This window comes from Roseobacter sp. HKCC-CH-9351, assembly GCF_037830295.1.
Taxonomy (GTDB): Bacteria; Pseudomonadota; Alphaproteobacteria; order Rhodobacterales; family Rhodobacteraceae; genus M30B80.
In genome coordinates, this window is sequence record NZ_JBBLYM010000003.1 from 113369 (window position 1) to 169902 (window position 56534).

The following is a 56534-nucleotide window of genomic DNA, read 5'->3' on the forward strand; positions in this document are numbered from 1 at the left end:
AAGGACTATGGTGATCGGCTTAGCCGACCAATTCCAAGCCTGCAAAGAAATAGGCAATCTCTTCCGCGGCAGTTTCAGGGGCATCTGACCCGTGAACGGAGTTTTCGCCTTTAGACAGCGCGAAATCTTTGCGGATTGTGCCGTCTGCCGCTTCAGCAGGATCAGTGGCGCCCATGACTTCGCGATATTTCGCAATCGCGTTTTCGCCTTCCAGAACCTGCACAATAACGGGCTCAGACGCCATGAATTCGCACAGCTCGCCGTAGAAAGGGCGCTCTTGATGCACGGCATAGAACACGCCTGCCTGCGCGGGGGTCAGGTGAATGCGCTTTTGCGCGATGATGCGCAAGCCCGCTGCTTCGATCTTTGCGTTGATTGCACCCGTCAAGTTACGCTTGGTTGCATCGGGTTTAATGATGGAAAATGTGCGTTGCACGGCCATTGATCTCTCCATGGGAAGGTGAATTTGGCGCGGCCATAACATGAGGGATCAGAATAGGGAAGCCGCGATTGACAGCACGCGCCAAGCCGTGCATGAGCCGCGCATGTTGCGCATATCTGATCTCTCTTTTTCTATGGCGGGTCGTCCCCTGTTTGATGGGGCCAGCGCGACCATCCCCACGGGGCATAAGGTGGGCATTGTCGGGCGCAATGGCGCGGGCAAGACTACGCTATTTCGCCTGATCAAGGGGGAATTATCGCTTGATGGGGGGAGGATTGAGATCCCCGCGCGCGCGCGCATCGGCGGCGTCAGCCAAGAAGTGCCTGGCAGCGCGGTGTCGCTGCTCGACACTGTCTTGGCCGCCGATACAGAGCGCGCCGCCCTCATGGCCGAGGCGGAAACCGCAACGGGCGAACGTATGGCCGAGGTGCAAACACGGCTTGCCGATATTGATGCTTGGTCGGCCGAGGCGCGCGCCGCCACGATCCTGCGGGGTTTGGGCTTTACCGATGCGGAAACCGCCCGCCCCTGTTCCGATTTTTCGGGCGGGTGGCGGATGCGCGTGGCCTTGGCCGCCGTTCTGTTCTCGCAACCTGATTTCCTGCTCTTAGACGAACCCACCAACTATCTCGACCTTGAGGGGGCGCTCTGGCTTGAGGCCTATCTGGCCAAATATCCGCACACTGTCCTTGTCATCAGCCATGATCGCGGACTGCTCAATCGCGCGGTGGGGCATATCTTGCATTTAAGCGATCAAAAATTGACCCTTTACGCGGGCGGCTATGATGATTTCATCAAAACCCGCACGGCGCAGCGGGCGCTGCAATCGGCAGAAGCCAAAAAACAAGAGGCGCGGCGCGCGCATTTGCAAAGTTTCGTGGATCGCTTCCGCGCCAAAGCCTCGAAAGCAAAGCAGGCACAGGCACGGCTTAAGATGCTGGAACGGATGGAACCCATCCGCGCGCCCGAAGACGCAGCCCGCACCGTCTTCACCTTCCCCGAACCTGAGACGCTCTCGCCGCCTATTTTGCGGCTGGACGGGGCAAGTGTTGGCTATGAGGGGCGTACAGTGCTGTCAAAGCTGGATTTGCGCATTGACCTAGATGATCGCATCGCTCTGCTTGGGCGCAACGGCGAGGGCAAATCGACCCTGTCCAAATTGATTGCAGGCAAATTGGCGGCAATGGCAGGCAGTGTCACCGCCTCCTCCAAGTTGCGGGTCGGGTATTTCGCGCAGCATCAGGTTGACGAATTGCATTTGGACGAAACCCCGCTTGACCACCTGCGCCGCGCGCGCCCCGAGGAAGCGCCGACACGCCACCGCGCACGACTTGCGGGGTTTGGTCTGGCGGCGGCGCAAGCCGAAACCAAAGTTGGCCAATTATCGGGCGGGCAAAAGGCGCGCTTATCCTTGTTGCTCGCGACTTTGGACGCGCCGCATATGCTCATCTTGGACGAGCCGACCAACCATCTGGATATCGAAAGCCGCGAGGCCTTGGTCGAGGCACTTTCGGCGTATTCGGGGGCAGTGATCTTGGTCAGCCATGATATGCACCTTTTGGGGCTAGTGGCCGATCGGTTGTGGCTGGTCGCAAACGGGCGGGTTGCCCCCTATGAGGGCGATTTGGACAGTTATCGCGCCACCCTCTTGCGGGCGCGGCCAGACAAACCCAGCAAAGATAAGCCCGCGCCAGCTGCGCCCCGCCCAAGCCATGATGAAATCAAAGATATACGCGCCGAATTGCGCCGTGCCGAAGCGCGGGTCGAAAAGATTATGGAGATGCATGAGAAACTTTCGGTGAAACTGGCTGATCCTGCGCTCTATGAGGCTGCCAAAGCATCTGAATTGGCACAATGGCAAGGGAAGTTCACTGAAGTCGAAGAAGGTTTAGCGCGCGCTGAGGCGCTTTGGGTCGCAGCACAGGCGCGGCTTGACGCGGCGTTGCAAGAATAGCCCCTCCCCCCCCGATTTCATTTGACCTTTGCCCCCTCAAAGGTCAGGGATAGGGCATGGAATTCGCAACCCTCATCCCCGTTTTTGTGGCGCTTTTTGTCATTATTGATCCCATCGGTTTGGCGCCGCTCTTTGTCGCGCTGACCCGCGGCATGGGCTTAGAATTCCGAGAGAACGGCATCAATCTCGGGCACAATAAGCGTGCCCACATTGGCCAATAGGTTTAGGTCGTCCCCGACCAAATTGAATTCGGGCAGATGTTGATCAAATTCATAGGCAACCATGGGCCAGACCCTCTCCTCAACGACTGATGGGCGCGCAATCATGGCCCAAGGTGACGAGGGTTCTAGAGGAGAGAGTCCTAATAATTCGTCAAAGCAATTTGGTTTTTCATCGAAACATCAATCTTTTGTCGAAGGTTGTGGATGTTCGCGTTCCATTTTCCACGCACCTGAGGCCTGCGACCAATATTGAAGACGCAGGCCCGCCTCGGCAAAACTGCGCCAATGGTTGCGCGCATGGGTGACGGATGCCTCATCTTGGCCGTCAAAAACCAAAACAGCGCGGGTCAGGCCTGCGCAGTCCTCAGGTGTGATCGTGGCCCCGCCAATCGCCACCAGATAATCGGGGCGATTGGCGCGCAGATCGCCTGTGCCAATGAGAATGGGTTGAAGCTCGGCATCCGCCCCGCCCTCAACCCCGTGGGGCAGAAAACGCTCGGGCGGATGCGCAGCCCATAAAAGGTCATCCATCCGCGCCACGCTTTGCGCATCGGGCGCGCGCAAGGCCACGCGCCACCCTTGCGCCAAAGCGCGCTCAATTAGCATGGGCAAAACTTGCTCAAGCCGCGAGCGGGTCAGATGGTAGAACCACAGTTCGGACATCAGCCTTCGTCAAACATATCTTGGATCAACCGATCCAGTGCCAAAACGCCCCAGCCTGTTGCCCCTGCAGGGGCGTATTTGCTGTCCTTTGCCATCGAAGCAACGCCCGCAATATCGAGGTGAATCCAAGGCATGCCTTTCTTGACAAAACGCTGCAGGAATTTGGCCGCTGTGATCGAGCCCGCAGGCCGCCCGCCTGTGTTTTTAATATCGGCTATGCGGCTTTTGATCAGGTCATCATAGCTGTCATCCAATGGCATCGGCCATGCGCCTTCATCTTCGGCTTTCGCGGCCGTTAGGAAGGCTGCGCAAAGCGCATCATCATTTGCAAAAACGCCTGCATTGTCATGGCCCAGACCAATGATAATTGCGCCTGTCAGCGTGGCCAAATTTATCATCGCGCGTGGGGCAAAGCGTTCTTGGGCATACCACAGCACATCCGCCAGAACGAGGCGCCCTTCGGCATCGGTATTGATAACCTCGATTGTGTCCCCTTTCATTGATACCACAACATCGCCAGGACGCTGCGCGCGACCATCGGGCATGTTTTCAACCAAGCCAACCAGACCAACCACGTTGGCGCGCGCCTTGCGTAAGGCAAGGCCTTTCATCACCCCTGCAACAACACCTGCGCCGCCCATATCCATGGTCATATCTTCCATGCCTGCGGCGGGTTTTAGGCTGATGCCGCCTGTGTCAAACACAACCCCCTTGCCCACGAGGGCAAAGGGCTGCGCATCACCTGCGCCCATCCATTCCATCACCACAACCTTGGACGGGCTTTCCGAGCCTTGCCCAACCCCCAAAAGGGCGCGCATTCCCAATTTTTCGAGCGCGGGTTCATCAAGAACCTCGACCTTGACGCCCAGCGCGGCCAAATCGCTGAGCTGTTCGGCAAAACTGGTGGTCGTCAGAACATTGGCAGGGGCGTTGACCAGATCACGGGTGAAAAACACCCCTTCCGCCACCGCCAAAAGCGGCGCGGCCTTTGCGGTAATCTCATCAGGTTTGCTGCAATAGAGCGTGACGCTGCCATAGCTTTCGGGGGTTTTGGATTTGTGATCGCCAAATTCATAGCCCCGCAAGACCACCCCAAGCGCCAAATCCGCGCTGCGTGCGAAATTGCCCGCACATATATGCAACTCTGATTTGCCCGCCGCGACCCGCAATTTAGCGCCCGCGCGGCGTGCCGCTTGTGCGGTGACGCGGCGCTCTGTTTTGAGGAGCAAGACGGCCTCTGCTGACATGCCCGCGGGATAGGCTAAGACCATGACATCGCCCGCGTTTAATCCCTCCCATGCAGGGCTGCCAAGCGCCCGATCCACTGCGCCTTTGCTCAGGCGGTTCAACCGCCGCCCCGCTGCATCCAAACCACCCTCTGGCGTGGCCAAACAGGCAATCTTTCCCGAAAGCCCCTTAAGCGCATCAAGATCAATTTCGCAAAACTGTGTCGCGGATGGACGGGTCATGAAGATCCTCACATTGGTTGAAAGCGTCATTTACCGGCAACACTAGGGCGCAAACTGCGGCTTGACCAGATGGACGATTACACGAACCCGTGCCCTTCGCGCGGAAGCCTTGCATTAAGCCCCAAAAACCCCCAAAACCAAAAGAACTTGTGGGCAATCAGGCCCGCTTGCACCCCAAAGATATTGGGCCAAATTTACAAAGGCTGCGAATTTGACACGATATGATCGTTATATCTTGCTCATGTGCCTCAGTTTCTTTGGCTTTTTCGCGCTTGTTTTGGTGTCCGTCTATTGGATCAACCAAGGGGTTGATTTGTTCGGACAATTAATCTCGGACGGCCAAACCATTTTGGCCTTCCTCGAACTGACCACATTGGCGCTGCCGCCGATTATCATGATGGTGCTACCTGTGGCGGGGTTTGTGGCGACCCTTTATGTGTTCAACCGCCTGATCACCGATAGTGAATTGGTGATTTTGCAGACCGCCGGCATCTCGCCGCTGCGCCTGTTACGGCCCGTTTTCTATTTCGGGGCAATTATGGCGTTTTTGGTTGCGGGCCTTAGCAATGGTTTGGCCCCACAGGCCGAAGCACAATTTCGCAAAAGATCAAACATTTTGGGCAATGATCTGGTCGCTCAGTTGATGCGCGCGGGGGTGTTCCAATCCCCGATCTCGGGCATCACGATTTACATCAGCGATATTTCACCCGAAGGTGAGTTGCAGGGTCTGTTTATCCATGATCGGCGCAGCGAGACCCGCGAAGTGACCTATCGCGCGGATCGCGGGTATCTTTTGCGCGATGCGGAAAACGCGCGGATGATCTTGTTATCAGGGCGCAGTATCAGCTTGGATCGGGTCACAAACCGCCTGAGCAATCTCAGCTTTGAGCGATTGAACTATGATATCACACAGGCACAAAGCCCGACTGCATCAGGCAGTAACGAAGAGCCCGAGAACGAGCGCGCGATGTCCACGCCTGCGCTGATTGCGGCGGATCAAGATCTTGCCAACCGCGCGGGCATTCCCCTAGATCGTATCAAATGGCAACTGCATTATCGTTTCGCACAGGCGATGTTCGCGTTTTTTGTGCCTTTGATTGCGGCCAGTTGCCTGATGCTGCGCAATTTTTCGCGGCTTGGGTTATGGGCGCAAATCATGCTGGCCGTAGGGTTGGTGATTCCGTTGCAGATGAGCAAAAACCTTTTGAGCGCTCAGGTCATCAACGCGCCGCATTTGGCACCATTGGCCTATGTGCAGCCACTGCTCTGCGCCGTGGTGTTCGGGGCGGTGCTGTTGGCCGTATATAAAACCGCACATTGGCGCCTGATGCGGCAGCCTGATCTGGTTGAGGGCGGCGCATGATCCTGCAACTTTACCTCGCGCAGCGTTATTTCAAAAACTTCCTCACCGTGTTGGCGATCTTTGCGGTGATCCACATGGTCGTGGATTTGACCGAACAGATGCGAAAAATCGCGCTCAACGGCGGGGATTTGGGCGATGCGCTCACGCTTGCGCTGCTTAATATGCCGTCAGCGCTTTATTCCCTCTTTCCGCTGGTTGTCATGCTGGCGACCTTGGTCTTTTTCCTGTCACTGGCACGCAGTTCGGAATTGGTGGTGGTGCGTGCATCAGGGCGCTCGGCTTTGCGGGCCACGATAGCCCCAATTGGCGTGGCCGCCCTCATCGGGATCATCGGTCTTTTGGTGATCAACCCAATCGTGGCCGACACACAGATCGCGCATGAGCGTAAGTTGGCGCAGGTGCGTGGCGCACAGGAACGCACATTGGCCATCACGCAAGAAGGGCTTTGGCTGCGCCAAGGCACGCGCGATAAGCAAACCGTCATCAACGCGCTGCGCGCCAATAGCAATGGCACGCAGTTATTTGACGTCACCTTCTATAATTTCGATACATTTGGCCGAATTGAACAGCGCATTGACGCAGATGAAGCGCGCCTTGGACTGCAATCATGGGATCTTACCCGCACCAAGATCTGGGACTTAACCCAAACCAACCCCGAGGCCAGTGCAGAAAGTTTTGAGAGCTATGCCGTTCCTTCAACGCTGACGCGGGAACAAATTCTCGATTCCTTTGGGGATCCGAGCAATATCTCGATTTACGCCCTTCCCGATTTCATTACGCAGTTGCAGGAGGCGGGATTTGCGGGCCTGTCGCATCGGGTCTGGTTCCAGATGCAGTTGGCAAACCCATTGATGCTGATGAGCATGGTCTTGATCGGTGCAAGCTTTACGATGCGTCACACCCGTTTTGGCCGCACGGGGCCTTTGGTGCTCGCCGCGATTTTGTTGGGTTTTGGCCTCTATTTTCTGCGCAGCTTTGCCCAAGTTTTGGGTGAGAATGGTCAGCTTTCCGCCTTTATCGTTGCATGGACACCGCCCCTTGCGGGGTCGCTTTTGGCGCTTGGGGTGATTTTGCATGTGGAAGATGGCTAAGACAGTGATGGATCGGCCCAATACATCGGGGGGGCATGAATTTCCCCTCGCTTCGCTTGCCCGCCTCTTGTAGGCTTGGCACAAATATAAAACGGGCGCTCTCACGCCGCCCCTCGCAAGAGTGACCGAAGAAGGACAAGATGAGTTCACATCACGTATCCTCCCCAATCTTGGGTAAATTCTTGGGCGCGCGCGCCGCGCGCAACCAGTGTTTTGGTGTGATCATGGGATGCGCCTTGGCGCTTGCACCTGTACAATTGCGCGCGCAATCACTCGATTTCACGCCTGTAATTGCGGTTAATGATAACGTGATCACCCAATATGAGGTGGATCAACGCGCCACATTTTTGGGCATCTTGAATGCACCAGGTGACCTACAGGCCCGCGCGCGCGATGTTTTGGTGGAGGAACGCTTGCAAATGGCCGCCGCCCAAGCAGCGGGGATCACAATCACCCAAGACCAGTTGATGATCGGAATTGACGAATTTGCCGCCCGCGCAAATTTGGACGGCCAAGGGTTGATTGATGCGCTTGAGAACGAGGGGGTCGCCTATGAGACCCTACGCGATTTTATCAATGCAGGCCTTTTATGGCGCGAGATATTGCGCAGTCGGTTTGGGGCACGCGCCCAAGTCTCTGAGGCTGAGATTAACCGCGCACTTGCGCTTGGCTCCAGTGGGCGCGGGGCGCAAATTCGTTTGGCGGAATTGATCCTGCCGATTGAAGGCAACGATATTGACACACTGCGCGCAGAATTGCTGGCGATTGCCGAAGATGTGGATGGAAATCTGACGGCTTTTGCTGATGCCGCCCGCGCCCGTTCAGCCGCCCCTACCGCGGTGGATGGCGGTGCGTTGGATTGGCGCCCCTTGTCATCCCTGCCCCAAGGCCTGAGTGCCATGTTGATCACCTTGGATGTAGGTGACGTCACCGAACCCGTCCCTTTGGGGCCTGGGATTGGGATTTTTCAAATGCTGGGCTTTGAAGAGGCGGGATATCAGTTCCCAACGCCGAGCAGTTATGATTACGCGACCATTCTGCTTTCAGGGCCAGATGCCGCCGCGCGCGCCGCTGAGATCGCCGCGCAAAATGACCGCTGCGATGATCTTTATGGCACCCTAGAAGGTCAGTTTGAACGGATCAGCGCCCCGCGCGCCGAAGTGCCCGCAGATATTGCGGCAGAGCTTGCTAAGCTTGACCCGAATGAAAGCTCGACCGCCCTGCGCCGCAACAATGGCGCCGACCTTCTGATGGTTTGGCTGTGCAATCGCACAGTCGAGCTTGAAGATGGCGCGCGCGAGGAAATTCGCCAAGCCTTGTTCTCGCAGCGCCTTGAGACTTATGCTTCTGGCTATCTTGAGGAATTGCGCGCGGACGCCATCATCCGTGATTTGGACTGATCCCATGGGTGCGGGCACGACCGGCCCCATTGCGCTCAGCTGTGGGGAGCCTGCGGGGATTGGCCCCGAGATTGCCGCAAAAGCGTGGCATGAATTGCGGGGGGCGGTTCCTTTTTTTGTCATTGGGGATGCGGATCATTTCAACGGGCATGGCGCACCTATCGTCAAAATATCTCAGGCAAGTGCCGCCTTTGCCGCCTGTGGCGATGGGTTGCCAGTTCTGCACCGCGACTTTGGCCCCGCCCGTGTGGCAGGCCACCCCCAAGCCGCCCATGCGCAAGGCGTCATTGACGCAATCGCGGAGGCCGTAGAGCTTGCCCAATCGGGTGCGGCGCGCGCAATTTGCACCCTGCCCATCCATAAACACGCCCTGCAACAAGGCGCGGGTTTTGCCTATCCAGGCCATACGGAATATCTCGCGGCCTTGGCGGGTGGGGTGAAGGTAGTCATGATGTTGGCCTGCGCAGAATTACGCGTTGTGCCTGCCACCATCCACATCCCCCTCAGCGCGGTTCCTGCGACTTTTACCCCCGATCTATTGCGCGATGTGATCCGCGTGACCTCGGACGCAATGCAGCGTGATATCGGTCTGCAGTCCCCACGTTTTGCGGTGGCGGGCCTCAACCCCCATGCGGGCGAAAATGGCGCCATGGGGCGCGAGGAAATCGCATGGATGATCCCCTGTCTGGAGGGGTTGCGCGGCGAAGGTTACCAGATCGCGGGGCCGCTCTCCGCAGATACGATGTTCCACCCTGAGGCGCGCGCGCGGTATGATGTGGCCATCTGCGCCTATCATGATCAGGCGCTGATCCCGATCAAGACGCTTGATTTCTCAGGGGGGGTGAATGTGACGCTTGGCCTGCCCTTTATCCGCACCTCGCCCGATCATGGCACAGCCTTTGACATCGCGGGCACGGGCCGCGCAGATGCCACAAGCTTGGTCGCGGCGTTGCGCATGGCAAATCAAATGGCACAGGTGCGCGCGGCATGATTGATACCCTCCCCCCCCTGCGCGAGGTGATCGCAACCCATGATCTGCGCGCCAAGAAATCCTTGGGGCAGAATTTCCTGCTTGATCTGAACCTAACCGCAAAAATCGCCCGCATCGCGGGGGATTTAAGCGAATGTGATGTTCTGGAAATCGGCCCTGGCCCTGGTGGTTTGACCCGTGGCCTTTTGGCCGAAGGGGCGCGGCGCGTGGTGGCGATTGAAAAAGACGCGCGTTGCCTTCCTGCGTTGGCAGAAATCACCGCCGCCTATCCCGACCGCCTGAGCGTTCTCAATGACGATGCTTTGGCCGTGGATTGGGCGGCGCATCTGAAGCCGCCGATCCGTATCATCGCCAATCTGCCCTATAATGTGGGCACCGAATTGCTCATCCGTTGGCTGATCCCGCCTGTCTGGCCACCACAATGGTCAAGCCTGACCTTGATGTTCCAACGCGAAGTGGCCGAACGTATTGTGGCGCGCGAGGGCAGCAAGGCCTATGGCCGCTTGACCGTCTTGGCGCAATGGCGCTGTGAGGCGCGGATTGCGCTGAACCTGCCACCCGAGGCCTTTACCCCGCCCCCAAAGGTCAGCTCTGCGGTGGTGCATTTAACAGCACTTGAGGCACCGAAATTTCCCGCCGATCAAAAGGTGCTGGAGCGCGTGGTTGCTAAAGCCTTTAATCAACGCCGCAAAATGCTGCGCGCCGCGCTGAAGGGGCTTTGCCCAGATATTGAGGATCGCATCTTGGCCGCAGGGCTGCGCCCGACTGACCGCGCAGAAACAGTCAGCCTTGAGGGGTTTTGCGCCCTCGCCCGCGCTGTCGCGGCCGATTAAGGCAAGAAAAACCCCCGCACCAAGGATGGCACGGGGGCAATGTCATGCAACAAGGTCACGCGCGATTATTCGCCTTGCGCCTCGCTTGGGGCTGCAACCATTGGGGCGGCATCGCTGCCTGCCTCGTCAGATTTGCGCGGGCGGCGGGGGCCACGCGGCGCGCGTTTCGCGCTAGGTTTGCTTTCGGGCGTGTCGACCAAGATACTGGCCTCCTCCCCATCGCCATCGGCGGCAATCGCCAAACCATCCGTCTCACTGCGCATGACCTCGTGGCCTGCATCCTGCGAAGTCTCGGCCTCGTACTCGTTCGAATACCCACGGCGATCATGGCCATTCTGGCCGCCATTATGGCTTTGCTGCTCTTCGCGGCGCGCGTCCATCTCGCGCTGCGCCTCGCTTAGGAGGCGGGAATAATGCTCGGAGTGCTGCAAGAAATTCTCAGCGGCCACGCGGTCATTGCTCAACTGGGCATCACGGGCCAATTGCTGATATTTGTCGATGATCTGCTGCGGTGTGCCGCGCACCTTGCCCTCTGGGCCAGAGCTGTCAAACACCCGATTGATGATATTGCCAACAGAGCGGTTGCGATTGCCCTTTGACCGCGAGCGGTTCTTTGATGATCTCATTGTTCTTATATAGTCCAGTGTTGAAGCCATCCACGGCAGGGTGTCAGGCGGCCTAATGCCAAGTCCGTGCCAATATCCACGATCAGCCTGTGCAATCTGTGCCTTTGTCCAGAATATCGTGGCTGTTATTTCGGGGGAATGTCTTAATAATTCCTCTCCCGTAATCACCGCTTGCCATGGCTGAGGGGCGCTTACAAGCGGAAAGTTGCAAAAACGGCGAAATTATCAGCTTTTTCGCCTAGGAACGCATTGCTTGCGCCACCACAACACGCGGCTTGCCTGCCAAGTCATGGATGACGCGCACAGACCGAAACCCTGCTTGAGCAAAGATTTGCAGCACCGTTTCGCCTTGATCATAGCCGATTTCGACCATGACCCCCCCATCGCGCGTAAGATAGGCGCCTGCCTGCGCAGCGATCACGCGATATGCGCTCAGCCCATCATGACCATCGGTCAGCGCCGCAGCGCGCTCATGCAAGCGCAGCTCTTCGGGTAGACCTGCATAAGTTGCCTGATCAATATAGGGCGGATTGGATAGGATGAGATCAAACATCGCGGGCTCTGGCAGCGCCGCGAACCATGGGCCCGTGAAGAACTGCAAACGCCCCGCCACGCCATGGGTCTTTGCATTTTGTCGCGCGCGGGCCAATGCCCCCCCGTCCAAATCGGTTGCAACACCTTGCGCCTCTGGCCGCGCGGCAAGCAGGCTGATTGCAATCACCCCCGTGCCTGTGCCGAGATCAAGAAAACGCGTAAAGCCATGCGAGAGTGCGGCCTCTACCAAGGTTTCCGTATCAGGCCGCGGAGCCAAATCTCCTGCCCCAACCGCGAAATCCAATCCCATGAATGCAGATTTCCCAATGATATGGGCCACAGATTGTCCAGCAAGGCGGGCCTCCACCACTGCCTCAAAATCAGTGATGTGATTTTGGGCGGCCAGATCATTGAGACAGGCTGACAACCCCGCCCCTGACAGGCCTGCGGCATGCGCCAATAAAAGGCGTGCATCGCGCTCAGCCTCATCTTGGGGCAATCGCTGAGACAAACGCGCGCGCGCGGCGGCGTAAAGATCCCGATAGCGCGCGCTCACCCGTCCATCTCAGCTAATAGGGCGGCTTGATCATGGGCGGTCAGCGCGTCAATGATCTCGTCCAAATCACCCGACAAGACCTGATCCAACTTATACAAGGTCAGATTGATCCGATGATCTGTCATGCGCCCTTGGGGGAAATTATAGGTGCGGATACGCTCGGAACGATCGCCCGTTCCCACCTGACTTTTGCGCGAAGCAGCGCGGGCATCATCGGCCTTTTGCCGCTCCAGATCATAAAGCCGCGCGCGCAAGACCTGCATTGCAATCTCGCGGTTGCGGTGTTGTGACTTCTCCGATGAGGTGACGATGATCCCCGTGGGCAAATGGGTGATGCGCACGGCGCTGTCTGTGGTGTTCACATGCTGACCACCCGCGCCTGAGGCGCGCATTGTATCAATACGGATATCGGTTGCGGGGATATTGATATCAACATCTTCGGCTTCGGGCAGAACAGCCACAGTCGCGGCGGATGTATGGATACGCCCGCCTGATTCCGTTTCTGGCACCCGCTGCACGCGATGAACGCCAGACTCGTATTTCATTCGTGCAAAAACTCCCTCGCCCACTATCCGTGCGGTCACTTCACGCACACCGCCAAGCTCGGAGAGCTGCTGCTCGATCAATTCAAATTGCCACTCCCGCGCCTCGGCGTAACGTTGATACATCCGCAGCAAATCGCCCGCAAAAAGGGCCGCCTCATCGCCGCCAGTTCCAGGGCGAATTTCAAGAATGGCAGGGCGGGCATCGGCCGCATCTTTGGGCAAAAGCGCAATGCGCAACGCATATTCAACCTCAGGCAGCGCGATTTTCAGGCATGCCAATTCTTCTTCGGCCAAGGCGCGCATCTCAGGATCGGCCAACATTGCCTCGGCCTCCTGAAGGTCAGATTTGATCTGCTGATATTCGTCAATCTGCGTGACGACAGGTTTCAGCTGCGCATATTCGCGACTGATTGCGGCAATCGCATCAGCGGCGGGGCCTGCGTTTAATTGCGCCTCGAGATACTCGAAGCGCTCGACAATTTGGCGAAGGGGTTCTGCTGGCAACATAGGCAGGGTTTGGCGAAGCGGCGCGGGCGCGTCAAGCCTGATTGATCAGCGCGCGGCCTGCAACGCAGCGACCCAATCGGCCACGCGTGCCGCATTCACCCCCAAATCTCTATAACCAAAGCTAGACCGCGAGAAGATCTGAACCCGCGCCCCCCCCTCATCGGTGGGATCAAGCGTTAGGCTGAGCGCGTCAGGAAAGCCCATCAAACGGCTGCGATAGACATAGGTGACAAAGCCATCCTCTGGTTGGCCTGCCAACAGAACGGCGCCATCGCTGGCGGCCTTCAGCGCGACATCTGCCGCCACATCCGCTAGATTGCGCGGCAACACCAAGGCCTCATCCCCCACCATTAGGGCGAAATTGGGGGTTGATGGCGGCACAGCCAAAGCGGGGCGAATATGATAGCGCGCGGCATCCATTGGCATCACGCGAAAGGCCACCGCCGCAAAAATTACGATGCCAAAAAGCGTTGCAACGGATATGAACAATTTGAACAGCATCTTTTACCCCCAACGAATTATCTTTACGCGAAGCCCATTTCATGCGAAATGGGGCGCGCTAGTTATCTGATATCGCTCTTCTGTCCCTCTTTAAAGGCAACAGTGCAGCCTATCTCGCATGACGATTGCCAAGCTGCCGCATGGTGTGGGCAGCATAATGACAGGAGACACGGAAATGGCCAATGGCACCGTGAAATGGTTCAATGCAACCAAAGGTTTCGGCTTCATCGCACCTGATGAAGGCGGCAAAGACGTATTCGTTCACATCTCTGGTGTTGAGCGTTCTGGCCTCAAAGGCCTCAACGACAACCAGAAAGTGACTTACGAGCTGGAAAAAGGCCGTGATGGCCGCGAAAGCGCCGTAAATATCACGCTGGTTTAAGGCATAAGCCGCATCCAGTTTGGATTGGAAAAGGTGGGCTTTGGCCCGCCTTTTTCTTTTTGGTTATACGATTTTGGGCATAAGCCCGCCTGTCATGGCCTCGGACGCGCCCGTTTCTGCCGCCTCGCGCACCACATTGGCCAATTTGCGCAACTGATTGGAAAGCGGGCTTGTGCGCCGCCAAATAACCCCGATTTTGCGCGCAGGCGCAGGGGTGCGAAACCGCGCCAAGGCCACGCTCGCAGAGCGCGTCTCAACAGGCACAGCCATTTCAGGGATAAGCGTCACGCCAATCCCCGCCCCCACCATCTGCACAAGCGTTGACAGTGATGAGCCATCCATCACCTCGCGCGGGGTATTTGCGCCAAGCGCGCAAAAAGACAGGGCTTGATCGCGGAAGCAATGCCCCTCCTCCAACAAAAGCAGTTTCATTTCCCGCAGGGAATTGGCATCGGGCACAGGCTTGCCCGCATCTTCGGGCGGCCGCACAAGAATGAAATCTTCTTGAAACACCTCCACCTCCTCAAAGCTGGGCTCAGATATGGGCAGGGCCACAATCGCCGCGTCCAACCGCCCTTCGGACAATCCCGAGATCAAGCGCGGGGTGATCGTTTCACGCAACGCCAAATTGGCCTGCGGGTAATACTGCCCCATCAAGCCCACCACACGGGGCAAAAGATATGGCGCAATGGTGGGGATCACACCAAGACGCAGGCGGCCCAAATCATCACCGCGCGCCGCACGCGCGCTATCGCCCAAATCGTCAACCTCGGCCAATATCCGCTGCGCACGCGCCAAGAACCCAACCCCAAACGGGGTGGGTCGCACATGGCGGGCGGCGCGCTCGAACAGGGCCAGACCCAAACCATCCTCTAAGGCTTGAATTTGCATGGACAAAGCGGGCTGCGAGATCGCGGATGCGGCGGCCGCATGTCCAAAATGACCATGCTCGGCCACCGCGACCGCATATCGCAACTGTTTCAAGGTGATATTAGCCATAACAAAACCTGATCGCCTACATCAGAAAATCAAAATTAAACTAATCGCTCACTGATGCTAAAACAAGCCTAAGCGCCGTTTGCATGCGAATCCGTGCAACGGCCCTCTGATCACCAAGAACCGCACCCCGATGACGGGGCCTGCATGAGACAACCCAAAAGGAGACTGCCCCCATGGATGGAAATAACATTGGCAAATGCCCCATGATGCATGGCGCGCAAACCGCGCTTGGCACAACTGTTACCGATTGGTGGCCAAATGCGTTGAACCTCGACATTTTGCACCAACATGATCGCAAGACCGATCCGATGGGCGAGGCTTTTGATTACCGCAAGCAATTGGAAAAGCTCGATATCGATGCGCTGAAGAAAGACATGCACGCGCTGATGACCGACAGCCAAGATTGGTGGCCTGCAGATTGGGGCCATTATGGTGGCTTGATGATCCGCATGGCCTGGCACGCGGCGGGCAGCTATCGCACCGCTGACGGTCGCGGCGGCGGCGGCACTGGCAACCAGCGTTTCGCGCCTTTGAACTCTTGGCCCGACAACACCAACCTCGACAAAGCCCGCCGCCTGCTGTGGCCAATCAAGAAAAAATACGGAAATTCAGTATCTTGGGCGGATTTGTTTATCCTCGCAGGCAACATTGCTTATGAATCCATGGGCCTCAAAACCTTTGGCTATTCCTTTGGCCGCGCCGATATTTGGCATCCTGAAAAAGACATCTTTTGGGGCGCAGAAAAAGATTGGCTGGGGTCTGAGCGTTATGCCGAAGATCGCGGGTCTGAGACATTGGAAAACCCGCTTGCGGCGGTTCAAATGGGCCTCATCTATGTGAACCCAGAGGGTGTGAATGGTCAGCCCGATCCGCTGCGCACCGCGCATGATGTGCGCGTGACCTTTGCCCGTATGGCGATGAATGACGAAGAAACCGTGGCCCTGACCGCAGGCGGTCACACAGTGGGCAAGGCGCATGGCAATGGCGATGCGGCCAATTTGGGTGCTGACCCTGAAGGTGCCGATGTGCATGAGCAGGGCCTTGGCTGGAACAACCACACCACCCGTGGCGTGGGCCGCGACACTGTCACCTCGGGCATCGAAGGTGCTTGGACCACCCACCCCACCAAATGGGATAACGGCTATTTCCATTTGCTGCTGAACTATGACTGGAAATTGAAGAAATCGCCCGCAGGGGCATGGCAATGGGAACCTGTTAACATCAAGGAAGAGGACAAGCCCGTTGATGTCGAAGACCCATCTATCCGCTACAACCCGATCATGACGGATGCGGATATGGCGATGAAGATGGATCCCGAATATCGCAAGATTTCGGAAAAGTTCTATGCCGATCCTGAATATTTCTCGGAAACCTTCGCCCGCGCATGGTTCAAGCTGACCCACCGCGATATGGGGCCAAAGGCGCGTTATTTCGGGCCAGATGTGCCTGCCGAAGATTTGATCTGGCAAGACCCGATCCCTGCGGGCTCCACGACTTATGATGTGGATGCGGTCAAGGCGAAAATCGCGGCAACGGGCCTGTCCATCTCCGAGATGGTCGCGACCGCATGGGACAGCGCGCGCACCTTCCGTGGGTCTGATATGCGCGGCGGTGCCAATGGCTCGCGCATTCGTCTGGCCCCACAAAAGGATTGGGAAGGCAACGAGCCTGCCCGCCTGCAAAAGGTGCTGACCGCATTGGAACCCATCGCCACGGAAACGGGCGCAAGCCTTGCGGATGTTATCGTTCTAGCGGGTAATGTCGGTGTCGAACAGGCGGCCAAAGCCGCAGGTGTCGAGATCACCCTGCCCTTCACGCCAGGCCGTGGTGACGCCAACCAAGAGCAAACCGATATCGACAGCTTCGAAGTGCTAGAGCCCGTCCATGACGCGTTCCGCAACTGGTTGAAAGCGGATTACACCGTGCAACCAGAGGAGCTGATGTTGGATCGTGCGCAGCTTTTGGGTCTGACAGCGCCCCAAATGACCGCATTGATTGGCGGTATGCGTGTGCTTGGCACCAACCATGGCGGCAGCGCGCATGGGGTGTTTACGGATCGTGTTGGCACATTGTCGACCGATTTCTTCGCGGCGCTGACCGACATGGCCTATAAGTGGGAACCTGCAGGGTCGAACCTCTACAACATCGTGTCTCGCAAAACAGGCGAAACAAAATGGACAGCCACCCGCGTGGATTTGGTTTTTGGCTCAAACTCAATCCTGCGCGCTTATGCCGAACTTTACGCACAAGACGATAATGCCGCGAAATTCGTGCATGATTTCGCCGCTGCGTGGACAAAGGTGATGAATGCAGACCGCTTTGACGCGGCCGCATAAAGCAGGCAGGTAAGAAAAGACAGGCGCGCGCCCCAAAAGGGCGCGCGTTTTTTATCTTTTACAGACCAGACCTGCCTGCTAGCCCTAGGCGCATGCAAACGGCACTTATACTGATCATTGCTTTGGCTGTTGCGGGTCTGTTGATCTGGCCAGCCTTGGCAAAATCGACCCTCTGGCGCGCTATGGTTGGCGCTTGGGACAGATATGCTCGATGGGCAGGGTGTGATCCTATCCCCCGCGACAGAAACGGGCCCCGCAGCCCTGTTTTTGGTGTTTGGGCTGATTGTGACCGTGTAAGGTTTCGAAACGGTGCGGTATATGGGGGCAGAGTATGCCCCCGCGTTACGGATCCGTGCCATGCATATGGCGCTGCTTATCACCACGCTGATCTATATGGCCTATCTTCTGCCCCTCAGCCTAATCTTTACGCCCGCCCCGCAAGCTGTCATTGAAACAGCCATTATCGACATGATGGGCCGTTTGGCCCCAATCCTTGCTCCGCTTTTGATGATTGCGGCGCTGAGTGCCCAGTTCAGCGCCGCCTTGGCCGATACGGGCGGATCAGGCGGGCTGCTGGCAGAATTGACCCGCGACCGCATCGGTGCGCGCCACGGCTATGTCATTTTGGGCGCAGTTGCGCTGATCCTTACATGGGTGGGCGATGTGTTTTCCATCATCGGCTATGCCTCCCGCGCCTTTGCCTTTTATTACGCGCTGCAAGCCGCGATTGCGGCGGCAGGCGCGGGCAATTGGCCAAAGCGCCTATTCTTTTTTGCGATGGCCCTCCTGGGTGGGGCGATCACCCTATTCGGCACTTCGGGCGAATAGGGGCTCAGCCATTAAGCGCCCCACGCGCAAGGCGGGCCTAATCCCCGCCAATTGGCACATATGCCATGCCATCACTTGGTTGGACGACAGGGCAACGGCACCTGTCTCGGCCTCGATGGCATCAATGACATCCAAGGTGCGCAAATTCGTGCAGGATAAAAATACCGCTTCGGCCCCACCCCGTTGCAGCAGCGCCGTTGCCGCGCGGGTGACAGACGGGCCATCGATGAGCGCAACTGCATGTTCGCGCGCCTCGTTAAAGGTTCCGAACACGGGGCTTTTTACCCCTTGTGCCGCGACTGCGGCGCGCAGGCGGCTTGAGACCTCGGGCACATAGGGCGACAAAAACGCCAAGCGCGTGATCCCCATATGACGGCAGGCCGCCACGAGCGCCGAAAGCGGGTCGGTCACATGGGTTGCGGGGCATCCTTTGCGCAGCAATTCAGCCACCCGCCCCGCCCCGATCACCGATGTCGCCGAGGTGCAACCATATCCCAATACATCAAAATCCAAAGCGGGCGGCATAAGGGCGGCGGCATCGCTTAGATGCCCCTCCATCGCAGCAAGACTGTCTGAACTGACGGTTTCAGCACTGGGGACACGGCTGATATACAGGGCCACTTCCTCTTGCGGCAAGATACGGCGCAGATCGTGTTCTAGCGTTTCATCGGATTGCAACACAACCATGCCCAACACGGCACGCCGCCCCAAAATAGGTGCAATAGTGTAGTCAAACACATCTTCCATGGCCAAGGGCCCCATGCGTGATCGCGATTACCATCTATGCTGCGGGGGTTTTGTGATGAATCATGCACGCCCTGCGACCTGTAATGGCCTATTTGCGCCGCTTTTGCCCCTTAGGCCAAGTCACCTATGCAATAAGAAAGACCAAGATAGAATTTTCTTATCAAGTGAAATCATCCATACGCAACTCTATGAATATGATAGCGTTTTCAACACTGCCAAGGGGCATGAGATCTGCAACCTATTTATAGAAGCGTATTTATGCTGCATTACTGCTACCCTTGGTGGTACCCGATTAGCCCGTTACAATCGCATAAACAAAGCGCAAACAGACCAACGCAAGGAAGAGGCCAAAGGCCAATTCCAAATGCCGCCGCGACAGGCTATGTGCCAATTTCACACCCAAATTAGCAGTCAGAAAGGTGGTTGGCACAAACAGGATCATCCCCAAGAAAGAGACATATCCGATGGCATCCATCGGTAAACCCTCTTGGCCGAGGCCCGCGATCATATAGCCAATCGCGCCGGGGACCGAGATCAAAACCCCAATCCCTGCCGATGTGGCCACCGCCTGATGAATGGGGCGGCCATGCAATGTCATGATCATATTCGAAATCTGACCCCCACCGATCCCCATCAGGGCCGACAAAAGGCCAATCAAACCACCATAGGAATAAAGCCCGGCCCCCGTGGGCAAATCAGCGCCCAAATCCCATTTCTTTGCACCAGAGATCATCTTGATCGCATTGGCCCCCGCCACCACGACAAAAACGATCTGAAAGATGAATGGCGGTGCAAAACGGGCCAAACCCGCGCCGATCAGCACACCTGCCAGAATGGGCAGCGCCCATGATTTCAACAGCGCCTCGTCTACCGCTCCGCGTGCCCGGTGGCCCATATAAGAGCGGATTGAGGTAGGAATGATAATGGCGAGTGAGGTGCCAACCGCCAACGGCATCCGCACCTCATCTGAGAGGCCCAAGAAGCCAAACACCTCATAAAGCACAGGCACAATCATCGCGCCCCCACCTACGCCGAATAGCCCCGCGAGCACGCCCGTCACTGCACCCGCTGCAAGCAGCATTACCGCCACGATGGCGAATTCCGCCGTCATGAAATCCATTTATTCACTCCAGAAAATGCGCAGCCCCCGTCACGGAATGTGCACGGCACGAGCGTCACTTTGGAGCCCATATACGAAAGCACCGTGGCGCTGCCAAGCGTAGAAAAGCATCTAAAGGGTGCCGTCAATCACGTAGGCCAGAATTTTCGCAACCTGTGCGGGCGTCTCAGTAACGGCAAAGGCCGCCGCATCAACCTCTTTTAGCGCGTGTTGATGATCTGCTCCATGCACCACAATCAGCGACTTGCCCAAGGCCGCAGCATATCCCGCGTCAAAGGCGGCGTTCCATTGTTTGTATTTCTCACCAAAGCGCACAACCACGATATCGGCATCTGCAATCGCCTTACGGGTGCGAATGGCGTTTATCTTTGCGCCTTTGTGATCGTGCCAGAATTTCTGATCCTCAGCTCCCAAAATGGCCACGCCGCAATCATCACTAGCGGCGTGATCGGTCACAGGCGCGGTAAAGCGAACAGACAGGCCCGCTTCGGCACAGGCGGCGATGATCTCCTCGCGCCATGTCGTGTGAATCTCGCCCGAAAGGTAAACTGTTAAATCCATGGGTTCTCTTCCTGTCTCGTGGCGCGCTAGGCTGCCAATCCTGTGATCTTATCCCAAAGGGCCTGAGGCACATCCACCGATGTCTCCCGCACCCGCCCTTGGCCTGGAACACGCGCGCCCTCTTCTTCGGCCACAGCCTCCAACAGTCGCGTGATCCGCGCGCCAAACTGATCGCTAAATGTGCTCGCATCCATCGCAAAATAGAATTGCCCCAATCTATGCGGCGGCCCATCTGGCAATTTCAGCCCCCCGACATCCAACGAATTGACCGAGCCCGTCATCGCAGCGGCCAAGACCTCGGCCATAATGCCAAACCCCCACCCCTTATAGCCGCCCGCACTCAACAATGCGCCTTGCAAGGCCGCTTCGGGATCGGTTGTTGGGCGGCCTTCGGCATCTACGGCCCAACCCAATGGGATCTCCTCCCCTGCATATTTCGCCATGGTGATTTTCCCCAAAGCCACGGCCGAGGTTGAGAAATCAAAATGCACCGACAGCCCCCCTTGCCCATCAGGCACGGACATGGCGATGGGGTTGGTGCCGATAACGCGCCGCTTGCCATTTGGCGCCGCCACAACGGGCGAGGCGTTGGTAAAGCCGATGCACAGCTTGCCCGCTTGCGCGATTTGTTCGGTAAAATAACCAAGCGAGGTGCAGGTATGGCTTTGCGCCACGGCCAGCATGGCCACGCCTGTTTCATCCACCAGATCGCAGAATTGATCTTTGGCCGCGGCAAAGGCGGGTTGGGCAAAACCAAGCCGTGCATCCGACAAGATCGCAGCCGCCTTTGGACGGCTAACAACAGGCATGACCTGCCCATCAACACGCCCAGAGGACAATTGCAAACAATAGCTTTCGACATATTGCAGGCCGCAAATCACATTGCCATGCGCCTCGGAATGGGCAGTGGCGCGGGCCACCTCCCCCGCCTGCCATGCGCCCGCCCCATGGGCCATGAGCGCGGCTTTGGTCACGGTTTCAATCTCGCTGATCGCCACTTGCGCCATGGCCGCCCTCCCTATGGTCGTTTTGTCAAAGGCTAAGGGCTTGGCGCAGGGGGTGCAAGCAAGTCCCAAAATGACTGCGCCACAGGGCTAAGATGGGCGGCGCAGTTCCTTATTTTACACAGCTCACGGCGGCTATGCGGATCATTAGGGGCAAAGAAGCGCAAGGCGGGGTCGGCTTCGGCCATCGCGGTTTGGGGCAAAATCGTGATCCCGATACCCGCCCGCACAAATGCCAAAAGTGCCGTGGTATTGCGCGCCTCAATGCGGCAATCTTGCAATCCTTCGGTCACGCTGGGGTGATACACCAGATCGCAAAGCGGGTTGGCAATCAGCGGCTCGTGGATCAAATCTTGCCATTGCACGCCGCGCCCCTTGGTCTTCTGCGCAAATCGCCCGTCATGGCGCGCGACAATCCCCAAAGGGTCGCTCAAAAGGAGCTCCGCCTCAACGGATGGCGCGGCATTGGCACGCGGGGATTGCGAGATTATCCCAATATCCACCTCGCCCATTGCCACTTGTGCAATCACACTGGCGGTGTCACTGTCGCGAATATCAAGGCGCACATCAGGACGGGCCTGCGAAAAGGCCAAAACCGCGCGCGGCAAAAGCGTGATGGTCGCAGAAGGCACCGCCATGACCCTCACAGTTCCCGCCAAAGATCGCGCATGGCGCGCTATGGCATCGAGACTGCGGGTATAGGAATTGGCGGCGCGCCGCGCCTCCTCCAACACCAAACGTCCCAAAGGGGTGAGGCGATTTTTGCGATCCGTTTCAAAGAGGGGCGCGCCCACTTGGGCCTCAAGCTGTGACAGAGCCATCGACAGGGCCGATGGCGTGCGCCCCAATTTCTGGGCCGCAAGCGCCAAGGCCCCCTCTTCGGCCACGGCCAAAAACACGCGCAACATCTCTAACTTGATCATAGTTCAGAATTCTTGAAATTTATTTCAATAATTTGAGATTGCCTGAAGTATATCACCCTGTCTAGGCTGAACGCGCGGTAACAAGGGACAGGTTTATGCAGGGTCAGAATTTCATCGATGGCATGTGGCGCGATGGCGTAGCGCAGATTGCGAATATCAACCCATCTGACACCAGCGATGTGATTGGCCATTTCGCCCAAGCCAGTCATGAAGATTTGACCGAAAGCTTGGCCGCGGCGCGGCGTGCACAGGCCGAATGGTGGGCCATGGGCATTGAGGCACGGCACAATGTGTTGATGGCAATCGGCACAGAGATGATGGCACGGGCCGATGAACTGGGCGAGATAATTTCCCGCGAGGAGGGAAAACCGCGCGCTGAAGGTCGCGGTGAGGCCTATCGCGCAGGCCAATTCTTTACCTATTTCGCAGCAGAGGCGCTGCGCAATCAAGGCGACCATGCCGAAAGTGTGCGCGGCGGCATTGAGGTGGATGTGCGCCGCGAACCTGTAGGCGTTGTGGCGATCATCAGCCCCTGGAACTTTCCAATTGCAACGCCCGCGTGGAAAATCGCACCTGCATTGGCCTTTGGCAATGCCGTGATCTGGAAGCCTGCCAACCTGACCCCTGCAAGCGCCGTGATGCTGACCGAGATCATCGCCCGCCAAAACATTCCCAAAGGCCTGTTCAACTTGGTTATGGGCGCAGGGGGCACGATTGGACAGGCTTTGGTGGAAAGTACCGCGGTGGATGCCATAAGCTTTACAGGCTCGGTTCCCGTGGGCCGTGCCATTGCCGCATCAGCCATTCCCAATATGACCAAGCTGCAAATGGAAATGGGATCAAAGAACCCTATGCTCGTGATGGAGGATTGCGACCTTGATCTGGCTGTGGCCCATAGTGTGAATGCGGCTTTCGGGGGCACGGGTCAAAAATGCACCGCCGCCTCGCGTTTGATTGTGCACGAGAAAATCCACGATGCTTTTGTCGAAAAATTGGTCGCGGCCACAAATAAGCTCGTGGTTGGCCCCGCCCTAGACAGCGCCACGCAAATCGGCCCTGTGGTGAGCGAAGCCCAGCTTAACAGCAATCTTGATTATATCGCCCTAGGCCAATCCGAAGGGGCCGAGCTTTTATGTGGCGGAACCCGCGCTGATGCGGAAACCTCAGGCTATTTCATGCGCCCTGCGGTCTTTGCCAAGACCCGCAATGATATGCGGATCAACCGCGAAGAAATGTTTGCCCCCATCACATCGGCGATTAAGGTGGGCAGCTATGCCGAAGGGCTAGACGTTGCCAATGACAGCGAATTTGGTCTCACCGCAGGAATCATGACCAAAAGCCTTGCCCGCGCCGCCCATTTCCGCGCGCACATGCGGGCGGGCTGCGTGATGGTGAACCTTCCCACCGCAGGCACAGATTACCATGTGCCTTTCGGGGGACGGGGGGCATCCTCCTACGGGCCACGCGAACAAGGCCGCTATGCCGCAGAGTTTTACACGACAGTCAAAACCTCGTACCTTGGGGTCACGGGGGATTTGGAATGAGTGAAACAGGTGCGATGCATCCCGTGCAAAACCCGCTGATTGACGGGCTGCAATATGCCAATTGGTCGGAAAAAGTCTTTCGCCAGATGCGCGAAGGCGGGGTGGATGCGGTGCATGTCACCATCACCTATCACGAGAATTTCCGTGAAACGGTTCTCAATATCGAAAAATGGAACCGCTGGTTCGAAACCTATCCAGACCTGATTTTTCAAGGCTTTGATGCAAGCGATATTGCCCGCGCGCGGGCCTCAAGACGCACGGCAATTTTCTTTGGCTCGCAAAATCCCTCCTGCATCGAAGATGACATTGGGTTGGTCGAGGTGCTGCATCGCTTAGGTCTGCGGTTCATGCAATTGACCTATAACAACCAATCCCTGCTTGCCACGGGCTGCTATGAGGCCGAGGATACAGGCCTCACTCGCATGGGGCGCGAGGTGGTGGCCGAGATGAACCGCGTGGGTCTGGTCATCGACATGAGCCATTCGGGCGAGCGCTCGACTTTTGAGGCGATGGAACACTCCACTCGCCCGATTGCAATCACCCATGCAAATCTGGCCAGTTGGCACCCTGCCTTGCGCAATAAATCCAATGATCTCTTGCGCGCGCTTGGCCAGTCGGGGGGGATGCTTGGTTTTTCGATCTATCCCCATCACCTGAAGGGCGGGTCTGCCTGTAGCTTGCAAAGTTTCTGCGATATGGTTGCGCGGGCCGCCGATTTGATGGGCGTCTCACAGATCGGCATTGGAACGGATCTATGCCAAGATCAACCCGACAGCGTGGTCGAATGGATGCGGGTCGGGCGTTGGACGAAAAATATCGACTATGGCGAAGGCAGTGCCGCGCAGGCGGGGTTCCCGCCAATGCCTGATTTCTTTGCCGACAATCGCGATTTTGGCCGTTTGGCCGCAGGCCTGCGCGCAGCGGGGTTTGACGCGGGCAATGTCGCAGCAATCATGGGTGGAAATTGGCAGCGCTTTTTCGGCGAAAGTTTCACACCCGCTGTGCAGGCTGTCCCCAATACAAAGGCCGCGCAATGATGGATCGGGCGGCGCCCCATATCATGGGCCTTGCGCCGATTGCGCTGCGGGCGCCTGATAGGGTCATGCGCCTCGCGCGGATGGGATCAGCCCACCCCACGCGGCTGTCATTTCTGCGCATCTTGCTGCGCCGCATTGAAACCGAAGGGTGGCGGTTTGAGCGGCGTATCTTTGATCTTGACGAAAACGGTGTTGGGTATGCCGTCTATTGCCTTCACGGGCCTAAACGCAGTTATAGCCTTGTGGCCTTTGCCCATGATCTGCCCGCAGATCAACGCTCGGATCGGGTGATTGCGACTGCGTGGGATGCCACCTTTACCCTCTTTGATGGTATCCCCACCGCAGATGATATCACGCGGCTAAGCGCCAATGTGCCCCTGCAAGAGGCAGGGCGCATCAGCCCGCGGGAATTATCCCTCAGCCGCGCCAATCGGTCGGTCAGGTTGTTTGATCATGTTGTGGCCCGCTTGGCCACGGGCCAACAGCCAGAACGCGATGCGCTTGATGAGGTGGGCTATTTAATGCGCACAACCGCCGTTTATGGCTCGTCCAAATTCGGGGCGGCGGAAAATGCCGATATTGCCACTCGGCCAGAATTATGCGCGCCGTTCCAAGCCGAGATGATGTCGGTTTGGCTGACCCGCAGCTTTACCATCGACCTTGTAAATCATCTGGCCCGCGCCAAAGGCGGGGCAGAGGCCACAACGCTTGCGCCCGCATTGGCCCGCAGTCTTGGGGTGGGAAATTCTACAGGTCTTGGCATGGCCCCGTTCTTGGTGCGTCACCCTGCCCTTTTGGACGCTTGGGTGCGGGTGCGCGAAACGGCGCTTGCACGGGTGCGCGGCCAAAGACGGATGTCAGAGGCCGATTTGCGCTCGCTGATCGCGGGCTGCGAGGCCGCGCGCGACACGGGCGCGACATGGCGTTCAAATCACCCTGTGCAACTGGCCAAATTGGCAGATCTGCGGGGGGATTTAGAAAAGCTCCATCATCATCTAACCACAGGCCGCGGACATTGTGTGAAAGACCTGCCATGGAATGCGATATGGCATTGGGGGGAAGCGCATCTTAGCCTTGAGGGGCAAGAAATGCTCTTGTCGATCCTGCTTGAACCCTGCGGCGCGGTGATTGACGATTTGGAAATGTCGCTGCGCGCAGACGAGCCACCCGCCCCCCCGATTGAGGGGCAAGCGCGGCTTGGCGATCTGCGCCGCGCGATTGAGGGCCGTTACGACTGGGCCTTGTCCTATGACTTCTCAACCCAAGAAGCACGAGCGCGGTTCTGGTATGTCTCGGAAGAAAAGCTTGAACCCCGCCTCGGCGCGCGCTTCGAGGAAGAGGGCGCAACCCGTGAAGCCCCGCTTGGCATTGCCTATTTGATCCGTCAGGCCTATGACGCGATGGCCGCCTACCCTGATGCCACGCCCGCCTATGCGTTTCTTTTGGCCCATCCCGAACACCGCCAAATTCTGCGCCGCCTACAAAGGTTGGCGGGGCGCGATTATGGCGAGATTCGCGAAAACCTCATCGGCGCTGACATCCTTCCCATTGACATGATGCGCTATAAGCTGGCCTTTTTTGGGGCCAATCACTTTGATCCGCGCTCGGATAAATGGCTGCGCATCAGCCTCTTTGCGGGGCAAGTTTTCCCTGAACATATCTGTGCACCCGCACATAGGGGGGCAGATGCAGCTTAGCGCGGGGGAATGGGCCAGCTTGGGCATGAAGGCCGCGCGCGGCGGCGGCTATTCTTGGGGCTTGGCTGAAGAATTTGGCGCAAGTTTGGCGGTCTTGGCGCAATGGGGCATCAATGGCGCGGGCCCTGCTCTTGCGTTGTGCGCAGCGCAGGCCGTGTTGGGCCTGCCACAAATGGCTGAGATCAACAGGGGCGTATGGGGGCAATCAGCGGCTCCGCTTTGCCCTGTTGCAACAGGCGCACTGATTTGTGACCTGGGACATAGCCCCCAAGGCCTTTTTGGGCCACACCCCTTGACGCTTGCCGCTGTGGCCGAGCCTTTGATGCTGCTGCCATTTTTGGACGGGCTAGCGGCCCGCGAAGGCCGCGCAGTGCAAATTTCGACACCAAAAGCGGCACTTGTTTTTGGAGGCCTTTTCCCATTGGACGCCAACGAAATCACCCAATTTGCAGATCACGCGCGCGACGCGACCCTAACCCTCTGTGCCAAGCCAAGCCGTTATGGCGCATCTGTACCGCGCGCGCCATATCTCCAAACGATAACTCCCGAGACCTACGCAGATTTGGATCGCTTTGCGCTGGAGACAACGGTGCCCGCAACTGCGCAATCACGCGAGACGGGGGCAGGCGCAGGCCTGAGCGATAATGACTAAACATAACGAACCCGAAGAGCCCTCCGCTAAAACAGTATGGCGCGACCTTTGGGCTCTCGGCAAAAAATACAGTTTGCACGCAAGGTTCAGCCTCACATCGTTGACCTTCGTGCCGAGACCGGCATGCAATTTCATGCCAGAACTCGACTTAGGCGCAGATTTTGTACCGAAGTCGAAAACTAAAACCGCCAATGTCGCTATCGCACGCGAAGTGTCGGTTGAAGAACCTGAAAACTTACATGTTCGTTGTGAACTTACAACATCATCTGGGAGATACGTTAAAATGAAGAAATTTGCTTACACGTCAGTGGCTGCGCTTATGTTGTCCACAAGTGGTGCCTATGCTTGCGGTCAAGTCAGCGTTGGCGCAATGGGTTGGGCTTCAGGTGAGGCCCTTGCAGCGCTTACCGGGTTTGTTCTTGAGCAAGGTTATGGCTGCGAAGTTACTATAGTTCCAACTGACACAGTACCTGCGGTTACATCGCTAGCTGAAAATGGTCAGCCGGATATTGTTCCCGAGGTTTGGGTAAACTCAGCCACTGTGTATGCTGGTCTTGAAGCTGAAGGTAAAGTCATCACAGCCTCGAACACATTCTCAAACGGTGGAGAAGAAGGTTGGTGGATTTCCACCGCTGCTGTCGAAGCTAATCCTGAACTTGCCACAATCGAAGGTGTCTTGGCCAATGCCGAATTGGTTGGTGGGCGCTTTAACAATTGCCCCGTTGGTTGGGGCTGCCGCATTGTAAACGATGCGTTAAAAGTTGTATTTGATCTTGAAGGAAACGGGATCGAAGTGTTTGATCACGGCTCTGGCGCAAACCTTGCTGCATCAATCGCAGCAGCAGACGAAGCTGGCGAACCGTGGTTCGGCTATTACTGGGGTCCGACTGCGATCTTGGGGAAATATGATCTGACCAAGGTTGACCTTGGCCCAATTGACGGCCCACAGCATGCGATTAATCAAAACGCAGATGCAGACCCTGCAACTTGGGGGCCGTCAGATTTCCCTGCAGCTACTGTTGTTAACGCTGTCACTGCAGATTTGGCCGAACGCGAGCCAGACGTTGCTGATTTTATGCGCAATATGGAAATGCCCAATAATATTGTCAGTTCGATGCTAGCATGGGCCGAAGAAAACGGCGCATCTGCTGATGAAGCTGCGGCTTGGGTTTTGACCAACCACAGCGACATGATCCTTGGCTGGATGTCAGAGGATGCAGCTACGCGCGTTTCAGCGCTTCTGCAATAATCCAAAACCAATGACAAAGGTCAGCGCCGCAGGGCGCTGACCTCTCTCATTTTTGCAAGGAGGGTAACTTATGGCGTATGATTGGATATTCAGCGCGCTTGGCATGACAGACGCCTGCAAAACCGATAGCGGGCCACTTTTGTCATTGTCATCTTTGCGCAACGAAGCGCCAAACCCATGGGATTTACCCTTTCCTTCGCTTGATACACTTAACGAGGCCTGTGCCGCCTTTCCAAAAACACGGGACTTCACCGCCGCATTAGAAGATGGTTTCCTCTACATACGCCCCGCCCTGCGCACTATTCTTGATCCGCTGACCCAGCCCCTGTCATGGGCGCTAGATGGCGCTTTAACGCTGTTTGTGGAAATGCCGTGGTGGATTTTGGTGCCGCTTTTAATCTTGGTGGCCAAGCTTTTGTCGAATTCCTACAAGGTCGCGGGCATCGTGGCGACGTCTTTCTTGTTTTTACTCTTCGTCGATTACTATGAATTCGCCATCCAAACCCTGTCGATCATATTTGTTTGTACGGTGTTGTGCGTGGCCTTCGGGGTGCCGCTTGGAATTGCCATGTCGCGCTCAGACAGGTTCCAAAACGCAATAATCCCGATTTTGGATATGCTGCAAACCTTGCCGACCTTTGTATATCTGATCCCCCTCATTTTCTTGTTCAATATCACCGAACCCAAGCTCTATGGTCTTGCGATTATCCTCTATGCGATTGTGCCTGTGGTTCGCCTGACCAATTTGGGCATTCGCCTTGTGGATCGCGATGTAATGGAGGCGGTCACAGCCTTTGGTTTAACGGATCGCCAGAAACTCTATCGCGTGCAAATCCCGCTTGCCCTGCCCAATATCATGGCGGGTGTGAACCAAACGATCATGATGAGCCTTGCGATGGTGGTGATTGCCTCGCTCGTGTCAGCCCCGGGTCTTGGAACATTGGTTCTCGATGGCATCAACAACCTGCGCCTTGGTGTTGGCTTTTTGGCGGGTTTTGGCATCGTGCTGATCGCGATTATGCTTGATCGCGTCTCCAAGGCCGCCTTGGCACGTATCGACAAGTCTAACAAATCATAAGCACCGCAGAAGGGACTAAGAAACCATGGCTTTGGGTGACGTGAAAATCTCGGTGCAAAACCTATTCAAAATCTACGGCCACAATCCGCGCGCCGTGCAGGACAAGGTTTATGATGGCATCGACAAATCCGCCTTCATGCAGGAAACGGGGCATGTTCTGGCGTTAAATAATATCAACGTGGACATGCGCGAGGGGCAAATTACCGTGGTGATGGGCCTGTCTGGCTCTGGCAAATCCACGCTGATCCGCCACCTCAACCGATTGATCGAACCGACCTCAGGGCAGATCTTTCTCGATGGTACAGATGTTTTGGCCATGGATGGGGAGGCGCTGCGCAATTTGCGGCGGCGGTCTATGTCGATGGTGTTCCAGAAATTCGCGCTTTTACCCCACCGCACTGTATTGGCCAATACAATCCTTGCGCCCGAGGCGCGCGGCGAGAATATCAAACAAGCCGAGGATGAGGCGCGCAAATGGTTGGCCCGTGTGGGTCTTGAAGGGATGGAAGACAGCTATCCAAGCCAGCTTTCAGGCGGGATGCAGCAGCGCGTGGGTCTGGCCCGCGCTTTAACCTCAAACGCCGATGTGATGCTGATGGACGAGGCATTTTCCGCGCTTGACCCGCTGATCCGCACCTCGATGCAAGATTTGCTGTTGGAATTGCAACGTGACCTGCACAAGACCATCATCTTCATCACTCATGATTTGGACGAGGCGTTGAAACTGGCCGATCACTTGGTAGTTTTGAAAGACGGCTATATCGTGCAGCAGGGCGACCCGCAGGAGATATTGCTGCGCCCCGCTGCACGCTACATTGAGGAATTCATCCAAGACATCAACCGCGCCCGCGTTTTGAAGGTGAAATCCATCATGAGCCCCGCCAAGACAAAGCGCGGCTGCGGTGATGTCGTGCGGGGCGATGATACGCTAGAGGCGGTCATCAACGCCCATAAGGGCCGCATTGATGGCACCTTTGCCGTCTCTGACCCGAACGATGCCACCAAAATCATCGGCAAGGTGAAGATGGAAGATATCTATCGGGCTTTGGTGCGCCCACAGATGCAACATGATTAAGTAAATTAATTCATAGCGGGGCGGCTTTGCGCTGCCTCGATGATCTATGTAAATCTATTGCGCGGCGCGCGCTGTTTGCGCCAATTTACACTCCGCCCAAAGATCAGACAGGGCCTTGACCAAATGGTTCATCGCATCTGCGTCGTGAACAGGGCTTGGGGTGATGCGCAGGCGCTCTGTGCCTTTGGGGACTGTGGGATAGTTGATCGGCTGGATATAGATACCATGCTCATCCAAGAGCCTGTCTGAGATATAGCGGCATTTCACAGGATCACCAACCATGACGGGAATGATATGACTGTCATTGGCAAGATGAGGAATTCCCGCTGCATCCAGGCGCACGCGCAAGTCTGATACCCGCTCCTGATGAGCCGCGCGTTCTGTCTGGCTTTTTTTAAGGTGGCGCACAGCAGCGCAGGCCCCAGCCGCAACCGCGGGCGGCAAAGCGGTAGTAAAGATAAAGCCACTGGCAAAACTGCGGATGAAATCAACCAATGCGGCACTGGCCGCAATGTACCCCCCCATCACGCCGTAAGCCTTGCCAAGCGTGCCCTCAATCACAGTCAGACGATCCATTAACCCCAACGCTTCGGCAATCCCGCCGCCGCGTGGCCCATAAAGACCCACGGCATGCACCTCATCGAGATAGGTCATCGCGCCATAGCGATCTGCCAAATCACAAATCGCGGCGATGGGGGCAATATCGCCATCCATCGAATAAACCGATTCAAAGGCTATTAATTTGGGCTGCTCTGGCGGCAGGGCCGCCAGTTTCGCCTCGAGATCCGCCAAATCATTATGCGCCCAAATGATCTTTTGCGCGCGCGAATGACGGATGCCTTCAATCATCGAGGCATGATTGCCTGCATCTGACAGAACAACACAATCAGGGATTTGCGCGGCCAATGTTCCAAGGGCCGCCCAATTTGACACATAGCCTGAGGTAAATAACAGCGCGGCCTCTTTGCAGTGCAGATCGGCCAATTCCGCCTCAAGCGCGACATGGGCGTGGGTTGTGCCCGAGATATTGCGCGTGCCGCCCGCACCCGCGCCCGTGCGCTGAAGCGCGTCTTGCATCGCGGCAATCACATCGGGGTGTTGACCCATACCTAGGTAATCATTTGAACACCACACCGTAATGTCCCGCGTGCCGCCCTTGTGGTGGTTTTGGGCATGGGGAAAAGCGCCCCGCTTGCGTTCAATATCCGCGAAATAGCGGTAATTGCCTTCGGTGCGCAGCCTGTCGATTTTGGTCGCAAAAAATTTATCGTAATCATAGCCGCTCATTGGTCGCGCGCCTCTAGGATGATCGCGTCCAACAATGCCTCGACCTCTTGCATAGGCCCGTCGGGATAGGTGCGGTGACCAATTTGCACGACACCATCCTTTGAGGTGACAAAGATATTATAGGGGCAATGCGCGATATTCGCGGGATCCGCCTCCATCACGCGGCGCGACACAGCGGCGGAGCAAAATAAGAAAATATCTGCCTTATCAAAAATCACCACATCGCTGCCGACATCAGCGGCGGTACGGTTCAGCATATCGCCCGTATATGAGCGATAATCAATGACCAAGCCGCGCCCGATAATGGTGTTCTCCACCGCAAAGGTAGCATCTTCGAAACTGCCGTAATAATCGAAAAACACCGCTTCTTGCGCGCAGGCCTCTTGTGCAGCCAGAGCTGCGACAAGGCCAGTCATAAGACCAACAAAGAGACGGGGGGCGGTGCAGCACGACATAAGCCGTTGTCCTTTAACAAATGGCAGGCAGGGGCGCTCTACGCCCCTGCCCTTCTGGTGGTGTTATGTCAGGCAGTGCCAAACATATCTTCAGTAATCGCGTCATACCAACCAAGGCTTTCCCGATAGGTAGCCTCGCGGGTGGCAGCGTCCTCATCTACTTGGCTAACGAACCCGTCAATTTTTGCGATTTTTTCATCGGTCGCTTCGTAGGTTGCACCAACTTTGATACCATCATTTGTATCAATCAGAGACCAGCAGGTATTCGCAAAACGTGCGGGGAACGCTCGGCCGCCTGCAAGATCAGCGACAATAGAATTGGCACAAACTTTTGCCTGGCTGTTGGCAGAAAAACCTGACTTCGGCATATCACCCTGTGCAGCAGCATCACCCAGAACATGAACATTTTCATCAATTCTAGATGCTAGATTATATGCTGAGACAGGCGCCCAGTTACCATCAGTAACACCCGCTATTTCCGCGATCCGGCCCGCACGCATCGCAGGTATCACGTTGCAAACGTCAACTTGTTCCACTTGGCCATCAATTGAAACAGTCATCGCGCTTGGATCGACGGACACGTTTGCTCCCCCGAAATCAGGGCCAATCCTTTCGATCATTCCATTATAATGGCGTTGCCAACCGTCTTCGAACAAACCCTGTTTTGAAAACTTGTCTTTTGGGTCGACGATCAAGATCTTAGCTGTTGGATTTGTTTCCTTCAGCATATGAGCGACCATTGACACTCGCTCGTATGGCCCTGGCGGGCAGCGGTATGGGTTGGGCGGCGCTACCATAGCAAACACGCCCCCTTCGCGCATGTTGGCCAGTTGGGCCTTCAATAGCTCCGTTTGGCTGCCCGCTTTGTAAGCATGAGGCATAGCGTTTTGGGAAGCTAAGGACCAACCTGGGACACTGTCTTCAATGAAATCGATGCCAGGGCTCAACACCAAACGGTCGTAACTAAGCGATGCACCACCGGCAAGTGTTACCGTTTTTGCCTGTCGATCTACATCTACCGCCCAATCATGTACGACATTGATCCCATAATCGGCAGCCAAAGTCCCGTAACTATGGCCGAGGCTATCAATTTCTCTGAACCCACCTAAGTACAAATTCGAGAAAAAGCAGGTATAGTAGCTGCGAGTTGGCTCAACCAATGTCACATTAATCGCGCCCTGGCTGCCATTCGCAATGTAGCGAGCAGCTGTAGCACCACCTGCACCACCACCAATCACAACAACGTTGGGTGCAGTCTGTGCTCGAGCGAGCATCGGCGTAGCCAAGGTAGCAGAAACCGCGGCTACGCCACCTAAAAACTGTCTTCTATCAAGTGGCATTCCAAATTCCTCCCTTTTGGTCACCAGTTAAGTTGAACATTACTTTTCAACGGTCGTAAAGTATGCTGCCAAAGCAGCGATCTCTTCATCTCCCAACCTATTGGCAATCATGGTCATTACTTGATGCTCACGCTGACCAATTTTGTAGCTCATTAGCGAATGTACGAATGTTGACGGCGCAAGGCCAACAATTGACGGAATATCGCCGCCCGATTGCGCCGCATGACAAGCGGTGCATTCAGATGACAGATACTCGCCATAGGCGTAGTCGCCCTCAATCGCCAAAATCGCAGCGATTTCTGGGGGCACATCCCCTGTGCTGGTTGCGGTGGTGTCACTGTCATAATTGCCCGCCTCCGCCACGATATAGGCGACCAAATCGGCACGGGTGTCTGGATCGCTGATCCCACGAAACACCATCCGTGTGCCGCGATAATAGCCTTGCGGATCTTCGAGAAAGCGGTTGAGACGGTCTTCTGTCCAAAGCTCGCCCTCATTGCCCGCCTCGGTCAGCGTGTCAGAATAGCGGTAATCCGCAAGCCCCCCAACGGGGCGGCCCATCAAACCATCCAGATGCGGGCCCACGCGATTGATCGCGCCATCCCCGATCATGTGGCACGCGGCGCAGGGGCGAAACGCCGCCTGCCCCGCGCTCGGGTCACCCTCGGACAATGCAGGGGAGGATTGCATTGCCCAAGAGATCAAAGCAAAGGCAAAGAGCCCGTGTTTCCCCATCGCCTACTCCCCACCTTCGGCGCGCAGATAGGCGATAATGGCCTCGGCATCTGCCGCATCTCGCAATCCACGGAAGGCCATGCGGTTATTTGGAAGATATCCGCGCGGATCTATCAGATAGGCAGTCAGTGCCTCATCATCCCACACCAGACCATCGGCGCGGGCCTGTTCAAAGGCAGGGGAATAGCGGAACCCTTCGGCATGGGCCGCGGTTGCCATATAGATGCCGTTAAGCTGCGGCCCCGCACCATTGCGCGCGCCCTCGCCCACTTGATGGCATGATCGACATGCCCTGAAGGCTTCCTCGCCCGCTGCAACCAATTCTGGGCTTGGACCTGTTTCTACGGGCGCGGCCTCTTCAGTGGTTGCAACCTCAACCACCCCGGCTGCGGAAGCATCGCCCCCCGTTTCGGACTCTGGCGTCACATCCAAAACCGCCGCGCGTGCAGTGATCTCGACACTCTCAGCGCAGTTTTCCATGCAAACGGCTTCGCTGAACGTGGGCAATTCCACTTCGGCGCGGTCATCCATGAAGAAATTCTCTTCATTAGGCAAACGTACCTCGAGGAAATTTTCATTCGACAATTCGAAATCGTCATCCACGAGATCGTTGGAATACATGATGTATGCTACAATCGCATAGACATCATCATCACTTAGGCTTTGAGCAGAACCGTATGGCATTGCACGATGCACATAATCCCAAACGGTTGAAAGGTAAGGCCAGTACGAGCCTACCGTTTTAACGGGATCTTCTCCCTCCAGAGTTCCAAATCCGCCCGCTATCACAGGCCAACGGCCTCTCGCCTCACCAAAGTCTCCATGACACGCTGAGCAATTATCGACCCAAAGTTCTTCACCCGTCCATACATCGCCCGAGCCTACGGGCAGACCTTGCCCATCAGGGCGCACGTCAATATCCCATGCAGCGATTTCTTCAGGCAAAGCCGTGCGGCCCAAACCATAGCCGCCATCCCGAGAGGGGGCCGCATTCTCAGCAAGCGCAAAGGTTGCGCCCCCCATCAACAGGGCTGCGGAAAGACTGATTACCTTATTCATCTTATCCAACCTCCACATTTTCCGCATTGCCGTTTTCATCCACCGCCCAAGTCTGGATCCCGTTATTGTGGTAGATGGAGTTCTCGCCGCGCACATGGCGCAGCATTTCCTTGGTGGGCTGCACATAGCCCGTGCTGTCATGGGCCCGGCTTTGCAACAGCAAGGGCCGCCCATCCCAATCAAATTCGAAATAGAAGCGATGCATGGACTTGTCTAAGGATGGCCCTGACATGCGCGCTTGGTGCCAATTAATGCCACCATCCAGCGTCACATCAACACGCGGAATTGTGCCGCGACCCGACCAAGCTACCCCCGTCAAAACAGTTGGGCCAGTCCCATGGGTGATGGGGGCCTGGGGGCTTGGGTTGGTGATGACAGATTTTGCATCCATCTCCCATGTAAAGCGCCGCGCCTGACCATTTTCGAGAAGGTCAGTATATTTCGAGGTTTCCTCGCGGTGATGCCATGGTTGATCGCCCACTTCGATGCGGCGCAACCATTTCACCCACATATTCCCTTCCCAACCCGGCACGACAAGACGCAGCGGATAGCCCTGTTCAGGGCGCAGTGCCTCGCCGTTCATCTTGAAGGCGACAAGACAATCATCAAGCGCCTTTTCCATAGGGATGGAACGGGTCATGCCCGAGGCATCCGCCCCTTCTGGCAGGATCCATGTGCCATTTGTTTTCACCCCTGCCTCTTCAAGCAGCAGGCGCAAGGGCACGCCTGTATAGACCACGTTATGGATCATACCGTGGGTGAATTGGCACCCGTTCAACTGCGCGCCACGCCATTCCATTCCTGTATTTGCAGCGCATTCGAGGAAATAAACGCGGTTCTCACGCGGGAAGCGCATGATGTCCTGCATGGTAAAGACAAGCGGATTATCGACCAAACCGTTGATCATCAGGCGATGATCTTCGGGGGCGATTTCGGCCACACCGCCGTGATGGCGCTCAAAGCAAAGGCCATTGGGGGTGATGATCCCATCAAGCTCATGCAGCGGCGTGAAATTGACCGATGACACGCTATCGGCGGTCAGCCATGGCACATTGCGGCGCACCACATGGGCCTCATGCGGGGATGGCATACCATAGGGCGCGGCATCCACGCCGGGCCCGAGATACTGTGTCCAAGGCTGCATTTCCGTGATCAATGGATCGGGGGCCGCCTGCGCGTAAACCTTGCCTGCAGCAAGAGCGCCACCTGTAACTGCGGCCCCTTTCAGAAATTGCCGCCGCGAAGGGGTGAAACCATTGTCTTTAGCCATGTCAGCTCCTTCAATAATCAATGCGGGCGAGGCTTAGCCCGCAACAACATCCACGCTGGTGTTGGGGTTAACTGTGACGGTGCCTTGCGCACGGATATGGTCTTCGACCACATCCCAAATCGCAGGCCCTTCGGTTCCTTCATTCACGCTGGCCCAACCCGCCACGACATAGGAGGCAGCAGGGTCGATGCGTTCGCCTGTTTCGAGCAGGGTCATCTCGGAAATACGGCTGCCCGCTGGCGCGTTGACATCAATCCGATATCCCATACCGCCCACGCGAACCATATCGCCGCCCTGTTGGTAATAGGGGTCGGGGTTAAAAATGTTATCGGCCACATCTTCCATCACGACTTTTAGGAATTCGCCGGTCATCTCAGTGCGGTAGGCCTGCGGATAGCTCATGGCGGTCGCGTTATAGATATCTTCGCGCTTGATCTCTTGACCCGGCAGCACGCTTGGCCCCCAACGGAAACCGGGGGATAGGGCGATCTGTGCGTCCCGTTGACTGATCAGGGCGTTACAGATCACATCATCCCATGTGCCGTTAAAGTTACCGCGGCGATACAATAGCGACCCCGCGGTGCCGATCACCTCGCCCATCTCGGCCTCAAAGGGCGCGCGGGTCTGCGCAATCAAGGCCGCCATGTCAGGATCAGGCGCAATCACATCTGAGAAAATCGGGATCAAACGATGGGTCAAGCCTTGCAGTGCGCCATCGCGCACGTCCAAATCAACACGGCTGACGAATTTGCCATGACTGCCCGAGGCGATGAGGAATGTATTGCCCACCTGAACCGCGTCAGGCAGCGCATCATGGGTGTGACCTGTCAGGATCACATCAATTCCAGGTATATCGCGGGCGAATTGGCGGTCTGTGTCAAAGCCATTGTGCGACAGTAGAACGACCACCTCAGCACCAAGGCCGCGCACCTCCTCGACCACTTCGGCGATGCGTTCACGGCGCAGCCCGAAACTATATTCAGGGAACATCCAACCTGGATTGGCGATTGGCATATACGGGAAGGCTTGCCCAATCACCGCAACCATGGTGCCGCCGCGCTCGAACAATTTGTAATCGTCAAAAACGGGTTCATCCCATTCAGCGTCAAAAATATTCGCGCCCAAGAAGGCAGGTTGCAGCGAATTTTCGACAATCTCATGCACGCGGTCAGAGCCCAGCGTGAATTCCCAATGCGAGGTCATGGCATCCACGCCAAGCGCGTTGAAAAGATCCACCATATCTTGGCCATTGGTGCGCAAAGCGGGCAAAGACCCCTGCCATGTATCGCCCCCGTCCAAGACAATCGCATCAGGCCGTTCGGCGCGAATGGCGTTGACCACAGTCGCGATGCGGTCAAGCCCGCCCATGCGGCCATAACCTTGGGCAAGGGCCGCGAAGTCACTATAGGTCAGCGCATAATCCAGATGACTGCCCTGAGAGATGCCATAGGCCGCGCGAAAATCCGCGCCCGTCAAATGCGGAACCTGCCCCAAGGCAGAGCCTACGCCCAAGTTGAACTCGGGCTCGCGGAAATAAATCGGTTGGGTTTGCGCATGAATGTCAGTGATATGCACCAAGGTGACATTCCCTGCCCCGCCTGTGCCGATCAGATCTTCCTGTGTCAGAGCTTGTTGCGCGGCAAGTTTGGCCCAATTGCCAAAGCCCGATGCGCCATAAAGCGCAGTCGTGGCCAAAGCAGCTTGAAGGAAATGACGGCGTGCGATCATGTTCTGTCACTCACATTCTAAAAATTGCATATATTTAGATACAAAATGCCCGCCTCAGGATCCCTAAGGCGGGCAAACAGCAAATCAGTTTCGAACCGACGGCCCCTCGACCGTTAGACCATTGCCACGCGATGCAACGTAAAGTTCCAGCGCAACAAATTCGTCACTGCCGATCGCATAGGTTTCTGCGCGTGTATCGCGTACACACCCACGGAAACGGTTTTGGACACCATTAAGTCTCGCATTCTTCAAACGATATGTCGGAAAACCATTAATCTGGCCCTGACTTAGGTGATCGGCACGAATACGATTTCCATAATTTTCTTCATGGCAATTAGCACAACTTAATTCCAGCTGCCCAAACCGTGTGTAGTATATCTCACGTCCTAACTCCCAAGTTTCATGGGCAGGGCCATCGATTGCGACGTCGACTATTTGACCGCGTCCAACGGATGCAATGAATGCAGTGATATCAAGCATATCTCCAGAATTAATGCCCCAAGGCTCTTCCATACCCATTTGTTCAGTTTGGCATTCCCGGACTTGCATTTCCACTGTTTGGACTGCACCGTGTTCTGCATCCCATTTAGGATATGTGGCACGAACATTCGTCAAATCGGAAGATTGATGACATGAAGCACAGCTCTGCCCATCAGCACCCATAGCCGTGTTGAAAAGCTGTTCGCCGTTTTCAACAAACAACATGCCAGGGTTGTCAAAATCATCCGCTTGCATAGCTTGGGTTTCATCCGCACGGAATACCCAGCCGGAGTAAATGGTCGAAACTGCTCCCTCCAAATGAGCAGGCGCTGCGGTTCGGACAATCATTTCGATTTCACCATTCACCACGAGATCTGCATCTTCGTCAGCATGCAAAATGCTCGATGATGCTGCCATCCCTAATGCAACGGCGATAGTCGCGATTTTGGACTTAGTGTTCATTCGTTGCTTCCTCCCTCGTGCTGACAATAATCAGCTTACTGAAATCTCAGAACTCTCTTCATAAACCGATCCATCGTCGTCATACCAAGTGAAGTTAAAGGTTCCAGACTCAGTAACCTTTGCTTCGAATTGGAGGTAAGGATTTGTGGATATCGATGGTTCCAAAGTAATGTCGACTACCACTTCATCATTTAGGGTGCATACAAATCGATTGATGATTGAGCGTGGTATCACTTCACCATCGCCATTTCGACGCATACCGCTTTCCATCGGATGGCTAATCAGCGTGCGTACAGATACAACCTCGCCTACCGAGGCCTCACGAGGTGCACGAACACGTGCAGTTACATTCTCTGCCATTTTAATCTCCGTTTCTCAGCCGCCGCAGCCGCCGATTGTAACCTTTACGTTAGACACAGCCTTCGCGAAGGTCCCATCAGACATCTTAGCGATGGCTATGACGTCTTGCTCACCCGCAAGACGAATACGGGTTGTGGCAGCTTGCGAGCCTGCGGCCGGGCCAAACTTAAAAGTTGCTACGTTCGGGTTTGGATTTCCATCGGCAAATATTACGATCTCCTGAGCGCCAGGTGCGCTCACTTCGATTTGAACCGTATTACCGTTCTCTGCGATCTCAGGCGCTATAAGCGTGAGCCCAGTATCTGATGTAGCTGCACCGCCAGTGTAAGTGGAAATAGCTTCATCAGCTCCTTCTGCTAATGACAAATTAGGCAACACTGTCAAAGCGGCAGCGGAGGTAACAGTTGTACCAACAAACTTTCTGCGCGTAAGCGACATGAATTTATCTCCCATAAACGCTCAATTTAGTATTCAGTGAGGGTCAAAAGATAGGCCACCACATCTTCGATATCTTGCGCTGCCAATAGAGGATCAAGAGCCCCTTCGGCAGCCTTTCCTGTGTAAGCATCTCCTGGCCGTGTGTAGCCATCAATTTTATAAAAGCTTGGCATCACTGACCCAGGAAACATCGCCTTGGCGTTGGCTACGATCCCTCGCAACCCGGCCTCATCCCAGCGTGCGCCAACACCATCCAGAGATGGACCAACTTCACCGTGGAATGGATATTCTTGCAACGCAGTTACCTGATGGCATGCAATACAGTTCCCAAGTCCACGAGTGGTCATAACCTCTTGGCCGCGAGCAGGGTCCCCCGCAATTCCGGTCAATGATTGGGCAATTTCTCCGTATTCATTGGCCACAACGGCCGAGGGTGACACAACCTCAGCTTGTGTTGCACCTGCGGACACTCCTAAGAGAGCCGCCAAAATTATATGGCGTGTAAACATTTTTCCTCCCTAGGGCGATTCATGCGCCTCTGTATACAACGGTAAACAAGTGCACCCTTAGATTGCAAGAACATATTTGCTTTTTTGAATAGGTTGTAATGCAAGTCACTGAAATTACTTGCACTTAATACTGTTGCAAAACCAAAGATTGCTTATTGCGGCAGCTGATCACGCAGCATGCGGGCATGGTAGGCCTGAAAGCCCTCCTCGCCCTCATAGCCCTTTTCCAACACCCAATTGAGCATGTTAAAGGTCGTCCAACGCCCAAAAGCGCCGGGGATCATCGCCACCGCGGCGTCGGGCGCGGTGGCACCGTCTGGTACATCTTCGGGGAAAAAGAAGATCGTGGGCGTAAACATCACCCGCCAACGCCGCACCATATCGCCCTCCAACAGCGCGGTGCCGTCAAAGTCAACCATTTCGGTGCTGCCATACATGTTGACGCGCACCACAAAGAAATCATCGCCAAGCATCTGTTCGATTTCGGGGATCACATAGACCTCTTCGTGCATCTGCGTGCAGTAGATGCAGCCGCGCTGTTCGATCATCACGACCAGACGCTTGCCCATAGCATTGGCCTCGTCCAAATCCTCGCGCAGATCACGGAACGTATCCATAATCCAATCGGCGCGGTGCAGCCCATCGCCATCCAATTCCACCGCCACAGCCGACAGTGGTAGCAGCGCAAGACCTGCGGCAACGATCATGGTTCTTAGGTTCATATCGCATCCTCCCCTTTTGCCGCCTTAACCCAATTGGCGGAAAATCTCGAAATTCTCGATCAGCCATTGGCCGATGTAATTGAGGGCATTGGTCGCAATCAGCACACCAAAGATGATCAAAAGCGCGCCCATGATTTTTTCGACCAGCCCCAAATGACGGCGGAACCGCCCCATCATGCGCATAAACGGCCCCACAAATCCTGCCGCCAAAACAAAGGGCAAGGTCATGCCTAGACCATAGGCCAACAGCAATGTGGCCCCTTGACTGGCCGTGTCAGTGCCAGCAGCAGTGAACAAAATCGCAGCCAAAACAGGGCCCACACAAGGCGTCCACCCAAAGGCAAAGGCAAGACCGATCACATAAGCCCCGCCATATGACATATTGCTGACCGATCCCGCCTCTGCACGAAACTGGCGATACAAGATGCCAATTCGGATCACGCCGAGGAAATGTAGACCCATTGCAATAATCAGCGCGGCTGCAATCCAACGCAGAATATCAAACCAATCGCGCAGCAATTGTCCAAACACCGAGGCCGAAGCCCCCAGCCCAACAAAGACCGTCACGATGCCCGCGGCAAAGAACATCGCCGCAAGAACCGCACGCAGACGGATTTCACGAGTGATGCCACCGCCCTCGGAAACCTGATTTAGGCTTACACCAGCAAGGTAACTAAGGTAGAATGGCACCATCGGCAAAATGCATGGCGATAGAAACGACAACAGTCCCGCAACAAAGGCACCGCCCAGAGTTACATCGAACATGACGCCTCCTATCGTTTCATATTCAAATATTCATATTGCGTTTACAAATTTGGGCAAGTCAATCTTTGCACGTACAACAATGCTGTTTTTTGCGCTTGGGTTGTGCGCAACCACAGTGGCCTCGGCACAAAATTTGGAATTGCTGATGATTGAAGATGAGGGATGTGTGTATTGCGCGCTCTGGCATGCCGAGATCGGCCCGGAATTTCCGATTACCCCAGAGGGGCAAACAGCCCCTTTGCGTCAAGCGGATATTGATGATGCCCTGCCAGATAGCGTAACACTTGCGCAGCGAGCGGTTTACACACCCACGTTTGTTCTGCTCAAAGATGGCGCGGAAACAGGTCGCATAGAAGGCTATCCAGGCGAAGAATTCTTTTGGTTTTTGCTCGGCCAGTTGATTGATGCTGCAGGTTAAGCTAAACCCTGCCTCAAATTGAGATGCCCCACCCGATCTCGGCAGGATGGACCATGCTTAACGAAGACAGGCCAACAATATTGCCTGACCTCACTGTCCCGATGGACAAAGTTCATTGGGAAAAACTGCGCTGCGAGGCACAGGCTGCAAGCGATTTCCTCAAGGCAATCAGTCATGAGGGCCGCTTGATGATCTTGTGCGCATTAACGCGCGGTGAAAAATCTGTGACCGAGATTGAAACGCTCTTATCGCAACGTCAGGCGGCTGTGTCTCAACAGCTTGCGCGCCTGCGTCTTGAGGGGTTGGTGACCGCACGGCGCGATGGAAAGCAAATATATTATCGTTTGACAGATGACCGCGCAGCGCGGATCATCGAACTGGTTTACGAGTTGTTCTGCGCCAAAGGGTAAGATCGGGCAAATCGGTCACCCCTGTTCCGGCGGAAGGGAGGGGACGTGCTCGAAGTATTGGGTGAGATATTGGCCATTGTGCTGATCGGCCTTACAGGTGGTTTGATCTTGGGCCTTGCCGCGCGTTTGGCGGGATTTTGCACCTTGGGCATGATCGAAGATGTCCATTATGGTGAGAACACAGGCCGCGTTTACCTTTGGCTTGCGGCACTTGGCATCGCCATTTTCCTAAACCACGCGTTGCATCATTTGGGCTATCTTGATTTGGGCCGCGTGGTTTACCTGCAAAACAGCTATACAATAGCGGGCGCCATTATCGGCGGACTGATTTTTGGCTATGGCATGGCGCAGGCGGGCAATTGCGGCTTTACGGCCTTGGCCCGCTTTGGTGGTGGCGATTTGCGCGCGATGGTCATTGCTTTGGTCATGGGCGTTGCAGCCCTGATCGCACTATCGGGCATTCTGGCCCCGCTGCGGATCTTGTTCTTTGACGCTACCCCTGCGCATGGCACCCCAACAAGCCTTGCCTTTCTTGCGGGCGATTTGGTGGCCCCTTCGGTTTTAGGAATGGCCCTTGGATTAACTGTGTTTTTAATCGCTATTGTCAAAACCCCAAAGGCGCGGCTCTTGCGCAACACATTCTGGGGCATGGCGGTTGGGGTCGCGGTGACATGGGGCTTTTTCGGCACCTATTGGGTGGGGCAAAACGGCTGGCAGGCTTGGCCTGTTGTCTCACAAACCTTTGCTGCATCTATCGGTGAGACCATCCATTACGCGATGTTCTCCTCAGGGATCGCCGCGAAATTTGGAATTGGCTCCGTCATCGGCGTGATCTCGGGCGGTTTTTTAGGCAGCTTGATCAAAGGGGGCTTTCGGTGGGAGGCCTGCGAAGACCCGCGTGAATTGAAGCGCCAATTGTTTGGGGCAGTTTTAATGGGCTTTGGCGCCGTATTGGCCGCGGGATGCAGCATCGGTCAGGGGCTATCAGCCATGTCCAGCCTCTCTATCACCGCCCCCCTTGTCGCGGCAGCAATCTGGCTTGGGGCATGGGTCGGCCTGCGCCAATTGATCCTTGGCTTCGAGGCCGAGTCGTAAATATTAGACTTTTCGAATATGTTTTGCTTGGCTATCCTTCTCCCGAAATTTGGGAGGAATGACCATGCAAATCACCAGACGCAATTTGATCTTATCAAGTGCTGCAGCCACCCTGTCAGGCCTTGCCCTGCCGCGCAAACTATGGGCGCAGACCACGCTAAATATGGGTGATTTTGAGGTGATGACCCTCTCAGATGGCAGCCTCACCTTGCCCGCAGATTTCATCTTTGGCCCCATGGATGATACCGCCCTTGCCCCCATTTTGGCCGAAGCGGGTGTGGATCGAAACGCGCCGCTGACGCCGCCCTGCAATGTCACGCTGCTGCGCAAGGGTGATGCGACAGTCCTGATCGACACAGGCGCAGGTTTTGCTTTTCAAGACAGCGCGGGGCAATTGCTTGATGCGCTCAACGCGGCGGGCATTGCGGCAGATGACATCACCCATGTTCTCTTTACCCATGGCCACCCTGACCATCTTTGGGGTGTGCTAGATGATTTTGACGAGGCGACATTCTTCAATGCCGAGCACATCATGGGCGAGATTGAATATGACTATTGGATGGACCCAAACACCGTCAATTCAATTGGCGAGGCCCGCGCGGCCTTTGCCGCAGGGGCCTCGCGCCGGCTTGACAGTTTGGGCGACCAGATCACGCGGATCAGTGATGGCGCCGAAATCGTTTCTGGCCTCCGCGCGAAATTAACGCCCGGCCATAGCCCGGGCCATATGGCCTTTGAAATTGCGTCAGGTTCACAACAATTGATGATCATTGGTGATGTCGTGACCAATGACCACGTTGGCTTTGCACGGCCCGAGTGGACATCGGGATCAGATCAGGATGAGGCCCTGGGGGCAGAAACCCGTGCCGCGCTGATGGATCAATGCGCCGCTGACGAGATCACCATCATCGGCTATCACCTGCCCAATGGCGGGATCGGCCGCGCCACCCGCGCAAATGAAGGGTATAGGTTTGAAGGGATTTAGATCATCACAGCCTTCATAACTGGATTTTTTGCAAGCCTTTCGCTGATTTTGGCCATTGGTGCACAAAATGCTTTTGTACTGCGCACGGGGCTATTGGCACGACATGTGTTTTGGGTCTGCCTGAGCTGTGCGCTGTCCGACGCGATTTTGATAAGTCTTGGGGTGGCCGGGTTTGAGCGGGCGACCGCAGCGCTGCCTTGGATTGCGCCTGCGCTAACCTATGGCGGCGCGCTCTTTCTCTTCAGCTATGGCGCGCTGCGATTTCGAGCCGCATTTGCAGGCGCGGATGCAATCAACCTCAGCGAGGTAACCCCGCCGACACGTCTTTGGGCAAGTCTGACCGCCTGTTTGGCCATCACATGGCTCAACCCGCATGTTTATCTCGACACAATGGTTCTTTTGGGTGCTGTTTCCGCCCAATTCACTGAGGAGAAACCCATTTTTGCAGCAGGAGCCATTCTGGCCTCTTTTTTCTTTTTCTTCAGTCTTGGCTACGGCGCACGGCTAGCGCGGCCCATTTTTCAGTCAGCCAAAGCTTGGCGTATTCTGGAGGCAGTCATTGGCGGCATCATGTGGGCCATAGCGACAGGGCTACTTATTTCAGCATAGTCGACCAAACTGACTCAGAAGCAGGAATAAGCTTTCTTGAGTTGCAAATCCTATGCTATCGCAGACGTTATGAAAAATGACCCTGACGCGAATGTTCTGGCCATTGATGGTGGCGGCACGCATTGCCGCATCGCCTATGGCAGCTGTGAAAATCACAGCTTGGTAGATATGGGCGCGGCCAATGTGTCGAGTGATTTTGAGGGCGCATTGAACACGATCCTTGGCGGGGTTGAGGCGCTTTGTGCCAAATTGCAAATGCCCGTTGCGGATCTTATCGCTTGCCCCTGTTATATCGGGGTTGCAGGGGTGAGTGGGCCAGAGATGGCCGCGCGCCTGCGCAAGGCGCTGCCCTTTTCTCATGTCCAAGTGACCGATGACCGCCCCCCTGCCCTGCGCGGCGCTCTTGGGGCAAAAGATGGCGCGATTGCCCATTGTGGCACAGGATCATTTTGGGGGGTTCAACTGGGCGGCACGCAAAAATTCGCAGGCGGTTGGGGCTATGTTTTGGGGGATGAGGCCTCGGGCCATTGGTTGGGGCGCGCGGCCCTCAGCGCCACACTAGAAACCGTGGACAGGCGGCGGCGCACCACTGATTTTTCGCAATCCCTGCTCGCCCAATATGATGGGGCGGCAGGGATTGTGCGCTTTGCCACCCATGCCCGCCCTGATGAGATCGCGGCACTTGCGCCCTTGGTGTGCAGCGCCGCCGCCCAAGATGACCCTCTCGCCCTCGCCCTGATGCAGGCAGGGGCGCAAGAAATCACGCAAAGCCTAACGGACTTGGGATGGCATGAGGGGCTAGATCTTTGCCTCACAGGGGGGCTTGGGGGTCAGTATCGCCCCTATTTGCCACCTGCCTTACAGGCCCGCATCACCGCGCCTGCGGCCGCACCCATAATAGGTGCCCTCGCCCTTGCCTCGGATTTTGCGCGCGAGGGGGTTGCATGAGCGCGCGACACCACCTGATCCGCAACGCCCGCTATTTTGATGGCGCCACCCTGACGAGCCCCGCCACAGCGCAGTTTGACGGCGATGATTTTGTAGGGGCGTTTGGCACGGATTACTACCTGCAAGGGGCCGCAGAGATTGATCTGGGCGGCGATATTTTATTTCCGGGCTATGTCGATTTGCAGGTCAATGGCGGGGATGGGATCTTGTTTAATTCTGCCCCTCACTGTGACGGCTTGCGGCGCATGGCCAAGGCGCATCGCCGCTTGGGCACCACTGCCTTCTTGCCGACCCTCATCACCGACACCCCCGAAGTCACCCGTGCGGCCATCGCCGCCACCCAAGATGCGGTCGCGGCACAGGTCGATGGGATTGCGGGCTTGCACCTTGAGGGGCCGCATCTGTCACTGGCGCGCAAAGGGGCGCATGCGGGCGGCCTGATACGCCCGATGACCGAGCAGGATCTGGCAGTCTATCTTGCCGCGGCGGCATCCCTGCCCTGTTTGAAACTGACGATAGCCCCTGAAAACGTCACAGAAGACCAAGTGGCCCAATTGGCGCGCGCAGGCGTCATTTTGTCCTTGGGCCACACGGATGCAGATTACGATACCTGCCTGCGCTATTTTAAGGCGGGGGTGCGGGCCACAACGCATTTGTTCAATGCCATGAGCCAGCTCAACAGCCGTGCGCCTGGCTTAGTCGGGGCGACCTTGGGCACGGGCAGCGTCAGCGCAGGCGTGATCGCGGATGGGGTGCATGTGCATCCACAATCCTTGCGCGCGGCATGGGACGCAAAAAAGGGGCCATGTGGGCTATTCCTTGTCACCGATGCAATGGCGGTAGCAGGTAGCGACATCACAGAATTTGACCTCGGCGGTCGGTGCATCACCCGAAAGAACGGGGTTTTGACCTTGGACGATGGCACGCTTGCAGGTGCGGATTTAGACCTGACCCGAGCGGTGAAAGTGACGGTCGAAGATGTCGGCATCTCCCTTGTTGATGCCTTACGCGCCGCAACCTCGACACCCGCCACACTGATCGGCCTCAGCTATAGACAGGTGCCCTTGCAACGTATGATGCGCCTCTCGACTAGAAGATGGACGCTCACCCCTTTGGAAAATGACCTGACATGAAACGCTTCTCCATCAATTCCATCATTGCAGACACCGATGAGATGACCCGTCACTTCGGCGCTTGACGCGGGCGCAAGCATTCTCACATTTGGCGCTAACAGTTGAGAGACACATCACCACGGGTTTTGGCCCGAAGAAAAGGTATAGAGCATGTTGAAAGTTGGACTTCTCGGCGCGGGCCGCATCGCGGGCGTTCATGCCACGGCCATTACCTCACACCCCCAAAGCGAGTTGGTCGCGGTATCAGATTTCTATCCTGAGGCGGCTGAAAAATTGGCGGCGCAATACGGCACCGTGGCGCGCAGCACCGATGAGATCATCGCAGACCCCGCGATTGACGCTGTGCTGATTGCAACCTCAACCGACACCCATTCCGATTTGATGGAGGCCGCCACCCGCGCGGGCAAGGCCGTGCTGTGCGAAAAGCCCGTTGACCTGAGCCTTGAGCGCGCGCGCGCCTGCCAAAACGTGGTCGATGCCACAGGTCGCCCTGTGATGATCGGGTTCAACCGCCGCTTTGACACCAATTTTGGCGCGCTCAAAGCCGCGCTTGCGGGCGGCGAGATTGGCAAGGCGGAATTGCTCTCGATCACCTCTTTTGATCCCGCCCCCCCACCTGTTGCTTATATCAAAGTCTCTGGCGGGATTTTCCGCGATATGATGATCCATGATTTTGACATGGCGAATTTCATCATGGGCTCTGCCCCTGTTTCGATCAGTGCCACGGCCTCCTCAATCGTGGATTCAGACATCGGCGCGGCAGGTGATTTTGACACAGCGATTGTGACCTTGCGCTATGCAGGTGGCGAATTGGCCGTCATCAAAAACTCGCGCCGCGCGGTTTATGGCTATGATCAGCGTGTGGAACTCCTTGGATCAAAAGGCCTCTTGCAGGCGCAAAATATGCTCGAAAATACGGTCGTAAAATCGGGCACCGAGGGCGTAACGGGGGCCAAGCCCACCTATTTCTTCCTTGAACGCTATATGCAGGCCTATAAGGCTGAATGGTCGGCCTTTGTCGCAGCGATCACCGAAGGAGCCGCCCTGCCCGTCACCTTGTCAGACGGGGTTTTGGCCCTCGCAATGGCCGAGGCGGCAACAATGTCCGCGAAAACGGGTCAACCCGTTCTCCTTGCCGATATCTAAGCCACGGAAACGCATATGAGCAGTTACGGTATTCGTGAGCAATTCAACATTCAGGGTCGTAGTATGATATCCATTTCTCCCCCCCTTGCCGATCAAAGCTGCAACATAACGTACATCGCCCAATCTAGGGGCGCCAAACCGCGCAATCTTTTTTAACCTTGTTAGCTGTATTGACATGATTGAGGTTTATCGCGTGTGTTGGGAACGGAATATCGTGATAAAGGAAACGACGCATGCATGACTTACCAACACGTTTGGAGCGACTGTACTCAAGCGCAGTTTACGATGCTTTGCGTGCGCTAGGGCACGACAATTGTGTTTTGCCCCATGGTATCAGCGCCCTGATACCTGGGCAGAAACTAGCCGGCGAAATTTTCACAATCGATGGGCATTACGAAGTAGGTCAGGATCCTCATTCAACACTGCTGAGTTGGTCGACTGTTCTATCAAAAGCACCGTCTGGGAAGGTCCTAATCTGCCAACCTAACACTTACGAAGTTGCATTAATGGGAGAGCTGTCTTCTGAGGTGCTTAAGAACAAAGGTGTTAAGGGATACATCGTAGATGGGGCCACAAGAGACGTGTCATTTATACTTGAAAATGAGTTTCCGACTTTTTGTCGCTTCAACACGCCAAAAGACATCGTCGGAAGGTGGGTGGCAAAAACTATGGGCGAACCCATTGAGATCGGTGGTGTCTCAATAAATTCGGGAGATTACGTAATCGCTGATCTTGACGGAGTAGTTATTATCCCCCGCATGATTGCTGAAGATGTCGTCAAAGCAACAGAAGAGAAAGCAAGTACAGAAACAGAAATGCGGGCCGCTCTAATGAGCGGGATGGACCCTGTCGACGCTTATAAAAAATACGGCGTTTTTTAGGTCACGCACTGACGGTAATGCCCATCTCTATTTTAAAAGCATAAAGTCTTCGCAGATCGGCAAACTACTTGGATATATTCAACGTCCCCATCGCAATACTACTGGATCTAACGGCTTTAATAGATCTATCAATCGAGATTTAATCTTAGGGTGAAGTTGAGGGATTGGATGACGACAAAAATCCGATTTGATGACACCACCTTCTACCATCGCAACTTTACATGCTTGCCAGCCACATTGGCGATTTTCATGATTTATTGCCATTGCAATGCGTTCATAACAGTCTGTAGCTGATTTAATTTCTCCGGCTAGATGCTTAACAATTACGGGCTTGATTTGGTCAACGATCATACCACTCGTCATAGAACCAGTCGCACCAGCATCAAGGTCAGCTAACAACGTAATACCCTCTTCTCCGTCGAAGGGGGCCTCTATTGCGTCGCCACCATGCTCAATCAAACTTCGAATTTTGTTTGCTGCTCTTGGGCATTCAATTTTGAAAAGCTTAACTGCCTCTATTTCTTTTGCCATTTTAACCAAGAGCGGGACAGAGAGTTCAACGCCAGACAAAGGCGCATCTTGCACCATAATATCGATACCCACTTTGCCCACAGCCGCAAATTGCTCAAAGCTTTGCTCAGGAGTGCCTTTTAACAGTGCCCCGTGATATGGCGGCATCATCATGACCACATCTGCTCCCAGGTCCTTCGCAAACTGAGCTCTCTGGACAGCTATCTGAGTTGCATAATGACTAATCGTCACTATCACAGGCACCCGTCCAGCGACGTGCTCGACACTAAGTCGAGCTAACTCCTCGCGCTCTGCGTCAGAGATCAGAAATTGCTCTGAAAAATTGGCAAGAATACAAATGCCATCGGCGCCTTGATCAATCAAACAGTCTAAAACACGCTTCATACCATGAAGATCTAAGCTCCCATCTTCGTTGAAAGGTGTGGGAGCAACGGGCCAAATGCCGGAGTAAATACTCAATTTTTTACCTCAAAAAAAATCCATGCAAAACGTCATTGATACAACGACAATCAGCGCACTGGGTCAGGTTCACGTCAAGCTAAAATAACGATTTTCAACGTACCAGTGGCAACGCAACCAGTTGAATATATCACGGCACTAAAGACAAAAAACCATGATTGTCGGGGGAAATTTCCAGTTTCAGACCCAAACAATACTTCAATTAGTGAGTACAAGCCGACCTGGTGTAAGCCAAGGAAAACATCCTCGTCTTACTTATTTTTTGTTATTTTAAAATTTTTATGTAATTCTGAAATTGCGACATAGGAGATAGGAAAATGAGAGTTTTGTATATCGGAATGTACAGTGAAGAGGGGCTCGAAGGTTTAGAGACCAGCAACTTCGCAAACCGCAAAGACGCCGCGGCATCAATAGCAAAAGCGGCGGGAGGAGAGCTCCTTGATTTGATGTATCTCCAAGGAGATTACGATATGGCAGCTCTTATGGAATTACCAAGCGTTGAAGCGGCCAGTGGATTACTGAAAGCAGTGACCGACTCCGGGGCTTGGGAAGATATGGTAATGTTGCCAGAATTTGACCTGGATAAAGGTCTAGCGGCAATTAAAGCAGTAAAATCAAGTTATAAAACTCCAGGCAAGGAGTAGCTTATGCCAACACTGCATGCTCACTAAAAATTCTAATTTCAGGCGCTGTTATTTTTTTGCACTGTAAAAAAACCAGCTACACAGGCAGGCTGCTGTCGGCAAAATGATTAACGCTGCCACTTGCCATGCGTTTGCATCAGATATTTTCACATCGTCCAGAACAAAAGCCGTCGAAAATACAAAAGTTAAGAGCCAAATGATTACATAGCGCACGCTTGTTAACAGGATTTTGATGGTGGGTTCATAGCGGTTCAATACACGGCCACTCCTCAGCAAGCGACGCGGCTAGCATGCCGACGGGAAGGCTACGAAGACTTGGATTTTCGTTAGCGTAATTCCACATTGTTTGTCTGTAGGCGGTAAGTGAAGTGTTTCCGCCTGATAGGTTTGCCTTTAAATGATTGGGAGTATCGTTGCGATCCAGCTGACAGTTTAAATCCATCAAACTGGACAAACCTACAATCACACCCATGCAAAGACCAAACTGTATATAATCATTGTCATCAACAAAGTCCGTTACTCGAGTGGGCTGACAGACTTCAAAAAACTGCTGTACAGTTAACGGTACAACCGCTTCCGCCCTCACCGGTGAAGTCAGTGCTGTGGCTGCTAACACGCCTATTACACCGTATTTTATTATGACCTTATGCATTGAAGCGTTGTATCAAGCGACGAAAGGTCACGAAAGCCAGTACTCATGACCCTTGTTTGCAAAGACAAAAACTGACGGTCTAAAAGAAAACTTTTAATGGTATTGCTCCCATACCTTGGGCCTTGAACATCAGCCCATCCTATGAACCGATTATTCCAAATTAAAATAGTTGTTCTCCAATCACCTTCAGAGCTGGTGTCAGAGACTATTTCATTCTCCAAATCCAACTGAAACGTGGCCAGTTCCCCATCAGGCCATTCACATTCTATCGAGGCGACCTCTGCCCCTAAAGGGGAAGCGAGCGCTGCGGCGATCAGTATGGTTACCAAGAAGTTTTGCATTCGAGAAAAGCAATCATCCTAACTAAAATGTGTCAAGGCATAGAAGCACTCGACCCCAATAATCAGGAGATATGCACGGCAACAAATATGAAGTCGTGCGCGCCTGGGGCGCTAGGTGCTCTTATGCGTCCCGATCCATGATCCACTCGACCTCTGGTGCGGGAACAAAGCGCCATTTCCGCAATGGTCCAGCCATAACATTGAGGTAGTACATCTCGAAGCCATAGGGCGCGCCGCAGGGGTGGTGGCCGCGCGGGACAAGGACAACATCGCCATCGTTTACCGCCATCGTTTCATCCAGGCATCCGTCATCTGTGTAAACGCGCTGGATCCCAAAACCTGAGGCCGGGTTAAGCCGGTGATAGTACGTCTCTTCTAGATACGTGATGCGCGGAAAATCATCTTCATCGTGGCGGTGGCTGGGATAGGATGACCAATGCCCTGCAGGCGTAAACACCTCCGTCACCAACAAGCTATCACAGAAGTCTTCGTTCTCCATTGCTATATTGTTGATATAGCGAGTGTTGGTGCCCTTGCCGCGTTCAGTCAAAGTTATGCCATCCGGGCCAATGCGGCGCGCCTTATGCCCACCATGCCCAGGCGCGGTACAGACGGCGATTACACAGTCAGTCTCGGCTTTGGCCTCCCAATCAGTGCCATTCGGTAAATAGAGACAATGCGGCGGGGTTTTCTCAAAAACGTTCATCCGCTCCCCCAGTACACCCCAATCCTGTCCCATACCATGGATCCTGGCTTTACCTTCAACCATTACAAGAATTACCTCTCGATCATCGGTTGCCTCGGCAGCAGTATCTCCTGCGTTGAGCCGGTAAAGCGAGAAGCCAACGTAACGCCAACCCGCACTTTCCGGCGTAATCTGGTGAACTTTCCCACGGTTGCCGAAGGGTTTTTTCAGAAGGTTAGTCATGGTGTTGTTCCTTTTCGACCTAGTCCGTTCGTTGAGACTTCTTGTTCTCAACATAACTCGCGTAGGCAGCTTTCACTTGGGCCCGTTCTGATACTTCTGGAACTCCAACATCCCACCACGTCCCGCCAGGCTCAGTGGACGGATAAGGATCGGTGTCGATGACGACTACAAAAGGACCCTTAATACTGCTCCGCTTAGAAAGCGCCACTTCCAGTTCGGAAATAGATGCAACCTTAATCGAAGTCGCGCCCATTGCTTCGGCGTGTTTTGCAAAATCTATATTTGAATTTTCACCCCCGATTGCATGCTCCAGGAGATTGTTAAACTCGGCACCGCCGGTGCCCATCTGCAGCCGGTTAATACAGCCGTAACCGCGGTTATCAGTCACTACTACTGTGAAGGAAATCCCGAGCATTGCCGCAGTCGCCATCTCAGAATTCGCCATCATGTAGGTGCCGTCGCCAGTGAAGCAGATCACGTCGCGCTCAGGATCGGCCATCTTGATGCCCATGGCGCCTGCAATCTCATAACCCATACAGCTGAACCCATATTCCATGTGGTACGATCCCGGCCGCCCTGCCTTCCATAGCTTGTGCAACTCGCCCGGCATAGTGCCGGCCGCACACATAGCGACTGTGTTGTCACCCGCGGCACGTTGGACCGCACCGATCACCTGCATGTCGGTTGGTAGCGAATTGCCGTCGCCGGGAGCCTCAGTGATTGGATCAACCTTGGCAAACCACTTGATCTTTAAGGGCTTGACGTCCCGACCAAAGCGCATATTGCCAAGTGCCACTCCCAATTCCTCAAGCCCAACCCGGGCATCCGCCAGCACCGGCATCGCACCATGCTTCATGGCATCATAGGCCTGCACGTTCAGGCTTATAATACGGCGCGCAGGATTGGAAAAAAGCCCCCAAGAACCAGTCGTGAAATCCTGGAACCGCGTACCAATCCCAAGAACCAGGTCGGCCTCAGCGCAAACATCGTTCGCAGGCTCGCCCCCTGTCACACCAATGGGCCCCAAATTCAATGAATGATCCCAGGGCAGAGCAGACTTGCCTGCCTGGGTCTCGGCCACGGGAATGTTGTGGGACTCGGCGAAAGCAGCAAGCGCTTCAGTCGCACCGGAATAATGCACGCCTCCACCCGCTACGATCACCGGCTTCTTGGCTGCCTTGATCGCCTTCACTGCGCGTGCAAGCTCCTCGGCATCAGGGCGCACGCGGCGTTGATACCAAATAACAGGCTCGAAAAAGCTGACGGGATAATCGTAGGCTTCAGCCTGAACATCCTGACAGAAGGCCAAAGTCACTGGGCCGCAGTCTGCTGGATCAGTCATAGTACGAAAAGCCCGCGGCAAGGCCGTCAGCAATTGTTCGGGGCGAGTGATCCGGTCAAAATAGCGGCTGACCGGCTTGAAGACGTCATTGGCATTGATCGTCCCATCGCCGAAGTCCTCTACCTGCTGCAATACCGGATCGGGGCCACGGTTTGCAAACACGTCGCCTGGGACCAACAAGACTGGTAAACGGTTCACATGCGCCAGCGCAGCGGCCGTCACCATATTAGTCGCTCCCGGGCCAATAGACGATGTGACGGCCATCGCTCGCCTACGGCTCAACTGCTTTGAATAAGCAATCGCAGCGTGAGCCATCGTCTGCTCGTTATGGCCTCGATACGTCGGGATCGCATCGCGGGAGGCATATAGAGCCTCGCCCAGCCCAGCCACATTGCCATGACCGAATATCGCCCAGACACCAGCGATGAACGGTTCACCGTCTTCCGTCAGTTGGGCCGTAAGATAGCGAACCAAAGCCTGTGCAGCGGTCAATCGGATCGTGGATGTCATGTTGCGTCCTCCTTCGCTAAGTTGCGGGCTTTGTCCCAAATCCCACAAAGGCGGGCATACTTATCCTTCATTTCTATGATGGCCTCATCATTGGACAACTCGCCCGCCATCCAGCGCCGCGCAGCATTACCAAAGATCGTTCGACCTACCGCAAATCCCTTCACTAGCGGCTGTTTCGCAGCCAGCGCGAAGCTGGCAGAAAGCTCTGCCTCTGACGCATCGAGACCCAGTACGACAATCCCACGCGTCCGCGGGTCATTCCGTTCAATCGCAGCAACCGCATTAGCCCAAGCAGCTTCCGTCCTGAACGGCTCCAACTTCCACCAGTCAGGGTAGATGCCAGCATCATAGAATGCCTGAATTAATGTCGCCGAGGTCGTATCATTGACTGGGCCAACCTTCGACGGAATGATCTCAAGCAGGAACTCTAGCCCGTTACGCCTCGCCGCCGTGAACAGACGTTTTACTCTTGCGATCTGCATCTTTGTTGTCTTGTCATCGTCATCGGGATGGCAGAATACCAGTAGTTTGACCACATTCTCCCGCGCCCATTCCCGAAGGCTGCCAACGTCCTCTCCCAATTCGGACTCGAACTGTATTGGCCGCGATCCTGGCAATTCAGTCGGTCGTCCAATCCAGAGGCCTGAGCCAGAGGCACGATGTAGCGCGGAGCGTCCGATACGATTGTCACATAGAATACCATAGCCCGCCTGACCATTTTGTACCTTCAATGCAGCATCAAGGCATAGTTCCTTAAACGCCGCACCCTTGGCCTTGGTGTAGCCCTCCATCTCTTCTAGTTGCAGACGGTGGTCGAAGGCAAAAATCTTTACTGACGGCCAATCGTCCAGACGATTAGTCGCCCAGTGCACCTGTTCAAGCTCCTCGTCATTTCGCAAGTCCGACTGCTTTATCCCCCGCTGAAAAAAGAACTGAAGTTCTTCCCAACTTGGATAGGCGGGCG

Annotated in this window: 59 protein-coding genes and 1 pseudogene (1 of these 60 cut by a window edge); 27 read left to right on the top strand and 33 right to left on the bottom strand. The window is 55.5% G+C overall.

Annotated features, from left to right (window positions below):
- Positions 1-19: 19 nt before the first annotated feature.
- Positions 20-442 (bottom strand): nucleoside-diphosphate kinase, encoded by a 423-nt coding sequence (gene ndk / locus AAC632_RS11800; RefSeq protein WP_340299083.1) that lies wholly within the window; start codon positions 440-442, stop codon positions 20-22.
- A 103-nt stretch (positions 443-545) separates the two neighbouring features.
- On the opposite strand from ndk, the gene AAC632_RS11805 reads away from it, so the two are divergent.
- Both AAC632_RS11805 and AAC632_RS11810 read left to right on the top strand, forming a co-directional pair.
- Entirely contained in the window at positions 546-2396 is a 1851-nt protein-coding gene (locus tag AAC632_RS11805) for an ABC-F family ATP-binding cassette domain-containing protein (RefSeq protein WP_340299154.1), read from the top strand.
- A gap of 56 nt (positions 2397-2452) precedes the next feature.
- Positions 2453-2551, top strand: a pseudogene (locus AAC632_RS11810) (MarC family protein); the annotation flags it as partial.
- 3 nt (positions 2552-2554) lie between these two features.
- Here the strand turns inward: AAC632_RS11810 and AAC632_RS11815 are convergent.
- The 3 genes from AAC632_RS11815 to AAC632_RS11825 all read right to left on the bottom strand — a co-directional run bounded on the left by AAC632_RS11815 (position 2555) and on the right by AAC632_RS11825 (position 4749).
- Entirely contained in the window at positions 2555-2680 is a 126-nt protein-coding gene (locus tag AAC632_RS11815) for a hypothetical protein (protein WP_340261516.1), read from the bottom strand.
- 117 nt (positions 2681-2797) lie between these two features.
- Positions 2798-3280: a DNA polymerase III subunit chi gene (locus tag AAC632_RS11820; RefSeq protein ID WP_340299085.1), complete on the bottom strand. Its 483-nt coding sequence runs from the start codon at positions 3278-3280 to the stop codon at positions 2798-2800.
- Positions 3280-4749, bottom strand: a complete 1470-nt coding sequence (locus AAC632_RS11825; RefSeq protein ID WP_340299086.1) for a leucyl aminopeptidase — start codon at positions 4747-4749, stop codon at positions 3280-3282. The genes AAC632_RS11820 and AAC632_RS11825 overlap by 1 nt, the downstream gene beginning before the upstream one ends.
- 211 nt (positions 4750-4960) lie before the next feature.
- Between AAC632_RS11825 and lptF the strand changes: the two genes are divergently transcribed.
- From lptF to rsmA, 5 genes are all read left to right on the top strand, one after another.
- Positions 4961-6112: an LPS export ABC transporter permease LptF gene (gene lptF / locus AAC632_RS11830; protein WP_340299087.1), complete on the top strand. Its 1152-nt coding sequence runs from the start codon at positions 4961-4963 to the stop codon at positions 6110-6112.
- Complete coding sequence (gene lptG / locus AAC632_RS11835) at positions 6109-7203, top strand: LPS export ABC transporter permease LptG (RefSeq protein ID WP_340299088.1); 1095 nt, start codon at positions 6109-6111, stop codon at positions 7201-7203. Before lptF ends, lptG begins: the two co-directional genes overlap by 4 nt.
- Positions 7204-7343: 140 nt before the next feature.
- Positions 7344-8603, top strand: coding sequence for a peptidylprolyl isomerase (locus AAC632_RS11840; RefSeq protein ID WP_340299089.1), 1260 nt, complete (start codon positions 7344-7346; stop codon positions 8601-8603).
- 4 nt (positions 8604-8607) lie between these two features.
- A complete protein-coding gene (gene pdxA, locus AAC632_RS11845; RefSeq protein ID WP_340299090.1) occupies positions 8608-9594 on the top strand; it encodes a 4-hydroxythreonine-4-phosphate dehydrogenase PdxA in 987 nt (328 codons plus the stop codon).
- Positions 9591-10427: a 16S rRNA (adenine(1518)-N(6)/adenine(1519)-N(6))-dimethyltransferase RsmA gene (rsmA, locus tag AAC632_RS11850; protein WP_340299091.1), complete on the top strand. Its 837-nt coding sequence runs from the start codon at positions 9591-9593 to the stop codon at positions 10425-10427. The genes pdxA and rsmA overlap by 4 nt, the downstream gene beginning before the upstream one ends.
- A gap of 65 nt (positions 10428-10492) precedes the next feature.
- On the opposite strand, the gene AAC632_RS11855 is transcribed toward rsmA, so the two are convergent.
- The 4 genes from AAC632_RS11855 to AAC632_RS11870 form a co-directional block, all read right to left on the bottom strand.
- Positions 10493-11053 carry a DUF4167 domain-containing protein gene (locus tag AAC632_RS11855; protein ID WP_340299092.1) on the bottom strand — a complete coding sequence of 187 codons (561 nt, stop codon included), beginning with the start codon at positions 11051-11053 and terminating at the stop codon, positions 10493-10495.
- Between the two features lie 238 nt (positions 11054-11291).
- Positions 11292-12143, bottom strand: a complete 852-nt coding sequence (prmC, locus tag AAC632_RS11860; RefSeq protein WP_340299093.1) for a peptide chain release factor N(5)-glutamine methyltransferase — start codon at positions 12141-12143, stop codon at positions 11292-11294.
- Positions 12140-13195, bottom strand: coding sequence for a peptide chain release factor 1 (gene prfA / locus AAC632_RS11865; RefSeq protein ID WP_340260350.1), 1056 nt, complete (start codon positions 13193-13195; stop codon positions 12140-12142). The genes prmC and prfA overlap by 4 nt, the downstream gene beginning before the upstream one ends.
- A 45-nt stretch (positions 13196-13240) precedes the next feature.
- Positions 13241-13696 carry a DUF1499 domain-containing protein gene (locus tag AAC632_RS11870; RefSeq protein ID WP_340299094.1) on the bottom strand — a complete coding sequence of 152 codons (456 nt, stop codon included), beginning with the start codon at positions 13694-13696 and terminating at the stop codon, positions 13241-13243.
- A 175-nt stretch (positions 13697-13871) separates the two neighbouring features.
- On the opposite strand from AAC632_RS11870, the gene AAC632_RS11875 reads away from it, so the two are divergent.
- Complete coding sequence (locus AAC632_RS11875) at positions 13872-14078, top strand: cold-shock protein (RefSeq protein ID WP_317655813.1); 207 nt, start codon at positions 13872-13874, stop codon at positions 14076-14078.
- Positions 14079-14141: 63 nt separating this feature from the next.
- Here AAC632_RS11875 and AAC632_RS11880 read toward each other — a convergent pair whose 3' ends face one another.
- Positions 14142-15077 carry a hydrogen peroxide-inducible genes activator gene (locus AAC632_RS11880; protein ID WP_340299095.1) on the bottom strand — a complete coding sequence of 312 codons (936 nt, stop codon included), beginning with the start codon at positions 15075-15077 and terminating at the stop codon, positions 14142-14144.
- A gap of 173 nt (positions 15078-15250) precedes the next feature.
- On the opposite strand from AAC632_RS11880, the gene katG reads away from it, so the two are divergent.
- Positions 15251-17413: a catalase/peroxidase HPI gene (gene katG / locus AAC632_RS11885; protein WP_340299096.1), complete on the top strand. Its 2163-nt coding sequence runs from the start codon at positions 15251-15253 to the stop codon at positions 17411-17413.
- Between the two features lie 318 nt (positions 17414-17731).
- Positions 17732-18241, top strand: coding sequence for a hypothetical protein (locus AAC632_RS11890; protein WP_340299097.1), 510 nt, complete (start codon positions 17732-17734; stop codon positions 18239-18241).
- Here AAC632_RS11890 and AAC632_RS11895 read toward each other — a convergent pair.
- The 5 genes from AAC632_RS11895 to AAC632_RS11915 form a co-directional block, all read right to left on the bottom strand.
- A complete protein-coding gene (locus tag AAC632_RS11895) occupies positions 18218-18988 on the bottom strand; it encodes a maleate cis-trans isomerase family protein (protein WP_340299098.1) in 771 nt (256 codons plus the stop codon). The two genes, AAC632_RS11890 and AAC632_RS11895, sit on opposite strands and share 24 nt — an antisense overlap.
- Positions 18989-19280: 292 nt before the next feature.
- Positions 19281-20108: a sulfite exporter TauE/SafE family protein gene (locus AAC632_RS11900; RefSeq protein WP_340260343.1), complete on the bottom strand. Its 828-nt coding sequence runs from the start codon at positions 20106-20108 to the stop codon at positions 19281-19283.
- Between the two features lie 111 nt (positions 20109-20219).
- Entirely contained in the window at positions 20220-20669 is a 450-nt protein-coding gene (locus tag AAC632_RS11905) for a YtoQ family protein (RefSeq protein WP_340260342.1), read from the bottom strand.
- Between the two features lie 26 nt (positions 20670-20695).
- Complete coding sequence (locus AAC632_RS11910; RefSeq protein ID WP_340299099.1) at positions 20696-21676, bottom strand: Ldh family oxidoreductase; 981 nt, start codon at positions 21674-21676, stop codon at positions 20696-20698.
- A 32-nt stretch (positions 21677-21708) separates the two neighbouring features.
- Positions 21709-22596 carry a LysR family transcriptional regulator gene (locus AAC632_RS11915; RefSeq protein WP_340299100.1) on the bottom strand — a complete coding sequence of 296 codons (888 nt, stop codon included), beginning with the start codon at positions 22594-22596 and terminating at the stop codon, positions 21709-21711.
- A gap of 95 nt (positions 22597-22691) precedes the next feature.
- Here AAC632_RS11915 and AAC632_RS11920 point away from each other — a divergent pair, with 95 nt between their 5' ends.
- The 7 genes from AAC632_RS11920 to AAC632_RS11950 all read left to right on the top strand — a co-directional run bounded on the left by AAC632_RS11920 (position 22692) and on the right by AAC632_RS11950 (position 30928).
- Positions 22692-24140 (top strand): aldehyde dehydrogenase family protein, encoded by a 1449-nt coding sequence (locus AAC632_RS11920; RefSeq protein ID WP_340299101.1) that lies wholly within the window; start codon positions 22692-22694, stop codon positions 24138-24140.
- Positions 24137-25177: a membrane dipeptidase gene (locus tag AAC632_RS11925; RefSeq protein ID WP_340299102.1), complete on the top strand. Its 1041-nt coding sequence runs from the start codon at positions 24137-24139 to the stop codon at positions 25175-25177. Before AAC632_RS11920 ends, AAC632_RS11925 begins: the two co-directional genes overlap by 4 nt.
- Positions 25174-26874, top strand: a complete 1701-nt coding sequence (locus tag AAC632_RS11930) for a hypothetical protein (protein ID WP_340299103.1) — start codon at positions 25174-25176, stop codon at positions 26872-26874. The genes AAC632_RS11925 and AAC632_RS11930 overlap by 4 nt, the downstream gene beginning before the upstream one ends.
- A complete protein-coding gene (locus AAC632_RS11935; protein ID WP_340299104.1) occupies positions 26864-27526 on the top strand; it encodes a DUF3726 domain-containing protein in 663 nt (220 codons plus the stop codon). The genes AAC632_RS11930 and AAC632_RS11935 overlap by 11 nt, the downstream gene beginning before the upstream one ends.
- 283 nt (positions 27527-27809) lie before the next feature.
- Positions 27810-28775 (top strand): glycine betaine ABC transporter substrate-binding protein, encoded by a 966-nt coding sequence (locus AAC632_RS11940; RefSeq protein ID WP_340299105.1) that lies wholly within the window; start codon positions 27810-27812, stop codon positions 28773-28775.
- Positions 28776-28845: 70 nt separating this feature from the next.
- Entirely contained in the window at positions 28846-29853 is a 1008-nt protein-coding gene (locus AAC632_RS11945; protein ID WP_340255837.1) for an ABC transporter permease, read from the top strand.
- A gap of 25 nt (positions 29854-29878) precedes the next feature.
- Positions 29879-30928, top strand: a complete 1050-nt coding sequence (locus AAC632_RS11950) for a quaternary amine ABC transporter ATP-binding protein (protein ID WP_340299106.1) — start codon at positions 29879-29881, stop codon at positions 30926-30928.
- A gap of 54 nt (positions 30929-30982) precedes the next feature.
- Here AAC632_RS11950 and hemA read toward each other — a convergent pair whose 3' ends face one another.
- From hemA to AAC632_RS12015, 13 genes are all read right to left on the bottom strand, one after another.
- Positions 30983-32215, bottom strand: coding sequence for a 5-aminolevulinate synthase (hemA, locus tag AAC632_RS11955; protein WP_340299107.1), 1233 nt, complete (start codon positions 32213-32215; stop codon positions 30983-30985).
- The gene (locus AAC632_RS11960) at positions 32212-32631 is read right to left on the bottom strand and encodes a DUF302 domain-containing protein (RefSeq protein WP_445322684.1); all 420 of its coding nucleotides are present in this window, start codon (positions 32629-32631) and stop codon (positions 32212-32214) included. The genes hemA and AAC632_RS11960 overlap by 4 nt, the downstream gene beginning before the upstream one ends.
- A 107-nt stretch (positions 32632-32738) precedes the next feature.
- Positions 32739-34010, bottom strand: coding sequence for an NAD(P)/FAD-dependent oxidoreductase (locus AAC632_RS11965; protein ID WP_340299109.1), 1272 nt, complete (start codon positions 34008-34010; stop codon positions 32739-32741).
- 39 nt (positions 34011-34049) lie between these two features.
- Positions 34050-34745, bottom strand: coding sequence for a c-type cytochrome (locus tag AAC632_RS11970; RefSeq protein ID WP_340299110.1), 696 nt, complete (start codon positions 34743-34745; stop codon positions 34050-34052).
- 3 nt (positions 34746-34748) lie between these two features.
- Positions 34749-35804: a c-type cytochrome gene (locus tag AAC632_RS11975; protein ID WP_340299111.1), complete on the bottom strand. Its 1056-nt coding sequence runs from the start codon at positions 35802-35804 to the stop codon at positions 34749-34751.
- 1 nt (position 35805) lies between these two features.
- Entirely contained in the window at positions 35806-37074 is a 1269-nt protein-coding gene (gene soxC / locus AAC632_RS11980; RefSeq protein ID WP_340299112.1) for a sulfite dehydrogenase, read from the bottom strand.
- Between the two features lie 33 nt (positions 37075-37107).
- Positions 37108-38802 (bottom strand): thiosulfohydrolase SoxB, encoded by a 1695-nt coding sequence (gene soxB / locus AAC632_RS11985; RefSeq protein WP_340299113.1) that lies wholly within the window; start codon positions 38800-38802, stop codon positions 37108-37110.
- A gap of 84 nt (positions 38803-38886) precedes the next feature.
- The gene (gene soxA / locus AAC632_RS11990) at positions 38887-39744 is read right to left on the bottom strand and encodes a sulfur oxidation c-type cytochrome SoxA (protein WP_445322681.1); all 858 of its coding nucleotides are present in this window, start codon (positions 39742-39744) and stop codon (positions 38887-38889) included.
- A gap of 30 nt (positions 39745-39774) precedes the next feature.
- Positions 39775-40104 (bottom strand): thiosulfate oxidation carrier complex protein SoxZ, encoded by a 330-nt coding sequence (gene soxZ / locus AAC632_RS11995; protein ID WP_340255807.1) that lies wholly within the window; start codon positions 40102-40104, stop codon positions 39775-39777.
- A 15-nt stretch (positions 40105-40119) separates the two neighbouring features.
- On the bottom strand, positions 40120-40542 hold the full coding sequence (gene soxY, locus AAC632_RS12000; RefSeq protein WP_340299156.1) for a thiosulfate oxidation carrier protein SoxY: 423 nt from the start codon (positions 40540-40542) through the stop codon (positions 40120-40122).
- Between the two features lie 26 nt (positions 40543-40568).
- A complete protein-coding gene (soxX, locus tag AAC632_RS12005; RefSeq protein ID WP_340299114.1) occupies positions 40569-41051 on the bottom strand; it encodes a sulfur oxidation c-type cytochrome SoxX in 483 nt (160 codons plus the stop codon).
- 152 nt (positions 41052-41203) lie between these two features.
- On the bottom strand, positions 41204-41773 hold the full coding sequence (locus AAC632_RS12010) for a SoxW family protein (protein WP_340299115.1): 570 nt from the start codon (positions 41771-41773) through the stop codon (positions 41204-41206).
- 24 nt (positions 41774-41797) lie between these two features.
- A complete protein-coding gene (locus tag AAC632_RS12015; RefSeq protein WP_340299116.1) occupies positions 41798-42538 on the bottom strand; it encodes a cytochrome c biogenesis CcdA family protein in 741 nt (246 codons plus the stop codon).
- 79 nt (positions 42539-42617) lie between these two features.
- Between AAC632_RS12015 and AAC632_RS12020 the strand changes: the two genes are divergently transcribed.
- From AAC632_RS12020 to AAC632_RS12060, 9 genes are all read left to right on the top strand, one after another.
- Positions 42618-42956 (top strand): hypothetical protein, encoded by a 339-nt coding sequence (locus tag AAC632_RS12020; protein ID WP_340299117.1) that lies wholly within the window; start codon positions 42618-42620, stop codon positions 42954-42956.
- 101 nt (positions 42957-43057) lie between these two features.
- Positions 43058-43366: an ArsR/SmtB family transcription factor gene (locus AAC632_RS12025; RefSeq protein ID WP_340256499.1), complete on the top strand. Its 309-nt coding sequence runs from the start codon at positions 43058-43060 to the stop codon at positions 43364-43366.
- A gap of 45 nt (positions 43367-43411) precedes the next feature.
- Positions 43412-44461 (top strand): YeeE/YedE family protein, encoded by a 1050-nt coding sequence (locus AAC632_RS12030; protein ID WP_340299118.1) that lies wholly within the window; start codon positions 43412-43414, stop codon positions 44459-44461.
- 64 nt (positions 44462-44525) lie between these two features.
- Positions 44526-45446, top strand: coding sequence for an MBL fold metallo-hydrolase (locus AAC632_RS12035; RefSeq protein WP_340299119.1), 921 nt, complete (start codon positions 44526-44528; stop codon positions 45444-45446).
- A gap of 48 nt (positions 45447-45494) precedes the next feature.
- A complete protein-coding gene (locus tag AAC632_RS12040) occupies positions 45495-46055 on the top strand; it encodes a LysE/ArgO family amino acid transporter (RefSeq protein ID WP_340260318.1) in 561 nt (186 codons plus the stop codon).
- A 36-nt stretch (positions 46056-46091) separates the two neighbouring features.
- Complete coding sequence (locus AAC632_RS12045) at positions 46092-47003, top strand: BadF/BadG/BcrA/BcrD ATPase family protein (protein ID WP_340299120.1); 912 nt, start codon at positions 46092-46094, stop codon at positions 47001-47003.
- Complete coding sequence (gene nagA, locus AAC632_RS12050; RefSeq protein WP_340299121.1) at positions 47000-48136, top strand: N-acetylglucosamine-6-phosphate deacetylase; 1137 nt, start codon at positions 47000-47002, stop codon at positions 48134-48136. The genes AAC632_RS12045 and nagA overlap by 4 nt, the downstream gene beginning before the upstream one ends.
- A gap of 150 nt (positions 48137-48286) precedes the next feature.
- The gene (gene iolG / locus AAC632_RS12055) at positions 48287-49282 is read left to right on the top strand and encodes an inositol 2-dehydrogenase (RefSeq protein ID WP_340299122.1); all 996 of its coding nucleotides are present in this window, start codon (positions 48287-48289) and stop codon (positions 49280-49282) included.
- 233 nt (positions 49283-49515) lie between these two features.
- Entirely contained in the window at positions 49516-50163 is a 648-nt protein-coding gene (locus AAC632_RS12060; protein WP_340299123.1) for an RraA family protein, read from the top strand.
- 78 nt (positions 50164-50241) lie between these two features.
- On the opposite strand, the gene AAC632_RS12065 is transcribed toward AAC632_RS12060, so the two are convergent.
- The gene (locus tag AAC632_RS12065; protein ID WP_340299124.1) at positions 50242-51153 is read right to left on the bottom strand and encodes a dihydrodipicolinate synthase family protein; all 912 of its coding nucleotides are present in this window, start codon (positions 51151-51153) and stop codon (positions 50242-50244) included.
- Between the two features lie 317 nt (positions 51154-51470).
- On the opposite strand from AAC632_RS12065, the gene AAC632_RS12070 reads away from it, so the two are divergent.
- Complete coding sequence (locus tag AAC632_RS12070) at positions 51471-51797, top strand: GYD domain-containing protein (protein WP_340299125.1); 327 nt, start codon at positions 51471-51473, stop codon at positions 51795-51797.
- A 48-nt stretch (positions 51798-51845) separates the two neighbouring features.
- Here the strand turns inward: AAC632_RS12070 and AAC632_RS12075 are convergent, their stop codons facing one another.
- The 5 genes from AAC632_RS12075 to AAC632_RS12095 all read right to left on the bottom strand — a co-directional run.
- Positions 51846-52052 carry a hypothetical protein gene (locus AAC632_RS12075; protein WP_340299126.1) on the bottom strand — a complete coding sequence of 69 codons (207 nt, stop codon included), beginning with the start codon at positions 52050-52052 and terminating at the stop codon, positions 51846-51848.
- Positions 52039-52413 (bottom strand): hypothetical protein, encoded by a 375-nt coding sequence (locus AAC632_RS12080; RefSeq protein ID WP_340299127.1) that lies wholly within the window; start codon positions 52411-52413, stop codon positions 52039-52041. The genes AAC632_RS12075 and AAC632_RS12080 overlap by 14 nt, the downstream gene beginning before the upstream one ends.
- 498 nt (positions 52414-52911) lie before the next feature.
- The gene (gene iolB / locus AAC632_RS12085; RefSeq protein WP_340299128.1) at positions 52912-53718 is read right to left on the bottom strand and encodes a 5-deoxy-glucuronate isomerase; all 807 of its coding nucleotides are present in this window, start codon (positions 53716-53718) and stop codon (positions 52912-52914) included.
- A gap of 19 nt (positions 53719-53737) precedes the next feature.
- Positions 53738-55570, bottom strand: coding sequence for a 3D-(3,5/4)-trihydroxycyclohexane-1,2-dione acylhydrolase (decyclizing) (iolD, locus tag AAC632_RS12090; protein WP_340299129.1), 1833 nt, complete (start codon positions 55568-55570; stop codon positions 53738-53740).
- Positions 55567-56534 carry the 3' portion of a bifunctional 5-dehydro-2-deoxygluconokinase/5-dehydro-2-deoxyphosphogluconate aldolase gene (locus tag AAC632_RS12095; RefSeq protein WP_340299130.1) on the bottom strand. Its footprint extends 946 nt past the window's final position, so 968 of the gene's 1914 nt are visible here — the last part of the coding sequence; its start codon lies beyond the right edge, outside the window — the gene reads right to left on this strand; its stop codon occupies positions 55567-55569. Before AAC632_RS12095 ends, iolD begins: the two co-directional genes overlap by 4 nt.

Excerpts from the sequence above, each read along its gene's own strand:
- AAC632_RS11880 (WP_340299095.1), bottom strand. The coding sequence starts at position 15,077 with ATGGCTAATATCACCTTGAAACAGTTGCGATATGCGGTCGCGGTGGCC.
- AAC632_RS12015 (WP_340299116.1), bottom strand. The coding sequence starts at position 42,538 with ATGTTCGATGTAACTCTGGGCGGTGCCTTTGTTGCGGGACTGTTGTCG.
- AAC632_RS12070 (WP_340299125.1), top strand. The coding sequence starts at position 51,471 with ATGAGAGTTTTGTATATCGGAATGTACAGTGAAGAGGGGCTCGAAGGT.
- pdxA (WP_340299090.1), top strand. The coding sequence starts at position 8,608 with ATGGGTGCGGGCACGACCGGCCCCATTGCGCTCAGCTGTGGGGAGCCT.
- AAC632_RS11950 (WP_340299106.1), top strand. The coding sequence starts at position 29,879 with ATGGCTTTGGGTGACGTGAAAATCTCGGTGCAAAACCTATTCAAAATC.
- AAC632_RS11925 (WP_340299102.1), top strand. The coding sequence starts at position 24,137 with ATGAGTGAAACAGGTGCGATGCATCCCGTGCAAAACCCGCTGATTGAC.
- AAC632_RS11875 (WP_317655813.1), top strand. The coding sequence starts at position 13,872 with ATGGCCAATGGCACCGTGAAATGGTTCAATGCAACCAAAGGTTTCGGC.
- iolD (WP_340299129.1), bottom strand. The coding sequence starts at position 55,570 with ATGACATCCACGATCCGATTGACCGCTGCACAGGCTTTGGTTCGCTAT.
- nagA (WP_340299121.1), top strand. The coding sequence starts at position 47,000 with ATGAGCGCGCGACACCACCTGATCCGCAACGCCCGCTATTTTGATGGC.
- AAC632_RS11890 (WP_340299097.1), top strand. The coding sequence starts at position 17,732 with ATGGGGGCAGAGTATGCCCCCGCGTTACGGATCCGTGCCATGCATATG.
- AAC632_RS11905 (WP_340260342.1), bottom strand. The coding sequence starts at position 20,669 with ATGGATTTAACAGTTTACCTTTCGGGCGAGATTCACACGACATGGCGC.
- AAC632_RS11940 (WP_340299105.1), top strand. The coding sequence starts at position 27,810 with ATGAAGAAATTTGCTTACACGTCAGTGGCTGCGCTTATGTTGTCCACA.
- AAC632_RS11970 (WP_340299110.1), bottom strand. The coding sequence starts at position 34,745 with ATGGGGAAACACGGGCTCTTTGCCTTTGCTTTGATCTCTTGGGCAATG.
- ndk (WP_340299083.1), bottom strand. The coding sequence starts at position 442 with ATGGCCGTGCAACGCACATTTTCCATCATTAAACCCGATGCAACCAAG.
- AAC632_RS11805 (WP_340299154.1), top strand. The coding sequence starts at position 546 with ATGTTGCGCATATCTGATCTCTCTTTTTCTATGGCGGGTCGTCCCCTG.
- AAC632_RS11915 (WP_340299100.1), bottom strand. The coding sequence starts at position 22,596 with ATGATCAAGTTAGAGATGTTGCGCGTGTTTTTGGCCGTGGCCGAAGAG.
- AAC632_RS11945 (WP_340255837.1), top strand. The coding sequence starts at position 28,846 with ATGGCGTATGATTGGATATTCAGCGCGCTTGGCATGACAGACGCCTGC.
- AAC632_RS12060 (WP_340299123.1), top strand. The coding sequence starts at position 49,516 with ATGCATGACTTACCAACACGTTTGGAGCGACTGTACTCAAGCGCAGTT.
- iolB (WP_340299128.1), bottom strand. The coding sequence starts at position 53,718 with ATGACTAACCTTCTGAAAAAACCCTTCGGCAACCGTGGGAAAGTTCAC.
- AAC632_RS11960 (WP_445322684.1), bottom strand. The coding sequence starts at position 32,631 with ATGACTGGCCTTGTCGCAGCTCTGGCTGCACAAGAGGCCTGCGCGCAA.
- prfA (WP_340260350.1), bottom strand. The coding sequence starts at position 13,195 with ATGTTGCCAGCAGAACCCCTTCGCCAAATTGTCGAGCGCTTCGAGTAT.
- AAC632_RS11930 (WP_340299103.1), top strand. The coding sequence starts at position 25,174 with ATGATGGATCGGGCGGCGCCCCATATCATGGGCCTTGCGCCGATTGCG.
- soxA (WP_445322681.1), bottom strand. The coding sequence starts at position 39,744 with ATGAACACTAAGTCCAAAATCGCGACTATCGCCGTTGCATTAGGGATG.
- AAC632_RS11815 (WP_340261516.1), bottom strand. The coding sequence starts at position 2,680 with ATGGTTGCCTATGAATTTGATCAACATCTGCCCGAATTCAATTTGGTC.
- iolG (WP_340299122.1), top strand. The coding sequence starts at position 48,287 with ATGTTGAAAGTTGGACTTCTCGGCGCGGGCCGCATCGCGGGCGTTCAT.
- AAC632_RS12025 (WP_340256499.1), top strand. The coding sequence starts at position 43,058 with ATGGACAAAGTTCATTGGGAAAAACTGCGCTGCGAGGCACAGGCTGCA.
- AAC632_RS11975 (WP_340299111.1), bottom strand. The coding sequence starts at position 35,804 with ATGAATAAGGTAATCAGTCTTTCCGCAGCCCTGTTGATGGGGGGCGCA.
- AAC632_RS11910 (WP_340299099.1), bottom strand. The coding sequence starts at position 21,676 with ATGGCGCAAGTGGCGATCAGCGAGATTGAAACCGTGACCAAAGCCGCG.
- AAC632_RS11920 (WP_340299101.1), top strand. The coding sequence starts at position 22,692 with ATGCAGGGTCAGAATTTCATCGATGGCATGTGGCGCGATGGCGTAGCG.
- soxX (WP_340299114.1), bottom strand. The coding sequence starts at position 41,051 with ATGTTTACACGCCATATAATTTTGGCGGCTCTCTTAGGAGTGTCCGCA.
- hemA (WP_340299107.1), bottom strand. The coding sequence starts at position 32,215 with ATGAGCGGCTATGATTACGATAAATTTTTTGCGACCAAAATCGACAGG.
- AAC632_RS11895 (WP_340299098.1), bottom strand. The coding sequence starts at position 18,988 with ATGGAAGATGTGTTTGACTACACTATTGCACCTATTTTGGGGCGGCGT.
- AAC632_RS11855 (WP_340299092.1), bottom strand. The coding sequence starts at position 11,053 with ATGAGATCATCAAAGAACCGCTCGCGGTCAAAGGGCAATCGCAACCGC.
- AAC632_RS11900 (WP_340260343.1), bottom strand. The coding sequence starts at position 20,108 with ATGGATTTCATGACGGCGGAATTCGCCATCGTGGCGGTAATGCTGCTT.
- rsmA (WP_340299091.1), top strand. The coding sequence starts at position 9,591 with ATGATTGATACCCTCCCCCCCCTGCGCGAGGTGATCGCAACCCATGAT.
- AAC632_RS12035 (WP_340299119.1), top strand. The coding sequence starts at position 44,526 with ATGCAAATCACCAGACGCAATTTGATCTTATCAAGTGCTGCAGCCACC.
- AAC632_RS11825 (WP_340299086.1), bottom strand. The coding sequence starts at position 4,749 with ATGACCCGTCCATCCGCGACACAGTTTTGCGAAATTGATCTTGATGCG.
- AAC632_RS11820 (WP_340299085.1), bottom strand. The coding sequence starts at position 3,280 with ATGTCCGAACTGTGGTTCTACCATCTGACCCGCTCGCGGCTTGAGCAA.
- AAC632_RS11870 (WP_340299094.1), bottom strand. The coding sequence starts at position 13,696 with ATGCTGTTCAAATTGTTCATATCCGTTGCAACGCTTTTTGGCATCGTA.
- AAC632_RS11840 (WP_340299089.1), top strand. The coding sequence starts at position 7,344 with ATGAGTTCACATCACGTATCCTCCCCAATCTTGGGTAAATTCTTGGGC.
- AAC632_RS11965 (WP_340299109.1), bottom strand. The coding sequence starts at position 34,010 with ATGCCACTTGATAGAAGACAGTTTTTAGGTGGCGTAGCCGCGGTTTCT.
- soxC (WP_340299112.1), bottom strand. The coding sequence starts at position 37,074 with ATGGCTAAAGACAATGGTTTCACCCCTTCGCGGCGGCAATTTCTGAAA.
- lptG (WP_340299088.1), top strand. The coding sequence starts at position 6,109 with ATGATCCTGCAACTTTACCTCGCGCAGCGTTATTTCAAAAACTTCCTC.
- AAC632_RS12020 (WP_340299117.1), top strand. The coding sequence starts at position 42,618 with ATGCTGTTTTTTGCGCTTGGGTTGTGCGCAACCACAGTGGCCTCGGCA.
- AAC632_RS12010 (WP_340299115.1), bottom strand. The coding sequence starts at position 41,773 with ATGAACCTAAGAACCATGATCGTTGCCGCAGGTCTTGCGCTGCTACCA.
- AAC632_RS11935 (WP_340299104.1), top strand. The coding sequence starts at position 26,864 with ATGCAGCTTAGCGCGGGGGAATGGGCCAGCTTGGGCATGAAGGCCGCG.
- soxZ (WP_340255807.1), bottom strand. The coding sequence starts at position 40,104 with ATGGCAGAGAATGTAACTGCACGTGTTCGTGCACCTCGTGAGGCCTCG.
- katG (WP_340299096.1), top strand. The coding sequence starts at position 15,251 with ATGGATGGAAATAACATTGGCAAATGCCCCATGATGCATGGCGCGCAA.
- soxB (WP_340299113.1), bottom strand. The coding sequence starts at position 38,802 with ATGATCGCACGCCGTCATTTCCTTCAAGCTGCTTTGGCCACGACTGCG.
- soxY (WP_340299156.1), bottom strand. The coding sequence starts at position 40,542 with ATGTCGCTTACGCGCAGAAAGTTTGTTGGTACAACTGTTACCTCCGCT.